The 56,236-nt window shown below is 68.7% G+C and carries 54 protein-coding genes, 2 pseudogenes and 1 riboswitch (1 of these 57 cut by a window edge); of the genes and pseudogenes, 18 read left to right on the forward strand and 38 right to left on the reverse strand.

Annotated features, from left to right (window positions below; translation table 11 throughout):
- From KCH87_RS37240 to KCH87_RS37315, 15 genes are all read right to left on the reverse strand, one after another.
- On the reverse strand, positions 1-102 hold the start of the coding sequence (locus tag KCH87_RS37240; protein WP_210592279.1) for a C39 family peptidase. 420 nt of this gene lie to the left of the window's left edge; the window shows 102 of its 522 coding nt (coding positions 1-102); the start codon lies at positions 100-102; its stop codon lies beyond the left edge, outside the window.
- A 37-nt stretch (positions 103-139) separates the two neighbouring features.
- Positions 140-1,231, reverse strand: a complete 1,092-nt coding sequence (locus KCH87_RS37245; protein ID WP_210592280.1) for an ATP-grasp domain-containing protein — start codon at positions 1,229-1,231, stop codon at positions 140-142.
- Complete coding sequence (dapF, locus tag KCH87_RS37250; protein WP_210592281.1) at positions 1,228-2,028, reverse strand: diaminopimelate epimerase; 801 nt, start codon at positions 2,026-2,028, stop codon at positions 1,228-1,230. Before dapF ends, KCH87_RS37245 begins: the two co-directional genes overlap by 4 nt.
- Positions 2,029-2,414: 386 nt before the next feature.
- On the reverse strand, positions 2,415-2,957 hold the full coding sequence (locus tag KCH87_RS37260; RefSeq protein WP_210592283.1) for an NUDIX hydrolase: 543 nt from the start codon (positions 2,955-2,957) through the stop codon (positions 2,415-2,417).
- The gene (locus tag KCH87_RS37265; protein ID WP_210592284.1) at positions 2,954-3,343 is read right to left on the reverse strand and encodes a hypothetical protein; all 390 of its coding nucleotides are present in this window, start codon (positions 3,341-3,343) and stop codon (positions 2,954-2,956) included. Before KCH87_RS37265 ends, KCH87_RS37260 begins: the two co-directional genes overlap by 4 nt.
- Before the next feature lie 96 nt (positions 3,344-3,439).
- Positions 3,440-4,285, reverse strand: a complete 846-nt coding sequence (locus KCH87_RS37270; RefSeq protein WP_210592285.1) for a helix-turn-helix transcriptional regulator — start codon at positions 4,283-4,285, stop codon at positions 3,440-3,442.
- Positions 4,286-4,312: 27 nt separating this feature from the next.
- On the reverse strand, positions 4,313-4,834 hold the full coding sequence (locus KCH87_RS37275; RefSeq protein ID WP_210592286.1) for a DUF6879 family protein: 522 nt from the start codon (positions 4,832-4,834) through the stop codon (positions 4,313-4,315).
- Entirely contained in the window at positions 4,812-5,042 is a 231-nt protein-coding gene (locus KCH87_RS37280; RefSeq protein WP_210592287.1) for a hypothetical protein, read from the reverse strand. The genes KCH87_RS37275 and KCH87_RS37280 overlap by 23 nt, the downstream gene beginning before the upstream one ends.
- A 360-nt stretch (positions 5,043-5,402) precedes the next feature.
- Entirely contained in the window at positions 5,403-5,936 is a 534-nt protein-coding gene (locus KCH87_RS37285) for a hypothetical protein (RefSeq protein ID WP_210592288.1), read from the reverse strand.
- Positions 5,937-6,169: 233 nt separating this feature from the next.
- Entirely contained in the window at positions 6,170-7,897 is a 1,728-nt protein-coding gene (locus KCH87_RS37290) for a relaxase/mobilization nuclease domain-containing protein (RefSeq protein ID WP_210592289.1), read from the reverse strand.
- Complete coding sequence (locus KCH87_RS37295) at positions 7,894-8,235, reverse strand: plasmid mobilization relaxosome protein MobC (RefSeq protein WP_210592290.1); 342 nt, start codon at positions 8,233-8,235, stop codon at positions 7,894-7,896. Before KCH87_RS37295 ends, KCH87_RS37290 begins: the two co-directional genes overlap by 4 nt.
- Positions 8,236-8,624: 389 nt before the next feature.
- The gene (locus KCH87_RS37300) at positions 8,625-9,617 is read right to left on the reverse strand and encodes a DUF2637 domain-containing protein (RefSeq protein WP_210592291.1); all 993 of its coding nucleotides are present in this window, start codon (positions 9,615-9,617) and stop codon (positions 8,625-8,627) included.
- A gap of 407 nt (positions 9,618-10,024) precedes the next feature.
- Positions 10,025-11,551, reverse strand: coding sequence for a DnaB-like helicase N-terminal domain-containing protein (locus KCH87_RS37305; RefSeq protein ID WP_308299005.1), 1,527 nt, complete (start codon positions 11,549-11,551; stop codon positions 10,025-10,027).
- 135 nt (positions 11,552-11,686) lie between these two features.
- A complete protein-coding gene (locus tag KCH87_RS37310) occupies positions 11,687-11,878 on the reverse strand; it encodes a hypothetical protein (RefSeq protein ID WP_210592292.1) in 192 nt (63 codons plus the stop codon).
- 253 nt (positions 11,879-12,131) lie between these two features.
- Positions 12,132-13,565 (reverse strand): recombinase family protein, encoded by a 1,434-nt coding sequence (locus tag KCH87_RS37315; RefSeq protein ID WP_210592293.1) that lies wholly within the window; start codon positions 13,563-13,565, stop codon positions 12,132-12,134.
- 23 nt (positions 13,566-13,588) lie between these two features.
- Here KCH87_RS37315 and KCH87_RS37320 point away from each other — a divergent pair.
- Together KCH87_RS37320 and KCH87_RS37325 are read left to right on the forward strand one after the other, a co-directional pair.
- Positions 13,589-14,275 (forward strand): annotated as a pseudogene (locus KCH87_RS37320) (LLM class flavin-dependent oxidoreductase); the annotation flags it as partial.
- 128 nt (positions 14,276-14,403) lie between these two features.
- Entirely contained in the window at positions 14,404-15,273 is an 870-nt protein-coding gene (locus KCH87_RS37325; RefSeq protein WP_210592294.1) for a Cof-type HAD-IIB family hydrolase, read from the forward strand.
- 73 nt (positions 15,274-15,346) lie between these two features.
- On the opposite strand, the gene KCH87_RS37330 is transcribed toward KCH87_RS37325, so the two are convergent.
- The 5 genes and pseudogenes from KCH87_RS37330 to KCH87_RS37350 all read right to left on the reverse strand — a co-directional run bounded on the left by KCH87_RS37330 (position 15,347) and on the right by KCH87_RS37350 (position 22,962).
- Positions 15,347-16,396, reverse strand: a complete 1,050-nt coding sequence (locus KCH87_RS37330) for a M23 family metallopeptidase (RefSeq protein WP_210592295.1) — start codon at positions 16,394-16,396, stop codon at positions 15,347-15,349.
- Between the two features lie 90 nt (positions 16,397-16,486).
- A pseudogene (locus KCH87_RS37335) lies at positions 16,487-16,645 on the reverse strand (two-component system sensor kinase); the annotation flags it as partial.
- Positions 16,646-16,852: 207 nt separating this feature from the next.
- Entirely contained in the window at positions 16,853-20,344 is a 3,492-nt protein-coding gene (gene cydD / locus KCH87_RS37340; protein ID WP_210592296.1) for a thiol reductant ABC exporter subunit CydD, read from the reverse strand.
- Between the two features lie 69 nt (positions 20,345-20,413).
- Positions 20,414-21,433 carry a cytochrome d ubiquinol oxidase subunit II gene (cydB, locus tag KCH87_RS37345; RefSeq protein WP_210592297.1) on the reverse strand — a complete coding sequence of 340 codons (1,020 nt, stop codon included), beginning with the start codon at positions 21,431-21,433 and terminating at the stop codon, positions 20,414-20,416.
- Positions 21,434-21,453: 20 nt separating this feature from the next.
- Complete coding sequence (locus tag KCH87_RS37350) at positions 21,454-22,962, reverse strand: cytochrome ubiquinol oxidase subunit I (protein ID WP_210592298.1); 1,509 nt, start codon at positions 22,960-22,962, stop codon at positions 21,454-21,456.
- Positions 22,963-23,433: 471 nt separating this feature from the next.
- On the opposite strand from KCH87_RS37350, the gene KCH87_RS37355 reads away from it, so the two are divergent.
- Positions 23,434-24,666 (forward strand): MFS transporter, encoded by a 1,233-nt coding sequence (locus KCH87_RS37355; protein ID WP_210592299.1) that lies wholly within the window; start codon positions 23,434-23,436, stop codon positions 24,664-24,666.
- A gap of 5 nt (positions 24,667-24,671) precedes the next feature.
- Here KCH87_RS37355 and hisC read toward each other — a convergent pair whose 3' ends face one another.
- Positions 24,672-25,751: a histidinol-phosphate transaminase gene (gene hisC, locus KCH87_RS37360; RefSeq protein ID WP_210592300.1), complete on the reverse strand. Its 1,080-nt coding sequence runs from the start codon at positions 25,749-25,751 to the stop codon at positions 24,672-24,674.
- 441 nt (positions 25,752-26,192) lie between these two features.
- Here hisC and KCH87_RS37365 point away from each other — a divergent pair, with 441 nt between their 5' ends.
- The 3 genes from KCH87_RS37365 (at position 26,193) to KCH87_RS37375 (ending at position 29,649) form a co-directional block, all read left to right on the forward strand.
- Positions 26,193-27,305 carry a LacI family DNA-binding transcriptional regulator gene (locus tag KCH87_RS37365; protein WP_210592301.1) on the forward strand — a complete coding sequence of 371 codons (1,113 nt, stop codon included), beginning with the start codon at positions 26,193-26,195 and terminating at the stop codon, positions 27,303-27,305.
- Between the two features lie 199 nt (positions 27,306-27,504).
- Positions 27,505-28,587, forward strand: a complete 1,083-nt coding sequence (locus KCH87_RS37370; RefSeq protein ID WP_210592302.1) for a metallophosphoesterase — start codon at positions 27,505-27,507, stop codon at positions 28,585-28,587.
- A gap of 192 nt (positions 28,588-28,779) precedes the next feature.
- Positions 28,780-29,649, forward strand: a complete 870-nt coding sequence (locus KCH87_RS37375) for a hypothetical protein (protein WP_210592303.1) — start codon at positions 28,780-28,782, stop codon at positions 29,647-29,649.
- Positions 29,650-29,829: 180 nt separating this feature from the next.
- On the opposite strand, the gene KCH87_RS37380 is transcribed toward KCH87_RS37375, so the two are convergent.
- The 3 genes from KCH87_RS37380 to thiC all read right to left on the reverse strand — a co-directional run bounded on the left by KCH87_RS37380 (position 29,830) and on the right by thiC (position 32,889).
- Complete coding sequence (locus KCH87_RS37380) at positions 29,830-29,958, reverse strand: hypothetical protein (RefSeq protein WP_374199086.1); 129 nt, start codon at positions 29,956-29,958, stop codon at positions 29,830-29,832.
- Positions 29,959-29,969: 11 nt separating this feature from the next.
- The gene (locus KCH87_RS37385) at positions 29,970-30,977 is read right to left on the reverse strand and encodes a hypothetical protein (protein WP_210592304.1); all 1,008 of its coding nucleotides are present in this window, start codon (positions 30,975-30,977) and stop codon (positions 29,970-29,972) included.
- A gap of 85 nt (positions 30,978-31,062) precedes the next feature.
- Positions 31,063-32,889: a phosphomethylpyrimidine synthase ThiC gene (gene thiC / locus KCH87_RS37390; RefSeq protein WP_247197366.1), complete on the reverse strand. Its 1,827-nt coding sequence runs from the start codon at positions 32,887-32,889 to the stop codon at positions 31,063-31,065.
- A riboswitch (TPP riboswitch) is annotated at positions 32,882-33,059 on the reverse strand. (Overlaps the previous gene by 8 nt.)
- Positions 33,060-33,130: 71 nt before the next feature.
- Here thiC and KCH87_RS37395 point away from each other — a divergent pair.
- Positions 33,131-34,693: a YibE/F family protein gene (locus KCH87_RS37395; RefSeq protein ID WP_210592305.1), complete on the forward strand. Its 1,563-nt coding sequence runs from the start codon at positions 33,131-33,133 to the stop codon at positions 34,691-34,693.
- Positions 34,694-34,845: 152 nt separating this feature from the next.
- Here the strand turns inward: KCH87_RS37395 and KCH87_RS37400 are convergent, their stop codons facing one another.
- The 4 genes from KCH87_RS37400 to KCH87_RS37415 form a co-directional block, all read right to left on the reverse strand.
- On the reverse strand, positions 34,846-35,283 hold the full coding sequence (locus KCH87_RS37400; RefSeq protein WP_210592337.1) for an SsgA family sporulation/cell division regulator: 438 nt from the start codon (positions 35,281-35,283) through the stop codon (positions 34,846-34,848).
- A gap of 99 nt (positions 35,284-35,382) precedes the next feature.
- Positions 35,383-36,117 carry a helix-turn-helix domain-containing protein gene (locus KCH87_RS37405; protein ID WP_308299008.1) on the reverse strand — a complete coding sequence of 245 codons (735 nt, stop codon included), beginning with the start codon at positions 36,115-36,117 and terminating at the stop codon, positions 35,383-35,385.
- 361 nt (positions 36,118-36,478) lie between these two features.
- Entirely contained in the window at positions 36,479-36,691 is a 213-nt protein-coding gene (locus KCH87_RS37410) for a DUF5326 family protein (RefSeq protein WP_210592306.1), read from the reverse strand.
- Between the two features lie 178 nt (positions 36,692-36,869).
- Positions 36,870-37,187 (reverse strand): cupin domain-containing protein, encoded by a 318-nt coding sequence (locus KCH87_RS37415; protein WP_210592307.1) that lies wholly within the window; start codon positions 37,185-37,187, stop codon positions 36,870-36,872.
- A gap of 60 nt (positions 37,188-37,247) precedes the next feature.
- Here KCH87_RS37415 and KCH87_RS37420 point away from each other — a divergent pair, with 60 nt between their 5' ends.
- The 5 genes from KCH87_RS37420 (at position 37,248) to KCH87_RS37440 (ending at position 41,036) form a co-directional block, all read left to right on the forward strand.
- Positions 37,248-37,628 (forward strand): phage holin family protein, encoded by a 381-nt coding sequence (locus KCH87_RS37420; RefSeq protein WP_210592308.1) that lies wholly within the window; start codon positions 37,248-37,250, stop codon positions 37,626-37,628.
- A gap of 8 nt (positions 37,629-37,636) precedes the next feature.
- Positions 37,637-38,179 carry a low molecular weight protein-tyrosine-phosphatase gene (locus KCH87_RS37425; RefSeq protein ID WP_210592309.1) on the forward strand — a complete coding sequence of 181 codons (543 nt, stop codon included), beginning with the start codon at positions 37,637-37,639 and terminating at the stop codon, positions 38,177-38,179.
- The gene (locus KCH87_RS37430; protein ID WP_210592310.1) at positions 38,176-39,330 is read left to right on the forward strand and encodes a cystathionine gamma-lyase; all 1,155 of its coding nucleotides are present in this window, start codon (positions 38,176-38,178) and stop codon (positions 39,328-39,330) included. Before KCH87_RS37425 ends, KCH87_RS37430 begins: the two co-directional genes overlap by 4 nt.
- Before the next feature lie 229 nt (positions 39,331-39,559).
- Positions 39,560-40,465, forward strand: coding sequence for a LysR family transcriptional regulator (locus tag KCH87_RS37435; RefSeq protein WP_210592311.1), 906 nt, complete (start codon positions 39,560-39,562; stop codon positions 40,463-40,465).
- Positions 40,466-40,553: 88 nt separating this feature from the next.
- Entirely contained in the window at positions 40,554-41,036 is a 483-nt protein-coding gene (locus tag KCH87_RS37440) for an NUDIX domain-containing protein (protein WP_210592312.1), read from the forward strand.
- 15 nt (positions 41,037-41,051) lie between these two features.
- Here the strand turns inward: KCH87_RS37440 and KCH87_RS37445 are convergent, their stop codons facing one another.
- Together KCH87_RS37445 and KCH87_RS37450 are read right to left on the reverse strand one after the other, a co-directional pair.
- Positions 41,052-42,884: a globin domain-containing protein gene (locus KCH87_RS37445; protein WP_374199085.1), complete on the reverse strand. Its 1,833-nt coding sequence runs from the start codon at positions 42,882-42,884 to the stop codon at positions 41,052-41,054.
- 419 nt (positions 42,885-43,303) lie between these two features.
- Complete coding sequence (locus KCH87_RS37450; RefSeq protein ID WP_210592314.1) at positions 43,304-43,936, reverse strand: HAD family phosphatase; 633 nt, start codon at positions 43,934-43,936, stop codon at positions 43,304-43,306.
- Positions 43,937-44,155: 219 nt separating this feature from the next.
- Between KCH87_RS37450 and KCH87_RS37455 the strand changes: the two genes are divergently transcribed.
- On the forward strand, positions 44,156-45,022 hold the full coding sequence (locus KCH87_RS37455; RefSeq protein ID WP_210592315.1) for a GNAT family N-acetyltransferase: 867 nt from the start codon (positions 44,156-44,158) through the stop codon (positions 45,020-45,022).
- A 64-nt stretch (positions 45,023-45,086) separates the two neighbouring features.
- Here the strand turns inward: KCH87_RS37455 and KCH87_RS37460 are convergent, their stop codons facing one another.
- Positions 45,087-46,295: an MFS transporter gene (locus KCH87_RS37460; protein WP_210592316.1), complete on the reverse strand. Its 1,209-nt coding sequence runs from the start codon at positions 46,293-46,295 to the stop codon at positions 45,087-45,089.
- 141 nt (positions 46,296-46,436) lie between these two features.
- Between KCH87_RS37460 and KCH87_RS37465 the strand changes: the two genes are divergently transcribed.
- A complete protein-coding gene (locus KCH87_RS37465; RefSeq protein WP_210573531.1) occupies positions 46,437-46,895 on the forward strand; it encodes a MarR family winged helix-turn-helix transcriptional regulator in 459 nt (152 codons plus the stop codon).
- Between the two features lie 9 nt (positions 46,896-46,904).
- On the forward strand, positions 46,905-47,357 hold the full coding sequence (locus KCH87_RS37470) for a GNAT family N-acetyltransferase (RefSeq protein WP_210592317.1): 453 nt from the start codon (positions 46,905-46,907) through the stop codon (positions 47,355-47,357).
- Between the two features lie 60 nt (positions 47,358-47,417).
- On the opposite strand, the gene KCH87_RS37475 is transcribed toward KCH87_RS37470, so the two are convergent.
- Positions 47,418-48,803, reverse strand: coding sequence for a serine hydrolase (locus KCH87_RS37475; protein ID WP_210592318.1), 1,386 nt, complete (start codon positions 48,801-48,803; stop codon positions 47,418-47,420).
- Between the two features lie 246 nt (positions 48,804-49,049).
- Here KCH87_RS37475 and KCH87_RS37480 point away from each other — a divergent pair, with 246 nt between their 5' ends.
- A complete protein-coding gene (locus KCH87_RS37480; RefSeq protein ID WP_210592319.1) occupies positions 49,050-49,811 on the forward strand; it encodes a PIG-L deacetylase family protein in 762 nt (253 codons plus the stop codon).
- A gap of 49 nt (positions 49,812-49,860) precedes the next feature.
- Here KCH87_RS37480 and KCH87_RS37485 read toward each other — a convergent pair whose 3' ends face one another.
- Together KCH87_RS37485 and dnaB are read right to left on the reverse strand one after the other, a co-directional pair.
- Positions 49,861-50,169: a nitroreductase/quinone reductase family protein gene (locus tag KCH87_RS37485; protein ID WP_210592320.1), complete on the reverse strand. Its 309-nt coding sequence runs from the start codon at positions 50,167-50,169 to the stop codon at positions 49,861-49,863.
- Between the two features lie 173 nt (positions 50,170-50,342).
- Positions 50,343-51,815 (reverse strand): replicative DNA helicase, encoded by a 1,473-nt coding sequence (gene dnaB / locus KCH87_RS37490; RefSeq protein ID WP_210592321.1) that lies wholly within the window; start codon positions 51,813-51,815, stop codon positions 50,343-50,345.
- 460 nt (positions 51,816-52,275) lie between these two features.
- On the opposite strand from dnaB, the gene KCH87_RS37495 reads away from it, so the two are divergent.
- The gene (locus KCH87_RS37495; RefSeq protein ID WP_210592322.1) at positions 52,276-53,613 is read left to right on the forward strand and encodes an MATE family efflux transporter; all 1,338 of its coding nucleotides are present in this window, start codon (positions 52,276-52,278) and stop codon (positions 53,611-53,613) included.
- A 177-nt stretch (positions 53,614-53,790) separates the two neighbouring features.
- Here KCH87_RS37495 and rplI read toward each other — a convergent pair whose 3' ends face one another.
- The 4 genes from rplI to rpsF all read right to left on the reverse strand — a co-directional run bounded on the left by rplI (position 53,791) and on the right by rpsF (position 55,551).
- Positions 53,791-54,237 carry a 50S ribosomal protein L9 gene (rplI, locus tag KCH87_RS37500; protein WP_210592323.1) on the reverse strand — a complete coding sequence of 149 codons (447 nt, stop codon included), beginning with the start codon at positions 54,235-54,237 and terminating at the stop codon, positions 53,791-53,793.
- Positions 54,238-54,255: 18 nt separating this feature from the next.
- Entirely contained in the window at positions 54,256-54,492 is a 237-nt protein-coding gene (rpsR, locus tag KCH87_RS37505; RefSeq protein ID WP_003949403.1) for a 30S ribosomal protein S18, read from the reverse strand.
- 71 nt (positions 54,493-54,563) lie between these two features.
- Entirely contained in the window at positions 54,564-55,184 is a 621-nt protein-coding gene (locus tag KCH87_RS37510) for a single-stranded DNA-binding protein (RefSeq protein ID WP_210592324.1), read from the reverse strand.
- Between the two features lie 76 nt (positions 55,185-55,260).
- Entirely contained in the window at positions 55,261-55,551 is a 291-nt protein-coding gene (gene rpsF, locus KCH87_RS37515; protein ID WP_006604399.1) for a 30S ribosomal protein S6, read from the reverse strand.
- A gap of 277 nt (positions 55,552-55,828) precedes the next feature.
- Between rpsF and KCH87_RS37520 the strand changes: the two genes are divergently transcribed.
- A complete protein-coding gene (locus KCH87_RS37520) occupies positions 55,829-56,143 on the forward strand; it encodes a hypothetical protein (protein WP_210592325.1) in 315 nt (104 codons plus the stop codon).
- The last annotated feature ends 93 nt before the right edge of the window (positions 56,144-56,236 follow it).

The following is a 56,236-nucleotide window of genomic DNA, read 5'->3' on the forward strand; positions in this document are numbered from 1 at the left end:
CGACGCCAGGCCGCACGCCCGGTTGGACCATTCCAGCCTGTCCCCGAGTGCCCATCCTCCGTGCAGATCCCATTCGGCGGGGGCGATGAGCTGTCGGCACATGGGGACATCGTGGACGCGCGACACAGTGGGCGGGCTCCTACGGTGAGACGGCAGCCTCCCGAGTCAGTGCGGTGCGGGCGAACGCGGGAGTGGGCAGGGGAACATCGTATGGCGGTCGGGTCAACGCCTCGTGCAACATCGCCACTACGACATCTGCGTGCGTGAGTCCGACCATCGCGGCGCCCACCACGAAGTTGCTGTCACGGGACATGCCCGGCGTGCTGTTGACCTCCAGCACGTACGGCTGGTCGTCCTCGGTGAGGACGAAGTCCACGCGCGCCGAACCACGCAGCCCGAGCCCGTCCCACAGCGTCGTGGCGTACTCGGTGACCTTGGCCAGCACCTCGGGCGTCAACTCGGCTGCCCGTACGGCTACGGCGCCCCTGGACTCCACGTCGAGCTTCGTGTCGGCGTCGTAGAACTCCGCCTCGGTGGCTTCGGTGGCCAGCGGGGGAAGTACGACGACCGCGCCTCCGGGTAGCTCCAGGAGTCCCACGGTTAGTGGCACGCCGGTCAGGTAGTCCTCGACCAGTACGGCGTCGCCTTCCTCGCCGGCAGCCTCGGCCAGCGCCCTGGGAAGGTCCGCCTGATCGCGTACCAGGCTCATGCCCACGCTGGAGCCGCCGAAGGGCGGTTTGACCATCGCCGCCCGCCCGTTCCAGTCCATCGGGCCGCCGGACCACACCCACCATCCCGGCGTGGGGACGCCGAGACTCAGCATCACACGCTTGCAGAGGATCTTGTCGGCGGCCACCGCGGACGCCGCGACTCCACTGCCGCAGTACGGCACGCGCAGGTAGTCGAGCAGGCCCTGTAGCCTCCCGTCCTCCCCGTACGGCCCGTGAAGGTTCGAGAAGGCCACGTCGTAGCCGGCCAACTCCGTGATGAACTCCGGCTCGCACGGGTTCAGCACTTTCCAGCGGGCACCCATGTCGTCCAGGGCCCCGGACAGGGCGGTCACGGAACGCTGGTCCACGGGGCACTTCGAGTGGTAGAGCCGGTCCTCTGCTGACACCGGCCCGTAGACGAGGGCGACACCGAGCCCCTCTCGGTCGCGCTGCCAGTCGCGAAGGTTCTGGGCGGCCTCCCGCACCGCGAGGTCAGAGCCGGAGTCGAGGAACCGAGTCATGCGAGGACCCCTTCGAACGTGTTGGTGACCGGCCCGCCGACCCAGTGAGTCCGCTTCGGTCGGTCGGGATGTGGCCGGACCGTGAGCGGCTCCCCGGCACGGTTGTGGACGGTGACGGCACGCGGCGACACGAGGCCGCGCAGGGTGGCGATGACAACGGCCGCGACGGCTCCGCTCCCGCATGACAGGGTTTCCGCCTCGACGCCGCGCTCGTAGGTGCGGATCTTCAGCGCCTGCCTGCCGGCGGCCTGGACGAAGTTGACGTTCGTCCCCAACGGGGCAAGGTCCGCGTGGTGACGGACGAGGCGCCCGACGAGTACCGCGTCGATGGCGTCCACGTCATCCACGATGGCGACGACGTGTTCGGTGCCGGTGTGGGCACTGTCGAACCAAGTCGGCTTGCCGTTGATGACGGTCTGAACTCGTCGGGGGTGGACCGCGCCGACTTCGGCCGTGACCCACACGGAGTCGTCGCTCACGATCGCCTCGTGCATCACCCCAGCCATGCGGAGACGCATCTCGCGGAAGCCGTGGTCATGGTGGGCGGCCCAGGCGGTACACCGCAGAGCGTTACCGCACATCGTCGCGATCGAACCGTCAGCGTTGAAGCAGCCGACCTCGAAGACGACCGGGCTGATGCTGATCAGGCTGCTGATGACGAGGCCGTCCGCGCCTACGCCGGTTCGCCTGGCACAGAGGCGCTCGGCCTCCTTTGGCCAGTCCTGCTCGCCGTCCCGCGCGGGGTCGGCTAACAGGACGAAGTCGTTCCCCGCTCCGTGGATCTTGCGGAAGCGCATGGCAAAGCTCCTCGCTGGCCTGAGGTGACAGTTCTCGTGATGGCCGAATGGGGCTTCGGGTCAGAGGAGTTCGACGGCCCGATACGTCGTCGCCGACTCGTTCATGACCCACGGGGAGTGCCCGTCGAAGATCAGAACCCGGCGCCCCGCGGTGCCGGCGGACCTCATGTCGCGGACTCGCAGGTACAACCCGTCGAGGAACACGAAATCGCCTATGTGGACGTCGCCTGGTTGCCTGTGACCGGGGATGGTGCCGAGGGGAGGAGGCACAGGGGGTGGTTCGGTGGTGCAGCGCTCGTACATTCAGCCTCTCCAGATGGCCAGGAGGATCGACCCGCCGAGTGCCAAGAGGCTTGCCACGTAGCAGAGTTGTTGGTTCCGGAGGCTCAAGGGGCACCGACCAGGTGGCCGTGAAGGCGGTCGCGGACTGACGGGATACCGATCTCCCCAAGGGGCATCCAGGCCGCTGCGCCGGCTTCGATCACCATCGGAGTGATAGTGCCGGAGTGGGCCCGGAAGAGGTATCTGAAACCGATCCGGAGGCGGGGGCCGTACCTGTGTTGCCCCGCTCTGGTCACGTCGATCAGGAAGGGACCCTCGCTGTCGGGTTCCGTCCACACGTCGCGGATGCCGACTGCCTCGGTCAACAGACGCAGGGCTGCCTCGCTGAGTGAGTCGTCCTGTTCCTCCGGCTCCGCTTCGGCGAGGGCGAAGGCTCCTTCGTGCCGCAGGGACAGGACGCGATTGCGTTCGTCGACGACGACCGCGCCCGTCGTCACGAGGGGGCAGCGCCGGCTGTGGGTGCAGGTCCCGCGCTGTGCGTGGTCGCGGGCGGCGTCGTACACCGGCATCAGCGCCATCTGCTCGTCAGGGTGCTCGTAGATGTAGTGGGACAGCTCCCGGACGATCTGGTCCTCCCGGATACTCACGGGGCACCGAGCCCGTGGCGCTGTGTGTAGATCCACAGGAGCCTTCGCGTGACGTCGGCGGCATCCCGGAGGTAGATGAAGGCGCCGAACGACGGGGTCTCCGCGGTCGGACGGTTCTGCAGGTCGAGGAGCCGGTATCCCTTGCGGAACAGCTCCCGCACGTCCTCATCCTCGTCCGCTCTCAGATCCTCGCCCAGCAGAAGGTTCAGGTGCCCGACGATCTCCGGCAGGGAGGCGTCCATGTCTTTGCGGGTGGAGGTGGCCAATTGCATGGAGAGGGCTGTCTCGGTGCTCTCCGAAATCGTCTCGACGTCGATTGGGAGAACTTCGGTTCCCGCGCTGTCGGTTGCTCTCGATGCCTTGCCACTACTTGCCACAGTGATCACCGTCTCGCCCCTTGAGTGCGCGTTTCCGGCCGTGCCAGTAACGCTAAGAAGGGCGACAGGAGGGGCTCTACGAGTGTGCCGGAACTTGCCCGGCGTTCACCCCAGGGATTCGATGGCGGTCGTGATGATTTCGCGTGCCGCCGGGCCGTAGACGGCAAGTTCGGCCAGATCCGTGAACGTCTGGGCATACATGGCAAGTTCGTGCTTCTGTGTGACGGCGAGGTGGGCCGAGACGAGTTCGACGTGGACCGTGTGGTCGTCGTACAGGAAGAAGCCTTCGACGGGCCAGAGGCTTGAACGGTCGGCGTCTTCAGGAATGATGCCGATGCTCACCGAGGGCAGCGCCATAACGCTGAGCAGATAGCCGAGTTGGCCGGCCATCACGTCCGTTCCGCCTATGCGCTTTCGGAGTGCTCCTTCTTCCAGGAGAATCGCGAACGTGTGGTTGCCGTACACGATCTGCTGTTTCTCCACACGCACCTTGACGGCCGCCGGCACGTCATCCATGAGGCCGCGGCGGTCGCGAATTGAGGTGAGCAGTGCGGTGATGTACGAGGCCGTCTGCACCGGGCCGGGAATGAGCCACGGCGAGTAAATGCGGAAGCGCTGGGTGCGTTCCCACAAGGGGAGCACGGACTCCTGGGCCTGCTTCAGGCCGGTACGCTCCATCCGGCGCCACTCGACGTACATGCCCTCGATGCCGCGTGCCGTCGAGACGAGATCCTCAGCCGCGTTCTCTGCACCGCAAGCAGCAGCCCACGCACGCAGGTCGCGCTCCGAGGGCGGACGCGTGCCGCTCTCGAAGCGCGAACACTTCGACTCATGCCAGCCGAGGCTGCTGGCCAGCGCTCGCTTGGTTAGCCCGGCTTCGAGCCGGAGTTCGCTCAGGCGTTTTCCCAGGGCCCTGCGGGCTTCCTGAACGCTCGAAGATGGCGATGTCATGTCGCTGCGATGGTGCTGTTCGAGCTATCAGGCCGACGGGGTCGGCTGGAACTCTGCGTGCGGTGTTGCCCGCGCCCATACGGCCTCGAAGGCCGACTCGCAGAGCTTTGCCACCTCGGGGTCCTCCGTGAGTTCCACCTCCATGTTCTCGCCGTCGCCGTCGAAGTGGTTGACGAGGACGAGGCTGGAGTCGAAGAGCCAGAAGTCGTTGCCCGGAAGTGCGAGGCCCGTTGCGTCTCGCCGGGAGAGCCAGCGCACGTCCTCGCCGGCAGCGATGTTGAGTCCGTCCGTCACGTCGTACTCGAAGCGGATGTACTCGCTGACGGGAGTCGAAACGACGCGGGCACGCCGAACCTCGACGCCTCGCGAGGTCGCCTCCGTGACGATGCCGTGCCAGTCGCCCCAGCGCTCGGCCGGGTCGAGTGTCACGCCGGCCTGCCAGTCGATGAAGGCCGGGTCCGACTTCATGTAGGCGTCGCGCATCTCCAGATGGACAGCCGTCCTCTGGCAGCTGCGGAACAGCTCCTCAAACGTCGGGGTCCTCGTCAACCTTCTTCACCTCCAGGAAGAACTGCACCATGCGCCGGGGGATCTCCACCACCGACTCGTGGCCGGGGATGTCCATCTGCCCGAGACGCTCGATGTCCTCCACCTTCCAACCCTGCACGAGGTAGCTGTCCTTCTCCTCGTCGAGGTAGATGGTGGGGGAGCCGCCACTGGGACTCTCCGGGTCCTTACCGAGCTTACGCAGGGCCATGATGTCCTCCTCGGATGCCGGTAACGATCTCTGTGCCAGAGCTTGCCCGCGGTCGGGCCATGGAGCGAGGAACTTGCCGAAACTTGCCTGACGTGTATGGAAGTTGACCTTACGTCGCCGGGGTCAGCGCGACGCAGAGCGGGCTGCCGCAGCGCCCAGGGGTGGCCGGATTCGATCGCTGTCCGCCCCTCCTTGGGCCCGGGAGAGGAGGCGCCGTCTCTGGCCGGGAAACGGCTGAAGTCGCCCGTCGAGTGGGGACTCCAAGGTCCACGCGCACGGACGCATGGGTGCCGATCATTTCGTCGATGCACCAGCTGTCCGTTGTCATTGAATTGAGCCCGATGATTCCAGGATCTGACGTCAGCTGACAGGCAGGTGGAACCAACGCTGAATGGAGTTCGGTAGATCGCAGTGCAACGCGGTTTCCAGCTCTTGCCAGTATCCCCACTCCCGCTGGAACTCATCTGTGCCTTCGGCAGGTGACGGTTCGCGCGCTGCCGCCAACAAGCATCCGGCGTGGATAAACATCCAGTACGTGATATTCGTGATCTCAGCCGGTCCGCATGCCCATGTCCGGTCCCTCGCCGTCTCCAGCTCTTGGAGGAGCTTGCGGAGCTTGGCGAACTCGTCCGCATCTGGCACCACGGTGTGCACCTTGTAGAACTTGCATGCCTCCGTGTGAGCATGGCTGTACGCCTTTGCCGCTGAGAGGAAGTCGTGCGCGGCTGCCAACCGGACCTCGCGTGTCCATTGGGCGTACTGGTCATCTCCGGTGACGTGAGCAGCCCTCACCGTGCTCCGCGCCTGGATTCGTGCAGCGCGGAGAGCCAGAAGGGCAGCCGCCGCCGACACGAGCACTGCCAGCCCCGAGATCCCCACCTCAAACCAATCCATGCCACAAATGCTGCCGTGTCGCCGACCGTGATGCGGGGGGAACCACTGAGCTGCTGCTTCGAGCATGCTCGCACCAGCCCTCGGCTTCACGAACACGCCGTCCCGCCCGGCTCGCCGCGTCTCGTGGACGCCAGCCTGGAGAGGGCGCTCGCCAAGGCGCAGGCCGCCTCCTGACCACCTGCTTTACCGCTGCCCCTCTGCCTTGGCAGAGGGGCAGCGGCGTAAACCCCGGATTACCGTGCGTTGCGCGGCCCGTCGTGTCGGCTTGGCGAGGGCCGGGCAGTGCTTCCGACCTTCGTCGCAGCGGTGGTGTGTTGGGGCATCGTGGTGGCGTCGGCGGGTAGGTCGGCCATGCGTCGCAGGCGCCATACGAGCACGTCGCTGATCGACCCGGCGGTGCCCAGCTCCCGCCGCCCGGCGGCCTCGGTCAGCAGCGCTGCCGGGTCGTGGCCGGCGCTCTCGGCGTCGGCGAGTGTGGCGGCCAGGGCGTGCCAGCCCGGTTCGGCGAGAACCTGATCCGCCAACTCCGGCACCGCCTGACGCAGGTGGACGGTTTGCCTCTGGCGCAGGAACTGCGACAGGCGCTGACCTCGCTGGTGCAGCACGCCCAGTGGGACGTTGGCAGCGGCCTGGTAGGCGGCGCGCAGGTGCTCGGCGGCCTCCCGGGCAGCGGCTGCCTGCTGAGCGTGCCCCTTCTTCGCATGCCAGTGAGCGGCGGCGGTCACGAGGAAGAACGCCATGTCGATCACCATCGCCGTGGTCGCCCCGTCCTCCCCGCGGCCGAGCGCCGGCCCGCTGAAAATGAGATCGCGGGCTGCTTGGCGCAGGGCGCGGTCGTGCCTGCGCTCGGCATTGATGTGGGAGCGGGTGGCCCGCTCGAACACGAAGGCCGCCTCGCGCAGTTCGGTTCGGGTGTGGGCGGCCGAGGTCTTGGCGAGCGCGTCCAGGACCTCCCCGCCCGCCGCGATGTGCGCGGCCACCGCCGCGTCCTCACCGTTGTCGACGACCAGCACCGCCTGCCACGCCGCCGTGGCTGCCCGGCGCCGCGCAGTAGCCGGACCGCTTGGCGCGGGATCGGAGGCTCGGTCGGACGGTGCCCTGTCGCTTCGGTCGGCGGCGTTGCTGTCGCCGGAGAAGCGTTTGCGGATGCGGGGCAGGGACAGGTCGGGGGAGAGGGTGGAGCCCGCGTAGAACACCGGCTCCTTCTCGCCGTTGCGGTTGTCCGGGAGGGCGACCTTGTAGCCGAGCAGGTCGCCTGAGGGTGCGACGCGCTTGCGGATCAGCAGGCCGGCAGCAGCCAGGCGGTCGAAGAACTCCTCCTCGCTCGTCGCTCCGGCCACTGCCCGCCGTACGGTCTCCCGCAGTTCCTCGCGCGCGGGTTGTTCCCTGCCCTCGCGTTCCGCCTTGTGGAGTTCGGCGCTGGTGGGGCGTTTGGCGGCGGTGCCGTCCCCGGGCGCGACGCGGCGTAGCCCGTAGTCGGCTTCGATGCGCCGGCATTCGGCCTGGGCGCGGCGGGCCTCGTTGTGTCGACGGGGTCGGCGGCCGTCGTCCCGGACGAGGGTGGCGATGATGTGGATGTGATCGTCTGCATGGCGGACGGCGGCCCACCGGCAGGCTTGCTCGTCGCCGTCTGGGGCTATGCCGGTGGCAGCGACCATGCGGCGGGCGATGGCCGCCCAGTCCTCGTCGGACAGGACCGGGTCCTCCGGGGCAGCCCGCACTGACAGATGCCACACGTGCTTCTCGGGGCGCTTGCCGGCGGGCAGGGCGTTGACGGGCTGGTCGAGCAGGCGCTGAAGCTGGTCGTAGGTGGCCTTCGGGTCGCGGCCGGGGTCGGGGGTGAGCGGGTCGAAGGCGGCCACCAGGTGGGGGTCGATGTGCTCCTCGTCGGTGCCGGGGCCGTACAGGTAGCGGATCAGCCCGATCGTCCCGCTGCCGCGCTTGTGGATGCTGGGGATCACGCCGGGGCACCGCTGTCGCGGTGGGCGAGCAGGGCATCGGCGGCGTCCTCCATGCGGCGGGCCGCGCTGCCGACGGCCACGACCGCAGCGTCTAGGTGGGGTGCGTCGGCGCCGGAGTTGAGGGCCTTGGCGACCTGGTTGAACAGGCCGTGGATGCGGCCCAGGTGCCGGCGAGCGGCGAACAACTCCTCGATGACCTCTCGTTCGGTGGCGATCTCGGCGGCGGTGCGGGTCAGGTCACGGGCGGCTTTGTCGACGGCGTAGGCGAGGAAAGCGGCGTTGGACATCTGGCAGTGGGTGGCGGCGTCAGTGAAGCGCTTGAACTCGGCGTCGTTCATGCGGCAGCTGGGCTGGTGCAGGCGCTTGCGTGACGTCGGCTGACGGGCGCGCTGACGTCTCTTCGAGAGGGACTCGGCCTGCAGGCTTCCTCCCGGCTGCGGTCCGCCCTCGGTCGCAGCCTGACGCTCCGGTGCCCCCTGGCGCCGGGCTGTTCCCGCCACCCCCGGGGCGGGCATTCCGGGAGCATTGCTCCCGGTACAACTTGCTGCGCTGTTGAGGCTGGTGGTCATCTCCTGCTGAGGGGCGGGGAGTTCGTGGTGCGGGTCGTGCATGAGGTGGTTCTCCGTGGGGTGCTGGGTGCTTCGCTGTGCGCGGCCCCGTGCCCCTTCGCTTGTCTGCTCGGGGCACGGGGTGAGCCGGAGGGGGGCGATCGGTGCGTTTGCGGGGGTCAGGCGGTGCCGACGGGGGCTGTGTCGAGTCCCCTCTGCCGCTGGGAGGCGGTTTCGTCGAGTCCGTCGAGAGGCTCGGTTTCGAAGCCGCTGTGCACGATGGGCTCGGCCGGGCCGGTGCGCTCGGCCTGCAGCTGGTCGCGCAAGGCGCGGGCACGCTTCTGGCCGATCCGTAGTGCGCTGCGCAGACGCTCCGCGGTCAGCTGGTCCTCGCTCCAGTCAGCGGTCAGGAGTCGGGCCTCGTCGAGGACTTCGGCGTCGGAGCGGGTGCGTGTGCGGTCGACGGTCGCCTTGGTGGTGGCGGAGGCCCGTCCGGTCGCCCGACGCCGGGCGGCTCCGGTCGACTCCACCACGTCGGCCGACTGGGGCAGTCGAGCAGCGGGAGCCGACTCGTCGGCCTCGGTCGGCCTCGCCACGGGCACCTCGGCGACCTGCACGGGGGTCGACTCGGTCGGCTGCTCGGGCGCCGATTCAGCCTGGTCAGACCTCGACCGCGCGGACTGCTCGTCAGGTTGCTCACTCACCGACTGGGCAGAGGCTGCTTCGGCAGAGTCAGCCGACTCGGGGTTGTGGTGCAGCACCTTCGCCACGAGGTCCGACCCGAAGTAGATCGACCCGACCGGGAGCGAGGTCGCCAGCAGTACGAGGGCCCAGTTCGCAGGGTCCCAGTCGACCAGTCGGCCCCACGGGACCGACGTCGTAGTGTGCAGGGCTGGAACGAGGCCGTGCACGTAGTTCAACAGGAGGCTGGCGATCGTGTAGGTCGCCAGGACCCGCAGCGCGAACTTCCGGTCGGCACCGGTCAGCACGAGCGTGGCGACCAGCGCGAGGGCCATCAGCCCGTCGACAACGATCGGGTAGAGCACGGCGGCGGTGGAGTCGGCACCAATGACGCGAGCCACGTCCGACAGCGCGTTCCACGAGACCCGGAAGGCCATGAGGACGACCGCCACCAGGCCGATGACGAGGGTGATGCGTCCGTTGTGTTTCACGCGACTACCCCCAGAAGGTGCGAGTGCTCGGCGGGCCAGGACGAGCCGGAGCAGGGCGATGGTGGCGCGGATGCCGCGGCTGCTGTGCGTGGAATCCGGGGCTATCGGTGCGGGGGAGGGCAAGGCAGATTTCTCCAGGGCGGTGCGGTATGACTCATCGGGGAGGTGTAAGAGGCGTTCGTTGGTCGTCGGCTCCCACGCGGTCCCCCTCTACAAGGAGGGGGCCGCGCGTGAGTGGCCGGTGGTGTGAGGTGTGTGCAGACCTGCGTGAGCTTCTGACCTGCACGTTCCTCAGCGGCGTGAGCCGTGTGAGGGGCGTCTGGGGCGTTCTCCGGGACACGGCCCGTGAGTGCTCACGTGAGCCGACGGTCTGGTACCAAGGCTCCCGTCCGCCGAGCCCCGTCCCCTCAGGAGACGGCGACCATGTGCCGCGCCCTGGCGCGATACCTCACCTGCCGGTTGCCACCGAGCTCCTGGTCCTTGGTGGCCTGCCCGCCTTCGTACAAGCCCTTCAGCACTCGCCGCGCCTTCTCCTGGTCCTTGGCACTCGGATCCGGCTCACCGGTCATCTGGGCCGCCAGCTCCTTGCTGGTCAGGCCGTTAGGGGCGTCACACAGGAGCTTGTACGGGTCGAGGGGTTCGTCGACCCTCGACGTGCCGCGCTGGTGGTCGTGGATCACTGTGAGCGGTCCGATCTCGCCAGTCACCGTCTTGGCATGGTGGAGTTCGACCACGGCGTTGCCTGCTCCCCCGCTGAGGATCATGACGCTACCCGCGCCGGCGGTGAACCAGGTGGTGCCGTAGACCCGGTCCAGGGTCGGGCGCCCTCCCGGCTTGGCGTCGGCCGTGGCCTTGCGCTGGTGGTGCAGCTCCAGCAGTTCCGCTCCGGAACGGAGCAGCTGTTGCCGAGCGCGGTTGTACGCGCCGACGGCCTCGTCGTCCGTGAGCTTGCCGACGATGTCCTTGACGCTGTCGATGACGACGGTGTCGGCGTCGTGGTGAGCGGCGAGTTCGGCGAGGAGGTTCGGCTCGCGATCGAGCGTGGTCGGCAGCGGTCCGGCCCAGACCACCAGGCGGTCCCGGAGGATCTCCTCGTCTTCCGGCCGTACCAGCCGCCGCAGAGCGCGGGCGATCTGCGGCGGTCGGTCCATCGCGAGGTACAGCACGCGCCTGCCCTCGGTGACCGGCATGCCGAGCACCAGCCTCTGGAAGCCGAGCCTGGCCATGACGAGCTGGTGCGCGATGGTGCTCTTGCCGACGCCCGGCGGGCCGACCAGCATCATGCTCTCGCCGCTCGCCCACCCCGTCTGCTCGGGCGTGCCCCAGATCGGCGGAACCTGGGCGCCGTACTCGTTGACGAAGGACCAGCCGTCGACAGAGAACTGGCCGAGCCTGCCGCTGCCGGACACCCCGTGCCCGGCAGTTGCGTCGAGGGCGCCCTGCAAATGCGCGCGTATCTGGTCGGGGTCGGCACCCTCGGCACCGCTCTGCTGCAACGTCTGCACTGCCGCCGCCTGCAGGCGGCGCAGCTCCGCCTTCTCCCGCACGATCTCGGCGTAGTAGTCGCAGTTGCCCGGTCCCGGCGTCGCGCTGGCGAGCGTATGGAGATAGGCGGCACCACCGACGCGGGCGAGCGCGCCGATCCGCCCGAGCTCCTCACTGAGCGCGATGGGGTCGGTGGGCGAGCCCTCGTCACGCAGGGAAAGCACGGAGCGCCAGATGTCGGCGTGCGCCGGGCGGTAGAAGTCGGCAGCCTGGAGGATCGGGCGGGCCGCGTCAACAGCTGCCGCACTGTACATGCAGGCGCCGAGGACGGCCTGCTCCGCCTCCAGGTGGTGGGGCGGTACGGACAGACCAGGACCCTCGCCGGCGTCGAACCGGAAGCTGGTCTGCGGGGATGCGGTACGGGCAGGCTGGAACGTACCCTGGGGCACAGAACTTCCTCACTCGGTGCCGTACGGGATGGCAGTCCCGGCACCGGGGCAGATCGTTTATGGGCGGTCGTCTGGGAGTCGTTACGGCCTTCGGCGCTCCAACGCCGGGGGCCGCTCCCATGTCTGCGGCTGCCGCTATGCGGCCTTCGCGTACGTCGTGGTCGACATCAGGTCCGCCAGCCGCGCGGCGCTGTGCGGGCTGATCGTCGTCGTGAATCCCGCGCACACGCGCGTCAGGGCTTGGGTACAGGCTGCGGCCTGGGCCTCGCGGCGGCTCGGCGGGCGCGGGGCGGCTACGGCGTCCTGGTGGTCGGACGGCAGGGGCATGAGCAGGTCCTTGCTGGCGGTGCGGAGCTGGCAGGCTGCGCACCGCCGGTCGTTCGTTGGGCGGTCTGTCGCGCACCTGGCCCGAGGCGCTCCAACGCCTGGGCCGTGCGTGCCGCGTACGAAGGACTGGCAGGTCCTCCGAGGCGGCTTTCAGTTTCTGGAGAATCGCCGGTTTGGGTAACCGGCGATCTGCTGCTATGTTGCTCCGCCGCCGCGCCCGGCCGTGCCCCTGGCTCTCGCCTCATCGCCTCGCCTACAGCGGGTTCTGCTCGATGGCAATCCGGTCCCAGTCGAAGACCCCGCTCGGCTTGCCGGAGGCGTCGATCACCACCCCGGAGAACAGGAACCGCAGCACCGCGTTGCGCCGCTCGTCCGTCATCTCGTCGGCGTGCCAGGCGGCCTTCGCACCGGGGCCCGTCAGTCCGTCGAGCAGCTTCATCGGCCGTACGACGAGGCGACGCTGGGCCTTGGCGATGCGGTCGGTGATCTCCTTGCGCATCCTGCGGTACTCCGCCGTGGATATCTCGTTCGCGGTCCACATCCCGTTCAGCTCGTCGAGCTGCCGTTGGTCGGCTTCGACGGATTCCGCCGCTGTGTCCGGCAGTGCGGTCGACGTGAGTTGCCCGGAGACGGTGAGCCTGCCGAGCAGGTCGATGGCGGCCTCCGTGACGAAGTCCTCCAGCTTCACTGCGGCGATCCGCCGCACGCACTTCTTGTCGCCGTTGCGGCTCTTACGTGTGCACAGGTACGACGGCACTCCGCCGATCTTCGTGCCGGACATGAGGGTGCCGCAGCGCGAGCACATGACCAGGCCGCGGAGCAGGTAGAAGCGCCGCAGCTCCAGGTTGGTCTCGTGGACGGCGGACCGGTATTCGCGCCGGTTCCGCGTCTCGTCCCATGTCCCCTGGTCGATGATCGCGGGCCACTTGCCCTGGCCGACCTCCTCGCCCTGGTGCATACGGATGCCGGCGACGTGGCGGGAGTCGAGGAGGGCTCGGACCGTGCCCTGCGTCCACTCCTTGCCGTACACGGTCTTGATGCCGCGCTTGTGGAGAACCAGTGCGATCGCGCTCGGGCTCTGACCCTTGAGGTAGCGGTCGAAGACCTCGCGGACGATCTCGGCCTCGTCCTCCCTGATTGTCATGCCGTCGGCCTCATATCCGAAGCGGCGCTTGCCCGAGTGCGGGAGGCCGGTCTCGGCGCGCTCCTTCAGCGCCGACTTCAGCCGTCGCGACGTGTCGTCGGACGACCGGCAGGCGTGCGCGACCTCGATCCGCAGGATGAACCGGTCGTCGGGGTCCGACAGATTCCGCCGGTTCGCCTCGCCGTGCAGCATGATCTGGTGCTCGTCCGAGACCTGGAGGAGTTCCTCCAGGTCCCTCGGCTGCCGCATCAGGCGGTCCGGGTGGTATGCGATGACGTGCCGGAACTCGCGGCGCTGGGCGCGTTCCAGGAGCTGGTCCCAGCCCGGCCGTTTCCGCCCCCGGCTCCAGGCCGACCGGCTGTTGTCGACGAAAACGTGGGCGGGGTCGATGGTGAGCCCCCGGCGCTCGGCGATCTCCCTGCAGATACGTTCCTGCCGATCGACGCCAGTCTGGTCGTCGTCGTCCGCCTGCGATATCCGGCAGTAGAGGGCCGCAGGCTCACCTGGGGTTACGGTCGGCTCATGGGACCTGGGTCGTCGCATGAGACCGATGGTATGAGCATGGAGTGGGCTCGCCGAACTTCCGGCACCCGGTGACCCTCGCCAAGGAGCTGATCTCCCTCGACGACGTCTCGGGCGGGCGGGTGACACTCGGCGTCGGCGCCGGCGGCACCGGCTTCGACGCCACCGCGCTCGGCCAGGAGCCCTGGACGCCGCGCGAGCGTGCCGACCGGTTCGCCGAGTTCGTGCCGTTGCTCGACCGGCTGCTGACCGAGGACTCGGTTTCGTACGAGGGCGACTTCTACGCGGCGCACGAGGCACGCAACATCCCGGGCTGTGTGCAGCGGCCCCGGCTGCCGTTCGCAGTGGCCGCGACCGGGCCTCGCGGGCTGCGGCTGGCCGCGCAGTACGGGCAGGCCTGGGTGACCACCGGCGATCCCAAGCTGTACGAGAACGGCACCCCTGAACAGTCGGTTCAAGCCATTCGTGGACAGGCGGAGAAGCTCGCCGACGCCTGTGCCGTGATCGGCCGTGATGTGTCCGGGCTCGACAAGATCCTGCTCACCGGTTTCACCCCGGACCGCGGCCGCCCGCTCCAGTCGCTCGACGCCTTCGTGGACTTCGCGGGGCTCCACCTGGAACTGGGCTTCACCGAGATCGTGATCCACTGGCCGATCCCCGACTCGGACTTCGCCGCCGACGAGAAGGTCTTCGAGCGGATCGCCATGGAGGCGCCGGCGCAGCTGCGCTGAGCTGCGGCTGCGGCTCCGGCTCCGGCTGCGGCTGCGATCACGAGGATGAGGTTGCAGGTGAGAGCCGTCACCACTCACATGTGCGGAGTCCCGCACGGCCGTGCAGGCGGATACGGGAGAATAGCCGGGTGACCTCAGCGACTCGACAGCCCGAGACCCCGGCCCCCACTGTCCCGCCGCGCCTGATCGCGACCGACCTCGACGGCACTCTGCTGCGCGACGACAAGTCGGTCTCCCCGCGTACGGTCGCCGCCCTGGCCGCCGCCGAGGAGGCGGGCATCGAGGTCTTCTTCGTCACCGGCCGCCCGGCCCGCTGGATGGACGTCGTCAGCGACCACGTCCACGGGCACGGCCTGGCGATCTGCGGGAACGGCGCCGCGGTGGTCGACCTGCACGGCGGCCCCGGCACCCACCGGTTCGTGAAGGTGCGGGAGCTGGAGCGGCACAACGCGCTGGACGCCGTACGACTGCTGCGTGAGGCGGCGCCCGGCACGGTGTACGCGGTCGAGCAGACGTACGGCTTCCACCAGGAGCCGGACTACCCGAAGCTGCACATGGAGGTCCCGGACAACCTGGCGCCGGCCGAGCAGCTGCTGGCCGCGGACGCTCCCGGTGCCGGTGAGCCGGTCCTCAAGATCCTCGCGTACCACGCCGAGATCGATCCCGACGCCTTCCTCACCCTCGCCCGCCTCGCTGTAGGCGACCGTGCCAATGTCACCCGGTCCAGCCCCAGCGCCCTGCTGGAGCTCAGCGGCCCGGGTGTCTCCAAGGCCAGCACGCTCGCCCTGTGCTGTGCCGAGCGCGGTATCTCGCACGAGGAGGTGGTCGCTTTCGGCGACATGCCGAACGACGTCGAGATGCTCACCTGGGCCGGTCAGTCGTACGCGATGGGGAACGCACACCCGGATGTGATCGCGGCCGCGTCGGGGCGGACGGTCGCCAACAACGAGGACGGGGTGGCGATAGTGATCGAGCGCATGCTGGCGGAGCGGGTGTAACGGGCGTCGCCCTGGAGCACGCCCCTTACACAAGCACAGTCACCACTCGACCACGCCCCTCACGCGAGCACGGTCACAGCTCGACCCCACGCTCCGCCAGCCACGGCACCGGATCCACCGACGACCCCAGCTCCGGCGTGACCCGCACCTCGAAGTGCAGATGCGGACCGGTGGAGTTCCCGGTGCTGCCGGACTGCCCGATCCACTGCCCTGGGGAAACCCGCTCGCCCTGGTCGACAGCGGCGGAGGCGAGGTGCGCGTACTGCGAGTAGTAGCCGCCGGGGTGCTCGATCACGAGCTGGATGCCGAAGCCACCGCCGCACGACACCCTGACGACGCGTCCCGTGCCGACCGACTGGACCGGAGTGCCGACCGGTACCGCGAAATCCTGACCGGTGTGCCCGCTCGCCCACAGCTCGCCGCCGCTGCCGAAGCTCGCGGACAGTTCGTACGTCTCCACGGGCACGACCCACGCGCGTGTGACATTCAGCTGCCGCTGATCGAGTCTGACGGCACCGCCGCAGCTGCCCGCCGCGACCGACGCGTCCGCCTGGCCCTGCAACTGCCACCGCGCCTCCTCCAGCTTCTGCTCGATGTCCTTCTTCAGAGCGGCGAGTTCGACGTTCCGCCGCTCCAGCGCCTGCCACACCGCCGCTGCCCTGACCTCGTCCGCGGCCAGTCGCGCCTCGGCCCGTCGGCTCTTGTCGATGGCGTTGTTGACGGCCAGACCGGCTCGCGCGAAGGCATGCTGACCGCGCATCAGCTCGTCCGGGCTGTCCGCGAGGATGATCTGCGCGGTGAGCGGCATCCCGCCGCCGCTGCGGTACTGGGCGCGCGCGATACGGCCCAGGTCCTCGTGCATCACGGCGATCTCCCGCCGCTCGCGGTCGAGAAGTGCCTCGTGCCGCTCGGCCTTGGCCCGCTGCGCCTCGGCCTCCTGCCGCCCCGCCTCGTATCGCCGCGTCGCCACCGCCGCGTCCTCGTACAGCCGCGCCACCTGGGCACTGATGCCGGGGCCGTCGCCCGGGACGTTGTCCGCGGCGTCGGTGGGGCGGGCTACGAGGACGGCGAATGCGCACATCAGCACCGGAACCAGCAGCGGATGGCGGCGAGATGAGCGCATGTCAGCGATCGTGACCCGGTGCCGGGGCTCCGGTCCTGTTCAAGTCGTACGCATGGGGGACTCATTGCTGCGGACGGGTCACACCCGCTCTCAGTGGGGCGCTTCCCACACCACCGTCGTGCCGCCGCCGTTCTCCCCGATGCCCGGCCCGTGCCAACTGTCGCCGCCCAGGGATTCGGCGCGCCGCTTGAGGTTCTTCAGTCCGCGGCGCCGACCGCTTTCGGGGATGCCGACGCCGTCGTCCGCGGCGCTTTTAAGGAAAGGCGGGCGAAACGGCATGGCGCTGAGCGAGCCCGGCACAGTTCGGCAGCGCCCCGAAGGGGCGCGGGGCTGTGCCGATATACGGCTCCGCCGCAATGGGTCCCCCCCCCCCGCTCGATCGATCGAAGCCGAGAGTGCGGGAGCGACCAGCCACGACGAACCCGCAGATGACGCAGCGGCCTTCCAGCGAAGCGCCTAGCCCACGCCGACCAGCACCTCCGACTCCGCCTCCCGCTCCGCCATCCGCCGCAGCGGCCCCTCCACGAGGGCCAGCTCCGCGTACGTGCCCCGCTGGGCCACGCGCCCTTCCTCCAGCACGATCACCTCGTCCACCGTCTCCAGACCGGCCAGCCGGTGGGTGATGAGCAGCGTCGTACGGCCCTCGGTGGCGGCCAGCAGATCGGCGGTGAGCGCGTCCGCCGTCGACAGGTCCAGATGCTCGGCGGGCTCGTCGAGCACCAGGACGGGGAAGTCGGCGAGCACCGCGCGGGCCAGCGCGAGCCGCTGGCGCTGGCCGCCGGACAGTCGCGCTCCGTGCTCGCCGACCAGAGTGTCGAGCCCGTCGGGCAGGCTCTCGGCCCAGTCCAGCAGCCGGGCGCGCTTCAGGGCGTCGCGAAGCTCGTCCTCGGTGGCGTCCTTCTTGGCGAGCAGCAGGTTCTCCCGGACCGAGCTGTCGAAGAGGTGCGCGTCCTGGGCACACAGCCCGACGAACCGCCGTACGTCATCGCCGTCCAGTGCGCCTGCATCCACGCCGGCCAGCGTGTACGAGCCCGCATCCGCGTCCAGGAAGCGCAGCAGCACCTGTGCGAGCGTCGTCTTGCCGGATCCGGACGGGCCGACCACGGCGATCCGGTGGCCCTCCGCCAGCGTCAGGTCGAGGCCGGCGAGAGCGTCCCGCTCCTGCCCCGCATACCGGGCGGCCAGGCCCTTGACGACGACCGGGAACGGCGACGCGGGAGCCTGCCGGGGCCGCTCCGGCTCCCGTACCGGCTCGGGCGCGTCCAGCACGTCGTACACGCGCTCCGCGCTCTTGCGCACCCGCTGCCGGAACTGCACGGCGAGCGGCATGCCGAGTACGGCCTCGAAGGCGGCCAGCGGGGTGAGGACGACGACGGCCATCGCAATGCCGCTGAGCCGGCCGTCGGCGACCGCCTGGGCGCCTGTGAGGGCGGTGGCGGCGACGGTCAGGCCGGAGACCAACGCGGTGAGCCCGTCGCCGAGCGCGGTGGCCGTGGCGGCGCGCGAGGCGATCCGGGTGAGCGTGCCGTCGGCCCGCCGTGCCTCGGCGGTACGTGCGGGCAGTGCGCCGGCCACGGACAACTCGGCCGTGCCGGTGAGGAGATCGGCCACACGGGTCGCCAGCACTCCTCGCGCGGGGGCCAGCCTGCGCTCCGCACGCCGGGCGACGGCTCCGGTGAGCAGCGGCACACCGGCACCGGCCACCAGCAGTCCCACGGCGAGCACGGCGCCGGCCTCGGGCAGCAGCCAGGCCGTGAATCCGACCGAGGCGGCGGACACGACGACGGCGGCACCGGCGGGCAGCAGCCAGCGCAGCCAGTAGTCCTGTAGCGCGTCCACGTCGGAGACGAGCCGCGACAGCAGGTCACCCCGTCGGGTCCGGCGCAGCCCGGCGGGCGCCAGCCGCTCCAGCCGCCGGTACACGGCGACCCGCGTATCAGCCAGCATCCGCAGCACGGCGTCGTGCGACACCAGTCGCTCGGCATACCGGAAAACGGCGCGCCCGATCCCGAAGGCCCGCGTCGCCGTCACAGCCACCATCAGATACAGCACCGGCGGCTGCTGCGAGGCCCGCGAGATGAGCCACCCGGACGTCGCCATGAGCCCGACGGCGCTCCCGAGGGCCAGACTCCCCAGCAGCAGGGCAAGGGCGAGACGTCCGCGGTGGGCGCGCGCCATGCCGCGGATGCGGGCGAGCAGGCCGCCTGCCGTCGTCGAGACCGCCGTTTCCGGCTGGAGTGCGGGGCTGTCCGCCACCGCTTCCGCCATGCGATCGGCCGCCGATCCCTTGGACGTGACCTCCGGGGGCACGTCCGCGATGGCCTCTTCCAGCCGGACCACCCGATCCGCGACCCCCAGCAACGCCGGCCGATGCACAACCAGCAGCACCGTCCGGCCCACCGCCAGTCGGCGGACCGCCTCCACGACCTGGCCCTCGGTCGCCCCGTCCAAAGCGGCCGTCGGCTCGTCGAGCAACAGCACGGGCCGGTCCGCGAGGAAGGCCCGGGCGAGCGCGAGCCGTTGCCGCTGCCCTGCGGACAGTCCGGCCCCGTCCTCGCCGAGCACGGTGTCGACGCCCTGCGACAGCGCGTCCACGAACTCCAGCGCCCCCGCGTCCCGGAGCGCCTGTCGTACGTCGGTGTCGTCCGCGTCGGGACGCGCGAGGCGTACGTTCTCCGCGATCGTCCCGGCGTACAGATGGGGCCGCTGCGGCACCCAGGCGATCCGCGACCGCCACTGCTCCAGATCGACCTCGGTGAGATCGACTCCCCCGAGCAACACGCGTCCCTCGGCGGGTTGCACGAACCCCAGCAGGGCGTGCAGCAGCGTCGACTTGCCCGCGCCGCTCGGCCCGACGAGTGCGACCGTCTCCCCGGGTTCGACGGCGAACGACACCTCGGACACCGCGTCCGCGGACCGCCCTGGGTACCGGACCGTGACGCCTTCGAAGCGAAGCGCCCCGGCCGGCACGGCAGCGGTTCCCGATGCCGGCACCGGCGTCTGAAGCACCGCAAAGATCTCCTCGGCAGCCGAAAGCCCCTCAGCCGCCGCGTGATACTGCGCTCCCACCTGCCGTAGCGGCAGGTACGCCTCAGGCGCGAGCACAAGGATGACCAGGCCGATGTAGAGGTCCATCTCGCCATGGACGAGCCGCATGCCGATGGTCACCGCTACCAGGGCGACCGAGATCGTGGCGAGCAACTCCAGTGCGAAGGAGGAGAGGAAGGCGATCCGCAGGGTGCGCATGGTCGCCTGCCGGTACTCGTCGGTGATGCGCCGGATCGAGTCGGCCTGCGCCTTGGCCCGACCGAAGACCTTCAGGGTGGGCAGCCCCGCGACGACATCCAGGAAGTGCCCGGACAGCCGGGACAGCAGCCGCCACTGACGGTCCATCCGGGACTGCGTGGCCCATCCGATCAGCACCATGAAGATCGGGATGAGGGGCAGGGTGCCGACGATGATCGCGGCAGAGACCCAGTCCTCGGTCACGATCCGGGCCAGCACCGCCACCGGAACGACGACCGCCAATCCCAACTGCGGGAGATAGCGCGAGAAGTAGTCGTCGAGGGCATCGACTCCGCGCGTGGCAAGGGCCACCAGCGATCCGGTCCGCTGCCCGCTCAGCCAGCCCGGTCCGAGCGACCCGGCCCGCTCCAGCAACCGTCCGCGCAGCTCCGACTTCACCGCGGCACTGGCCCGGTGGGCGGCGAGCTCGGTGAGCCAGGCGACCGTGGCGCGCCCGACCGCCACAGCCACCAACAGCAGCAGGGGAGTGCCGAGTTCACCGACCGACAGCCCGTGCTGGAACGCACCGACCACCACCTCGGCGATGAGCATCGCCTGCGCGATGACCAGCGCCGCTCCGACAGCGCCGAGGCCGACGACGGCCAACAGGAAGAGCCGGGTGGCGCGGGCGTACCGGAGCAGTCGCGGGTCGATCGGTTTCACGTGAAACACACCCTCTTCTCAAGAGGCCTCATGGGGCATGTTTCACGTGAAACATGCCCCAATTCGGACTCAGTGTGATGCTCCGGCGGCAGCGTCGGCGGCAATGTGCTGCGTACCGATCCGCTTGCGGAACACCCAGTACGTCCAGGACTGGTAGAGCAGCACGATCGGCGTGGCGATCGCCGCACACCAGGTCATGATCTTCAGGGTGTACGGACTCGACGAGGCGTTGGTGACCGTGAGACTCCAGTCCTCATTGAGCGAGGACGGCATGACGTTCGGGAAGAGCGACAGGAAGAGCATGGCCACGGTGGCCACGATCGTGATGCCGGACAGAGCGAACGACCAGCCCTCGCGCCCCGCCTGATTCGCCGCCAGCGCCGCGACCAGCGAGGCGACCGCCACGATCAGGGCGACCAGGCTCTGGCCGTCACCGCTGTCGACCTGGGTCCAGAGGAGGAAGATCAACGCCAACACGGCGGTGACGAGGCCGACTTGAAGCGCCAGCTTCCGCGCCCGTACCCGGATGTCCCCGACGGTTTTGAGTGCCGTGAACACCGCGCCATGGAAGGTGAACAGCGTCAGGGTGACCAGGCCGCCAAGGACCGCGTACGGGTTGAGCAGGTCCCAGAGGTTGCCGACGTAGTCGAAGTTCTGGTCGATCTTCACCCCCCGCACGATGTTGCCGAAGGCCACACCCCACAGGAACGCCGGGATCAGCGAGGTCCAGAAGATCGCGGTCTCCCAGTTGCGCTGCCAGTTCTCCTCGGGCCGCTTCGCCCGGTACTCGAAGGCGACGCCCCGCACGATCAGGCAGACCAGGATGAGCAGCAGCGGCAGATAGAAGCCGGAGAAGAGAGTGGCGTACCACTCGGGGAAGGCGGCGAAGGTCGCGCCGCCCGCCGTGAGCAGCCACACCTCGTTGCCGTCCCAGACGGGTCCGATGGTGTTGATCAGCACCCGTCGCTCGGGCCGGTCACGTGCGAGCAGTTTGGTGAGGATGCCGACCCCGAAGTCGAAGCCTTCCAGGAAGAAGTAGCCGGTCCACAGGACGGCGATGAGGACGAACCAGACGTCGTGAAGTTCCATGACTGTGCAGCTCCCTCGGCCTAGTACGAGAAGGCCATCGGCTTGTCGGCGTCACGGGAGTCGCCGCCGATCTTCGTGGGCGGGTTCAGGTCGGCCTCGGTGAGCTCGGGCGGGCCGGCCTTGACGTACTTCGCGAGCAGCTTGACCTCGATGACGGCGAGGACGGCATAGAGCGAGGTGAAGACGATCATCGACGTGAGGATCTCGCCCTGGGAGACGCTGGGGGAGACCGCGTCACGGGTCTGCAGGACGCCGTAGACGACCCACGGCTGACGGCCCATCTCGGTGAAGATCCAGCCCCAGGAGTTGGCGATCAGCGGGAAGGCCAGGGTCCAGATGGCGATGCGCCAGTACCACTTGGTGAGCGTCGAGCCGAGTGGCTTCTTCCAGAACAGGACGAGCTGTGGCACCTCGTCATCACCGACCCGCAGATGCTGTGGCAGCAGGAACTTCTTGCGGGTCAGCCAGAGTCCGGCCAGGCCGATGGCGAAGGAGGTCATGCCGAACCCGATCATCCAGCGGAAGCCCCAGTAGGCGACCGGGATGTTGGGCCGGTAGTCGCCGGGCCCGAACTGCTCCTGCTCGGCCTTCTGGACGTCGTTGATGCCGGGGACGTACGAGGTGAAGTCGTCCTTGGCCAGGAAGGACAGCAGGCCCGGAATTTCTATGGCGACCTTGTTGTGGCCCTTTTCCACATCGCCGTAGGCGAAGACCGAGAACGGCGCCGGCGCCTCGCCGTCCCACAGCGCCTCGGCGGCGGCCATCTTCATCGGCTGCTGCTCGTACATGATCTTGCCGAGTGTGTCGCCGCTGACCGCGGTGAGCAGGCCGCCGATGGCGACGGTGACCAGGCCGAGCCGGAGCGAGGTCTTCATCTCGCGGATGTGCTTCTTGCGGAGCAGATGGAAGGCGGAGATGCCGACCATGAAGGCACCGCCGGTGAGGAAGGCGGCGGACAGCGTGTGGAAGGCCTGGGCGAGCGCGGTGTTCTGGGTGAGAACCAGCCAGAAGTCGGTGAGTTCGGCCCGCCCCTTCGCCTCGTTGATCTTGTAGCCGACGGGGTGCTGCATCCAGGAGTTGGCCGCGAGGATGAAGTACGCCGACAGGATCGTGCCGATCGAGACCATCCACATACAGGCAAGGTGGATCTTCTTGGGCAGCTTGTCCCAGCCGAAGATCCACAGGCCGATGAAGGTCGACTCGAAGAAGAACGCGATCAGGGCCTCGAAGGCGAGCGGGGCGCCGAAGATGTCACCGACGAAGCGCGAGTAGTCGGACCAGTTCATGCCGAACTGGAACTCCTGCACGATGCCGGTGACCACACCCATCGCAATGTTGATCAGGAAGAGCTTGCCCCAGAACTTGGTCGCCCTGAGGTACTTCTCCTTCTCCGTGCGCACCCAGGCGGTCTGCAGTCCGGCCGTGAGGGCGGCCAGCGAGATCGTCAGGGGGACGAACAGGAAGTGGTAGACGGTGGTGATGCCGAACTGCCATCGCGCCAAAGTCTCCGGCGCCAGAGCCAGGTCCACGTCGTCAGTCTCCTTACGTCGCCGTGGTCACAGCGGCAGTTTGCCCCTCTTGTTCCGTACATCTGGGGAGCAACTGGGACACGTTTGTGAACGCGTTCACATTCACAAGCAATTATGACCTACTGGTTTTCGACGCCCGCACGGGGGTCCCCCTTTCCGTCATCGCCCTGGCGGATGTCAACCCCTTGGCAAGCACTTCAACATCTCGTTGAACTCGTCGCATGCGGGAGGCGCTGCTTCGACACCGGTGTCTGTGTTCCACGTGAAACATCCGCCCAGCAGGTCGTCGCCCCCCGGCGCGGTCGCTTGCCGGACCCTGTCGCCCGTGCCGGACGGTGACACCGTACGTGTGGAACTGGCCGACGAATAGCAGTCGTTGGCCCCCTCGTTTGCCCCACCCACTCGCCTCACGCTTGGATGGCGCCGGTCAAGGCGAGGCCGATCGAGCCTCGAACGAGGGGGTCCGAGGGCATGCTCGATCGGCGGTTCAGGTGGCTCTGGGCGTCATACGCCGTCAGCACCTTCGGCACCTTTTTCGCCTTGGACGCGTTCCGTCTGATCGCGATCCTCGTCCTGGACGCTGGTCCGACGCAGGTGGCGTTGCTGGCCGCCGCGGGGCTGGCCGTGGGGGCGGTCGTGGCGGTGCCGCTCGGTCCCTGGGTGGAGTTCCGCCGCAAACGGCCGGTGATGATCGCGATGGACCTGGTGCGGTTCACGGCGCTGCTGACCATCCCCGCCGCCTATGCGCTCGGCCTGCTCTCCTTCGCCCAGCTCGTGGTGGTGTCGGTCGTCGTCGCCGCGGCCGACATCACCTTCATCGCGGCGAGCGGGGCCTTCCTGAAGAGCCTCGTACAGCCGCAGGACCTGCTCGTCGCGAACGGCCGTTTCGAGTCCACGACCTGGACCGCCACCATGCTCGGACCACCGCTCGGCGGGGCCGCGATCGGCCTGTTCGGCCCGGTCACGACCGTGACGGCCGACGCGCTGAGCTACTTGCTCTCCGCGTTGGGAATCCGCGCCGTGGGCGGCAAGGAACCCCGCCCGGTACGCGACGAGGGACCGCGGCTGCGCGCAGCCGACCTGCTCGACGGCTGGCGCTACATCCTCGGCCACCCGACGCTGCGCCCGCTGTTCTTCAACTCGCTCCTGGTCAACGGCCTGATCATGGCGCCGGCGCCGCTGCTCGCCGTCCTCATGCTCGGTCCGCTCGGTTTCGCCCCCTGGCAGTACGCCCTCGCCTTCGCGGTGCCGTGCACCGGCGGCCTGATCGGCTCACGGCTGGCCCGACCGCTGGCCGCCCGGTTCGGCCGGCACCGGACGCTGCTCACCGCCGGGGTGCTGCGCGCCTGCTGGCCGATCGGGCTGGCCTTCGTCGGCCCCGGCACGGCCGGGCTCGTCCTCGTCATGGTCGTCGAATTCGGGCTGATCATCTGCATCGGCGTGTTCAACCCGGTACTCGCCACCTACCGGCTGGAACACACCCCCAAGGAACGCGTCGCCCGCACCCTGTCGGCGTGGTCGATCACCGCCAAGGCCACCACCGCGGCCATGACCGCCGTATGGGGCCTGCTGGCCGGCCTCACCGACACGCGCACCGCGATCGCCATCGCCGGTGTCCTGCTGCTGGCCACCCCGCTCCTGCTCCCACGACGCGACCACGCGCCGCAGCTCGAGCCGGGCGAGGCGGCCAACAACCCTGTCTGACACGCCTACAACTCCTTACGGAACGCTTCGGCCACCTTCAGGAAGATGTCGTTCCCCTCGGTCTCCCCGACGGTCACCCGCACGCCCTCACCCGGGAACGGCCGGACGACCACGCCCGCCTGCTCGCACGCCGCGGCGAACTCGACCGTGCGCTCCCCCAGCCGCAGCCACACGAAGTTGGCCTGGGTCTCAGGCACCGTCCAGCCCTGGGCACGCAGCCCGTCGACCACACGCGTGCGCTCGCACACCAGTGAGCCGACCCGGCCGAGCAGTTCGTCCTCGGCCTGCAACGAGGCGATCGCCGCTTCCTGCGCGATCTGGCTCACGCCGAACGGCACCGCCGTCTTGCGCAGCGCCGCCGCCACCGGCTCATGGGCGATCGCGAATCCGACGCGCAGTCCGGCCAGTCCGTACGCCTTCGAGAACGTCCGCAGCACACAGACGTTCGGCCGGTCGCGGTACAGCGCCACGCCGTCCGGCACCTCGGCGTCACGGATGAACTCCCGGTACGCCTCGTCCAGCACCACCAGCACATCGCCCGGCACCCGGTCGAGGAAGCGCTCCAACTCGGTCCGTCGTACGACCGTGCCCGTCGGGTTGTTGGGGTTGCAGACGAAGATCAGCCGGGTCCGGTCGGTGATCGCGTCCGCCATCGCGTCAAGGTCGTGCACATCGCCCGGCGTCAGCGGCACCTGCACCGAGGTGGCACCGCTGATCTGGGCGATGATCGGGTACGCCTCGAAGGACCGCCAGGCGTAGATCACCTCGTCGCCGGGGCCGGCGGTGGACTGGATCAGCTGCTGGGCGACGCCGACCGAGCCGGTGCCGGTGGCCAGATGGGTCACGGGGACGGCGAACCGTTCGGACAGCTCGTTCATCAGGCCCGTGCAGGCCATGTCCGGGTAGCGGTTGAACGACGAGGCAGCGGCCGTCACGCTCTCCATCACGCCGGGCAGCGGCGGATAGGGGTTCTCATTGGAGGACAGCTTGTACGCCACCGGACCGCCGGCGGCAGCGGGCCGCCCCGGCTTGTAGGTGGGGATACCCTCCAGCTCGGCGCGCAGCTTGGGGCTGGTCTCGCTCACCGCAGTCCTCCTCGCGACCACCGGCGGACCCTGACCGGCGCCGGTTTCCAATGCTTCTCACCTTATGAGGATTCGGCGCTGCTGCGTATGGGGCGGCGGCCACCTCGTGCGCCCGGGAGCGACGGATCCCACTCGCCCCACTGACATCAGGGGCATCGCCGTACGAAGGTGTGCGAATTGTGGGGCGCGCTCACATATATCTATGCGCCGGTGGCTCGCGCCGTAGCGCGCATCACCCGTGAAGGTGAGTTGAGACCTCTTCGAAACATCGGCGACTTGGCAGGTGTGCACACGCCGACAAGTTACGTGTTGGTGTGGAAGCGCCCAACTCCCTTACTTTCCAAGGGAATTGACGGTCTGTGACCTTGCAGAAACGTGCCTGTCAACGGGTGCATATGCGTCCGCACTACCCCACCACATGAGCCCTACTATCGGCTCGCCATGACAGCAGCAGGGAAGCACCAGGTGAGCCGCGCGGAAACCTCACGTCGAGGCAGCAGGCCGGGCCGAGCGGGCATCAGAGACGTCGCCGCCGCCGCCGGAGTCTCCATCACGACCGTCTCCGACGCCCTCAACGGCAAGGGCCGGCTCCCGGACGCCACCCGACGCCATGTCCGCGAAGTCGCCGACCGACTGGGTTATCGCCCGTCGGCGGCGGCCCGAACCCTCCGTACCGGCAAGTCCGGACTGATCGGCCTGACCGTGACGACATACGGGGATGAACCTTTCACCTTCACCGAGTTCGCGTACTTCGCCGAGATGGCCAGAGCCGCCACCTCGGCCGCGCTCGCCCGCGGTTACGCCCTCGTCATCCTCCCCGCGACCTCCCGCCACGACGTGTGGTCGAACGTCGCCCTGGACGGCACGGTCGTCATCGACCCGTCCGACCAGGACCCGGTGGTCAGCGAACTGGTCCGGCAGGGTTTACCGGTCGTCTCCGACGGCCGCCCTGCCGGGTCGCTGCCGGTCACCGCCTGGGTCGACAACGACCACGAGGCCGCGGTCATGGGCATTCTCGACCACCTGGCCGACGCCGGCGCCCGCCGCATCGGCCTGCTGACCGGGACGACGACGGACACGTACACCCATCTGTCGACCACCGCATATCTGCGCTGGTGCGAGCGAGTGGGCCAGGATCCGGTGTACGAGGCCTACCCGGCGCACGATCCGTGCGCGGGCGCCGTCGCCGCCGACCGGCTGCTCGCCCGCCCCGACCGGCCCGACGCCGTCTACGGCCTGTTCGACCCGAACGGCACCGATCTGCTCGCCGCCGCCCGCCGCTACGGGATGCGCGTACCGGACGACCTGCTTCTGGTCTGTTGCAGCGAGTCCACCGTGTACGCCAACACCGAGCCGCCCGTCACCACGCTCTCCCTGAAGCCGCGCCGCATCGGCACAGCGGTGGTCCAACTCCTCATCGACGCCATCGAGGGGGTCGAATCGGACCAACCGGTCGAGCAGGTGATACCGACCGAGCTGATCGTGCGTACCTCGTCCCAGCGACGGCCGCCGCGCACGACCGTCAGCCCGCCGCGGTCGCCCAAGAAGGAATAGAACGGGGTCGGCAGCTGGGTGGCAAAGCCCGGCCCAATCGGGGCGAAAGCCGCGATGAACTGGAGTCTTGCGCTGATTCACCACCCCTGGGTCATCACATGGCGCGATCCGCATTCCTATGATGGGCCCACGACACCGCGGGCCGCTGCGACCAGGCAGTCCGACGCGGTGCAGCTGCGGCGCGATGGTGGAGGGGTCGATGACTCAGGGGGCCGGTCAGGGACCCGAGGCGGAGCGGACGGCGACGTTGCGCGACTTCCGGGTACCCGCGTATGTCCACGAGACCGGTCCGTACGTCCACAGCGCGGGCCCCGGCGAGGCCGTCAGCCCCGTCGAGGAGCCTGTGGACCACCCGGACGGTTACACGCCCACCCAGCGCGACCTGCCCGTCGTCAACCGCGGTGACACGCTTCAGGCGACCGTCGACCCCGCGTCCGCGACGACCCCGCAGTCCAATGCCGGGCCGGGTCCGCTGTACGTCGTCGGAGACGTCCACGGCTATCTGGACGAGTTGGTGGCCGCCCTCCAGGAAAAGGGCCTCATCGACACCGCGGGCGACTGGTGCGCGGGCGCCACCCGGCTGTGGTTCCTCGGCGACTTCACCGACCGCGGCCCGGACGGCATCGGCGTCATCGACCTCGTGATGCGTCTGTCCGCCGAGGCAGCCGCCGCCGGCGGCTACTGCAAGGCACTCATGGGCAACCACGAGCTGCTCCTCCTCGGCGCCAAGCGGTTCGGCGACACCCCCGTCAACTCCGGTGCGGGCACCGCCACCTTCCAGGCCGCCTGGCTGCTCAACGGCGGCCAGAAGACCGACATGGACCGTCTCCAGGACCACCACCTCCAGTGGATGGCGCGACTGGACGCCGTCGAGGAAGTGGACGGCCATCTGCTCGTGCACTCCGACACCACCGCCTATCTCGACTACGGCGACTCCATCGAGGCGGTCAACGACACCGTCCACGAGGCGCTCACCCGCAACGACGCGGACGAAGTGTGGGACCTGTTCCGCAAGTTCACCAAGCGGTTCTCCTTCCGCGACGAGGGCGGCGCCGACGCCGTGCGCTCACTGCTCGATACGTACGGCGGCACCCGCATCGTTCACGGCCACAGCCCCATTCCGTACCTGCTGGGCGAAGTCGGCTCCGAGGACGACGAGGACGATGACGGTCCCCATGTCGCGGGACCGCACGTCTACGCCGACGGGCTGGCCATCGCCATGGACGGCGGAGTGACCATGGCCGGAAAGCTGCTGGTCCAGCAACTTCCCCTGGATATGTGAACGTCCACAGGGCAGGCGTCCCCCACGGAGGTACTACCGGAGACGGCCCAGGCCAGAGGGCAATTTTTGGAAACCCCCTGTCACCGTGTGCCGTCACCGCTCTACCATCGGCTTATCCGTAGCAGGCTCCCCTCCGTTTCTGCCATACGGCTCGTCAGCGTGCGAGCCCCAAGCCCTACGGAGCATCGGGGGATGCACATGAACAGCGTTCCGCAGCACCTGCTGAGCGAGGACCGCCAGGAATACGAGCGGATCCTCGATGAGGCGCTGCGCTCCGCCCCACACCGCCCTGAACTGGCCGCTGTCGGACAGCGGCTCAACCCGGAACAGCTGCGCACCATGGCCCTCAACGCCTCCGCACTCATCACCGCGGCGGCAGCCACCGAGTACCAGCACTACGTGAAGGTCCGCGAGGAACTGCGCCAACCGGCGCCGTCCACCCCGTCGTCCGTCCGTGAATCCGGCTCCACCGAGCCGGGCACGAACGGACTGGGGCTCGCCGCCACCATGAGCGAGGTCGCCGAGACCGCCGGCGCGGGCGCCGTCGCCGTCGTCGCGGTCCTGGCACCCGTCCTCGCCGGAACAGCCGCTGCGATCTTCCTGCTCGTGGGCTACATCCTGAAGATGCTCGACCCCGCGCCGGAGTTCGCCCAGACCATGCTGACCACCGGATGGGTGTTCGGCGCCATGACCGCGGCCGCGATCCTTGTCGCCGCGGTCGGGCTGCTGATCACCGCCCTGCGCAACAGGCCCTCGCCCGACACAGGCCCCTACGGGGAACTGAGCGGGGAGGTGGCCAAGGCAAGGGAAATCTGGCGCGAGGCCGTGCTGGAGCGCGGCATCCTGCCGTTCCTGCGAGACGCACTGGCCCAACCCGGCACCGCCGCGGCACTGCACCGCACGGCACCGCCGGCAACGACCAATCGCATGCCGCACCTCGGCTACAACCGCCCGGGTTTCAGCAGCCCCGACGAAGGACCTGCCCCGGGCCACCGCCCGAGCTTCACCAGCCCGGACTACTCCAGCCCGGACTTCGGAGGCCCGGAGCACCAGCCGGACTAGAACGCCCCGGCATGACGCCCTTCGGCTTGCGCCCCCACGCAGGGGAGCGCAAGCCGAACACGGGGCTGTGGACGGCCTGTTGCTGTAGGCGCCCCAGCAAGGCTTCGACGGCCTCGGTCGCGGACCGCCCCGAACGGCACCGTCAAATCGACGCCCGACGTCGGGCCCTGAGTGCTGCCGTCAGTTCGCGATCGGCAGATACACGCGACTGCCCGCCTCCGCGAACTCCTTCGACTTCTGAGCCATGCCCTCTTCGATCTCCGCCTTGGTACCGCCGTGTTCACGGCGGATGTCGTGGGAGATCTTCATCGAAGACAGCTTCAAGCCTGAGTGAGCGGTTGCGGTTCTCCCCTTTCCGGAAGGGTGATGATCGCGATGCTCTCCGGCTGGGCTACCGCAAGGCGGGTGCCATCCGGGTGCAGGGCAACAACGGGCGTCGGAATGTGAGTGGCCCCGTAGCTGCCGTCTCTCCGGGGCACCTCCACGGTGGGCCATTCCGCCACCACGGCACCCGTCGCGACATCGATCAGCCGCGGATGCCCGTACAGCGAGACGACCGTGTCGCCCCGCGCGATCAGGGTGCCGATGCAGAAATCGACCCGGCTGCAATGGATCCACCGCCTTGCGGAGAGCGACCACACGCCCAACTGTCCTGGGCCCAGGACAGGGATCCCCTCGTCGTCGAGAGCCTGCTCCCCGGTCGCCACAGCCATGCGATCACCATCGAGCCAACAGGCCGAGACGACCTCCGCGTCGATGCCCGGGTCCGAGGGCAGCACACCACGGCCATCGAGCACGGCAGGGTCCGTCAACGCACTGGCCAGGTCGAAGACTTCGACGATCCCGTACGGATGCCAGAACCAGCCGGCCGAGAGCAGGTGTGTCCCGTCCGGGCTCACCTCCAGTCGCGAGTGGAAGACGTCCCTCGGATGGCGTTCGCCATCGGTGAGCCGCTCTCCCGACTCCGCATCCTCGATCTCAAGGACGTTGTACTCCTCCGGGCAGTGGACCAGAACCTCGCGGCCGTCCTGCAACGTCCCGAGTGCCACCGCATAGTCGAAGTCTTCCGCATAGTCGTAGCTGCGACTCAGCTCACGGACGAGCCGATCGCCATCGAGCAGCAGCGCCTCGGTACCACGCTCGGCATAGACAACGGAGTAGCGACCGGACGGGGAGACGACGCTCCGGTCGAAGGGAAACCCATGGATGACCGAGGCATGCTGCTCCACACCGTCAGGACCCCATCGGCGGCCACCCACCGCATCGACCAGATCATCGCCGTTCCACACCAGCGACTGCGCCTCAGCCGTCACCTTCAGAACGATCAAGACTCCGCCTCCCCCTCATCCCCGAACGCACGATGGCGCTGCCCCGAAGACACCCGGCCTCCGGAACAGCGCCAATCTACGGACCTCAGTCCGCCAGCGGCAGGTACACCCGGTTCCCGCTCGCCGCGAACTCCTTCGACTTCTGGAGCATCCCCTCAGCGACCTCCTCAGCCGTCGCCCCCGCAGCCGCCGTACCACCGAACTGCGCTGTGATGCTTTGGCTGATCTTCATCGAGCAGAACTTCGGCCCACACATCGAGCAGAAGTGAGCGGTCTTGGCGGGCTCGGCGGGCAGCGTCTCGTCGTGGAACTCACGAGCCGTGTCCGGGTCGAGGGCGAGGTTGAACTGGTCCTCCCACCGGAACTCGAAGCGTGCGTCGGACAGCGCGTCGTCCCACTCCTGCGCACCTGGGTGCCCCTTGGCGAGGTCGGCTGCGTGGGCGGCGATCTTGTAGGTGATGACGCCGGTCTTGACGTCGTCACGGTTGGGCAGGCCCAAGTGCTCCTTGGGCGTGACATAGCAGAGCATGGCCGTGCCCCACCAGGCGATCATCGCGGCACCGATGCCGGAGGTGATGTGGTCGTACGCCGGCGCGACGTCCGTCGTCAGCGGGCCGAGCGTATAGAACGGAGCTTCATCGCAGATCTCCTGCTGAAGGTCGATGTTCTCCTTGATCTTGTGCATCGGGACATGGCCCGGGCCCTCGATCATGGTCTGTACGTGGAAACGCTTGGCGATCGTGTTGAGTTCCCCGAGCGTGCGCAACTCCGCGAACTGCGCCTCGTCGTTGGCGTCGGCGATCGAGCCCGGCCTGAGGCCGTCGCCCAGCGAGTATGTGACGTCGTAGGCGGCGAGGATCTCGCAGAGTTCCTCGAAGTTCTCGTAGAGGAACGACTCCTTGTGGTGCGCCAGGCACCAGGCCGCCATGATCGAGCCGCCGCGCGAGACGATGCCGGTCTTGCGGTTCGCCGTCAGCGGTACGTACGGCAGACGCACGCCCGCGTGGACCGTCATGTAGTCCACGCCCTGCTCGGCCTGCTCGATGACCGTGTCCTTGTAGATCTCCCAGGTCAGTTCCTCGGCCCTGCCGTCGACCTTCTCCAGTGCCTGGTAGAGGGGGACCGTGCCGATGGGAACGGGGGAGTTGCGCAGCACCCACTCGCGGGTGGTGTGGATGTTGCGTCCGGTGGACAGGTCCATGACCGTGTCGGCGCCCCAGCGGGTCGCCCAGGTCATCTTCTCGACTTCCTCCTCGATGGAGGAGGTCACCGCGGAGTTGCCGATGTTGGCGTTGACCTTCACCAGGAACCGCTTACCGATGATCATCGGCTCGATCTCCGGGTGGTTGACGTTCGCGGGCAGCACGGCGCGGCCCGCCGCGATCTCCTCGCGGACCACCTCGGGCGAAACGTTCTCCCGGACGGCCACGAACTCCATCTCGGGCGTGATCTCGCCGCGGCGCGCGTACGCGAGCTGCGTGACCGCCTTGCCGTCCCGGCTGCGGCGCGGCTGGCGCGGCCGCCCGGGGAAGACCGCGTCGAGGTTGCGCAGGCCGCCACGCGGCGAGGTGTGCTTGATCCCGTCGTCCTCGGGGCGGACCGGACGGCCCGCGTACTCCTCGGTGTCGCCGCGGGAGATGATCCAGTTCTCCCGCAGCGGGATCAGTCCTCGGCGGACGTCTGTGTCGACGAGCGGATCGGTGTACGGGCCGGAGGTGTCGTACAGCGTGACCGACTGCCCGTTGGTGAGATGCACCTGCCGGACCGGCACGCGCAGATCGGGGCGTGAGCCCGCGATGAACGCCTTGTGCCAGCCGATGGACTTCCCGGCCTCCCCGTCGGTCTGGGTATGCGACGAAATGTCCGTCGCGTTCTCCGTGGAGGCAGGCGTGCGTGCGTCCTTGATGGTCATGAGACCTACTCCCTACGCCGGCATTACCCGGTAACAGGTTCGGCGGTCGACGCAGCCATTTCCGTCTGTCGACGTTTCATGGGGAACATCACGTGTTCCACGTGAAACATCGCGTAGACGAAGGTCAGCGCCCTCTCAGCCCGGTGCTCCGAGCTCCCGCGTGTACAAAGGTGCCCCCACGCTAGCGTCAATTCGGGCGCGCTGAACAGTGGGCCCCTCTCGTTCTTGCGATGATCGGTCGGTGACCACGACACGTCAGTCCCCGTACCCACCGCCCGAGCCGCCCCGCGGTCCCGGCTCCGGAAGCGGCCCCGCAAACGGCAACAGCCGTGTAAACGGGCCTGGTTCCGGCGGCGGTCGCGAGGCTGGGCCCGGAACCAGATCCGGAGGCCGGCACGAGCACGGGCCCGTCTCCGGCGGCGGGCCCGACCAGGGCTCGGGTGCCGGTGGCGGCCCCGGTAACGGCGGCGGGGACGGACACGGGTCCGGCGGCGGTGGCGGGCACGGACACTCGCACAGTCACGGTCCCGCGGCGCCCGTCTCCAAGCATCTGCGCAAGATCATCGCGGCGATCCTCATCCCGTTCGCCGCGGCGGTCGTCGTCGGGCTCGTGGTGCTGTGGCCGGGCGGTGCCCCGCCGCACGAGCGCACCGGGGTCGGATTCGACCGCCAGACCCAGCAGGCCACGGTCACCAAGGTGGTCGAGGTCAGCTGCAAGGACGTCAACGCCTCGGGGGAAACCCCGACCGGCGACACCTCCACCGCGGAGGGTTCCTCGGCGCAGCAACAGGCGAACGGCACCTGCAAGAAGGCGACGATCCGGGTCGACACGGGCAACGACAAGGGCCGTACGTTCACCGAGATCGTGCAGCCGGACCAGTCCCGGCAGCTGGACGAGGGCGAGAAGGTCGTGGTCGCCTACGAACCCTCCGCGCCGAAGGATCTCCAGTACTCGGTGACCGACGTCAACCGCCGCGTCCCGATGATGGTGCTCGCCGGCATCTTCGCGCTCGCCGTCGTGGTCGTCGGACGCCTGCGGGGTGTCATGGCGCTGGTCGCGCTGGCCATCAGTTTCATGGTGCTGAACTTCTTCATCCTGCCCGCCATCCTGCAGGGCTCGAACCCGCTGGTCGTGGCGGTGATCGGGTCGAGTGCCATCATGCTGGCAGCCCTGTACCTGTGCCACGGCCTGTCCGCCAGAACCTCGGTGGCCGTACTCGGCACCCTCATCTCGCTGTTTCTGATCGGCATCCTCGGCTCGGTGTTCATCGACTGGGCCTCGCTCACCGGCAACACGGACGACAACACCGGACTGATCCACGGCCTGTACCCGTCGATCGACATGAGTGGTCTGCTGCTCGCCGGCATCATCATCGGTTCGCTCGGTGTTCTCGACGACGTGACGGTCACGCAGACGTCGGCGGTCTGGGAGCTGCACGAGGCCAACCCGGCGATGGGCTGGCGCGGGCTGTACCGCGCGGGTATCCGCATCGGCCGCGACCACATCGCGTCGGTCGTCAACACACTCGTCCTCGCGTATGCGGGCGCCGCCCTGCCGCTGCTGCTGCTCTTCTCGATCGCCCAGAGCAGCGTCGGTACCGTCGCCAACAGTGAACTGGTGGCAGAGGAGATCGTGCGCACACTGGTGGGCTCGATCGGCCTGGTCGCGTCCGTGCCGGTCACGACGGCGCTCGCGGCTCTGATGGTCTCAGCCGATCGCCCGGGAGGGGAGCGGGGGGCTATGGCCGACGCGGCACCTACGGCTCCGGTACGCGGCGGGAGGGGGCGGCGGCGCAAGCGGTGAGGGGGGCGAGCAGCGCGGCCAGGTCACGCCGCTCGCCCCTCAGCAGCACACGCTCCCCGCCCCGCCCCGCAGAAGCGTTCCTGCGCGGCTCCACAACCCCGTCGAACCGTTGCATCGCCACCGCCACCGCCATCGCACCACAGCCACTCCCGTCAGCCCGCGCTCTGCTCCTCCGCGAGGATGCGGTCCAGCGCCTCGTCGAGGTGGGAGTCGAAGTCGGCGAGGGCGCCCTCCTGGCCCAGCGGCACCAGCTTGTCGGTACGGTCGAGAAAAGCCACGAGCGGCGCCGCCGAAGAACGGAACACGGCCTGGTCGCTCCCCACCTGAAGCCGGATCAGAACGTCACCAAGTGTGTCGAGTTCGGCGGGCGAGACCCGGACGTCCCCCTCTCCGCACGGCCGGCCCACCCCGTCGATCAGCAGCTCCCGCCCGAACGCCCAGGTCACCGGGGCGTCGCCCGGCAGATGAAACGTCAGCCGCACGGCATAGGGATCACCGGTCTCATAGCGCAACTCCACCGGGATGCGGAAGGAGAGCTCCTCGGACACGAGAAAGCTCATCATGACTTCTGCCTGTACGGACTCGCGCATCGCCTGTCCCGTCATTTGCCGTCGTCTGGCCGGGAATAAACCCCTTGGCACTGAAGGCATCTTGCTGAACGTACACGACAGATCACAAGGAGTGAGTTTTCAGATGCTGATAGAGATCGCGAGTGACCCCAGCAGACGCCCGACCTCGCCCTGCAACTGCCGCACCGCGGGCAGCAGCCGATCGGCTTGATGGACGGGCAGGGAAATGGCCATGGTCGCCGCCGTGGTGCCCACGGTGAGCGGAATCGCCGCACACACGGTGCCGAGCGCGTACTCCTGCCGCTCTGTCACCGGTTGCATCCGCTGCGTCCGTTCCAGGCGCCGCAGCAGCACGTGGTCGTCGCGCACGGTGTACGGGGTGATGGACTGCACGGGGTAGCGATCGAGGTGGTCACGGCGGGCCTCCTCGTCGAGTTGGGACAGCAGGCACTGGCCGATGGCGTGCGCATGGCCGGTCTCGCGAAAGTCGGCCCATTCCTCGACCGCCGGATTGCCCGGGCTGTCGGAGACGCACATGACCTCGATCTCGCCGTCCTGGTACATCGCGTAGTACACGGGTACGCCGATGGCGTCGCGCCACTTCGCGAGCGTGTCGACCACCGTGCTGCGACGTTTCTGCCCGGCGCCGCTGCTGCTCAGCCGCTCAGCTGCTTCCCCCAGGAAGAACAGCCCTTTGTCGCGGCGCAGATAGCCCTCGTGCACGAGGGTGCGCAGCAGGTGGTACGCCGTGGGCAGCGCGAGGCCGGTCTCACGGGCCAACTGCTTGGCGGGAGCGCCGTGCGCATGCCCGGCGACCGATTCCAGGAGGCGCATGGCGCGCTGGACGGATCCGATGAGCGTCGCGGAGTGCGACTGTTCGTCGGGGGCCGGTGTCTGCCGGGACTGCCGCTCCCGGGAGCCACGTTGCTCCGGGGCTCTGATGCGGGTTCCCGGAGCCAGGACGGCTGCGGGGGGTGCGTGGGGGTCTGCGGGTGCGGTGTCTGCCGTGGCCAAGGGGCACTCCCGATGCGCGAGGGGGCAGCCCGTGTGGGGGGAACACGGGAGCGGGTGTACGCCGCTCGCGGGGGTCGTACACCCCGCGTCGAATTCCGGACTTTAACCGTCTGCCACCGCTCACAGTCGGCCCGTACGGAAAACTTCCCTCGCCCGAGGGAACCGGTGATTCCTGTTACCGCTCACCGGCTCCCCGCTGTGCTCACCAGTCGCTGCGTGAGGACGAACTCGAGGTGAACTTCCGTACGACGTAGATGAGTCCACCGACCAGTGCCACGAAGACCAGCAGCTTGAACAGCAGCCCGATGACGAAGCCGACGACGCTGGCTATCAGCCCGCCGAAGACGACCAGGGCGATGACAGGCACCGCGATCCACTTCACCCACCACGGCATTCCCGTGAAGATCTCTCGCATCGCCCTTGTCCTTACTTCTCCGCCCGTTGCTGTGCCGGGTCCGTCGATGTCCGGCCCTGTCGGCGCCGGATCCTTCTGATGTCCTGCACTCGATGCTAGAGCCGCGAGGGGCCGCCGCGGGGGCCTCGCGCCCCTTGTCCTCCCCTGATCGATCCCCTAGGGAATCCCGGGTGGCAGGTCACCTCTCGGGCGGAGAGAACACCACCAGGACCCGCAGGTCCTCGCTGATGTGGTGGAACTTGTGGGCGACCCCGGCCGGAACGTACACCACGCTGCCACGCGCCACCTGTGTGGTCTCCATGCCGACCGTGATCGCGGCGCGGCCGCTCACAACGAAGTAGACCTCGTCCTGATTGTGCGGCTTCTGTGGATCATGCTCGCCCGCATCGAGCGCGTACAGGCCGACCGACATGTTCCGCTCCCGCAGAAACTGCAGGTAAGCGCCCTCGTTGGCGGCGCGCTCCGCCTCCAGTTCATCCAGCCGGAATGCCTTCATTGCCTTCGTCCGCCCTTGTCCCACTGCTCGTAACCGATCTCGTCTGCCACGATCAGACACATGAAGAATTTCGTAGTCAAGACGATCGCCAATGCGGGCGCCCTGGCGGTCGCCGTATGGCTGCTCGACAAGATCACCCTGACCGGTGACAGCACGGGCAAGAAGATATGGACGCTCATCCTCGTCGCCCTGGTCTTCGGCCTGGTGAACTTCCTGGTCAAGCCCATCCTGACGCTCCTGAGCCTGCCCCTCCTCATCCTGACGCTCGGCCTGTTCACCCTGGTGGTCAACGCGCTGATGCTGCTGCTCACCTCCTGGTTCGCCGACAAGCTCGATCTGAGCTTCCACGTCGACGGCTTCTGGACCGCGGTCCTGGGCGGCCTGATCATCTCGGTCGTGTCCTGGGCGCTCAACATGGTCCTGCCCGACGGCAAGGACTGAGTACGGCCATGGCCTACCGCGTCTGCTTCGTCTGCACCGGCAACATCTGCCGCTCCCCGATGGCCGAGGCCGTGTTCCACGCGCGCGTGGCGGAGGCCGGGCTCGGCGAGCTCGTCGAGGTGGACAGCGCGGGCACGGGCGGCTGGCACGAGGGCGACGGTGCCGACCCGCGCACCGTCGCCGTCCTCGAGGAGCACGGCTACGACAGCGACCACACGGCGCGGCAGTTCCAGGCGTCCTGGTTCTCCCGCCTCGACCTCGTCGTCGCCCTGGACACGGGCCATCTCAAGACCCTGCGCCGCCTCGCGACCACCGAGGAGGACGCGGAGAAGGTACGGCTGCTGCGCTCGTACGCCCGCCCGTCACCCGACCACCACCCCTCGACGAGTGCTTCGCACACCCCTTCTGAATCCGCTCGCGACGACCTCGATGTCCCGGACCCCTACTACGGGGGGATCGACGGCTTCGAGGAGTGCCTTGAGATGGTGGAAGCGGCGAGCGCCGGTCTGCTCGCCGCGATTCGTGAGCACGTGGAAGGACAGACGGCATGAACGATTCCGCATCGGACGGGGCTCGTCCGGGCGCCGGCGAGGGCACGCGCGCGGTTCGGGCCGGGCTGCCCGAGCCGGTCAGGCACGAGCCGACGCTGCCCGGTCCCGTGTTCGCCGCCCACTACCACCTGCCGGGCGACCCCACGGGCCCGTACACGTACGGTCGCGACGACAACCCGACCTGGACGCATCTGGAGCGCGCGATCGGCGAGTTGGAGGCCCCGGGACAGGACGGCGTCGAGACGCTGGTCTTCGCCTCCGGCATGGCCGCCATCTCGTCCGTCATCTTCTCCCAGCTGCGCTCCGGGGACACGGTCGTCCTGCCCAGCGACGGCTACCAGGTGCTGCCGCTGGTGCGCGCGCAGCTGGAGTCGTACGGCATCGAGGTGCGCACCGCGCCGACCGGCGGCGACGCCCAGCTGGGCATCCTCGACGGCGCGAAACTGCTGTGGATCGAGACCCCGTCGAACCCCGGGCTCGACGTGTGCGACATCCGGCGGCTCGTCGAGGCGGCACACGCGCGTGGCGCCCTGGTCGCCGTCGACAACACGCTCGCCACGCCGCTCGGGCAACGCCCGCTGGAGCTGGGTGCCGACTTCTCCGTGGCGAGCGGCACCAAGCAGCTCACCGGGCACGGAGACGTCCTGCTGGGCTACGTCGTCGGCCGCGGCGCCGAGGCCATGGCGGACGTCCGCCGCTGGCGCAAGATCGTCGGGGCGATTCCGGGGCCCATGGAGGCCTGGCTCGCACACCGTTCCATCGCAACGCTCCAGCTGCGGGTGGACCGGCAGAACGCCACCGCCATGGCGGTCGCAGAGGCGCTGCGCGACTGGCCCGAGGAGCTCGGGGTGCGCTACCCGGGACTGACGACCGACCCCTCGAACAAGATCGCCTCGCAGCAGATGCGCCGCTACGGGAGCATCGTCTCCTTCACGCTGCCCACGCGCGCGCGTGCCGACCGCTTTCTCGAGGCGCTGCGGCTTGTCGACGACGCGACGAGTTTCGGCGGGGTGCGGTCCACGGCCGAGCGCCGCGGACGCTGGGGTGGGGATGCGGTGCCGGAGGGCTTCATCCGCCTCTCCGTCGGCGCCGAGGACCCCGAGGACCTGGTGGCCGATGTGCGCCGTGCGCTCGACGAGTCGGCGCACTGACGGCTTCTCACCGTCCCGGACGGTGTGCGGCTACACACAACGGACGGTCCGAGCCTCCCCCCCTCGTGGCTCGGACCGTCCTCGGTTCTGCGCGCGAAGAACCGCGCGACCAAGGCTAGTTGACTCTGTGTCAGTGTCCAATCACAGTAGCGACAGCGACCTATCGACTTATTTATAGTTGGGCGCGACCGGGGGGTCAGGGGAATGCAAAGAAGGGGAGGGGTGCGCCATGGATCTGGCCTTGCTGCGCACCTTTGTGACCGTGCACAGGGCCGGCTCCTTCACTCGCGCCGCCGCGCTGCTCGGTCTGTCGCAGCCGGCCGTCACCTCCCAGATCCGCACCCTGGAGCGGCAGCTGGGGCGCCCCCTGTTCCTGCGACAGGCCCGCGGTGTGACACCGACGACCATCGGCGACGAACTCGCGCACAAGGCCGCACCGCATCTCGACGCGCTGGTCGAGATCACCGAGACCGGCCTCGACGAAGACTCTTCCGTGCGCACCCTGCATCTCGCGGGGCCCCCTGAGTTCACCGCCGAGCGGGCGCTGCCCGTGCTCACCGAACTGACCGGCGAGGACGGCCAGGGCTTCGCGCTGCGCGCCTCCTTCGGGAACGCCGAGGAGACCTTGGAGGGGCTAGCCGCAGGGCATCACGATCTGGCCATCAGTACGGCCCGTCCGCGCGGTGCCCTGCTCACGGCGACTGCGCTCTGCGACGAAGAGCACGTCCTGGTTGCCGCCCCGCGCTGGGTTGAGCAGATCGGCTCCGGGAAGGTGCGCCGCACAGGGGCACCCGTACTGGAGAACCTTCCTGTCGTCGAGGTACACGAGTCACTGCCGTTCGTCTCCCGCTACTGGGCGTCTGTTTTCGATTCCCGCCCCGCGGCTTCCGGCGCCGTCGTCGTTCCTGACCTGCGTGCGGTGCTCGCCTGCGCGTCCGCGGGCGCCGGGCTCGCGGTGCTGCCTCGCTATCTCTGTGCGCCCGCCCTGGAGCGCGGGGAGGTCGTTGCCCTGCACGAGCCCGCGGTGCCCCCGCTGCGGACGTACTTCCTCGTGGTGCGTACCGGCACGCTGGCGATGCCGCATATTGCGCGGGCTCATGAGTGGCTGCAACGGGCGGCCACCGAATGGTGTTGAGCCGCCGGCCAACAGGCAGCACGCACTGAACCCGCGCGAAGCCGCGCCGCAATGTTTCACGTGGAACATGGCGGGCCACATTTCTCCCATGACCGTCCGACCCGTGGTCAAGCGCACCGCCCGTGCCGTTCTTCTGGACGGTGACGACCTGATCCTCATCAAACGCACCAAACCCGGCATCGATCCCTACTGGATCACCCCCGGTGGCGGGGTGGAGCCGGATGATTCGACCGTCGTCGATGCCCTGCACCGTGAGGTCTACGAGGAACTCGGCGCCAAGATCATCGATGTGGTGCCCTGCTTCGTGGACACCGTCGAGCACATCGGCGAGGACGCCGGCACGACCGGAGTGAAGGTGCAGCACTTCTTCGTCTGCCACCTGGAGTCCATGGACACGGCCCTGCGCCACGGGCCCGAGGTGGACGAGCCCGCGGGCGACTACGAGATCGTACGGGTGCCGTTCACACGAGTGGGCATCGCCTCCGTACACCTCGTCCCGCTGTCGCTGCGGCACTACCTCGACGGGAACATCGAGGGCGTACTCGCGATGCACGCCCCGGACCTGGGCTGATACCGCGCCGAGGAGTCAGTCTCCGGTGGCGACGAGTTCCTCCACCGAGTCGTGCCGTATGCGCTCCGACGGGATACCGACGTCCCTCAGGGCGTCCACTCCGCTGCGGATCATTCCGGGTGGACCCGAGAGATAGGCGTCGTACTCGATCCAGGGCCCGTACTCGCGTACGGCGTCGGGGAGCTGGAGGTGCGCCTGTTGGTCGACGATCGCGCGGACCGAGAGCCAGGGGTGGGACTGCTGGAGCCTGAGCATGGTGTCGATGTCGTACAGGTCATGGCCGGTGCGGGCGCCGTAGAAGACCTCGACGGGGCGCCGCTCGCCATGCTCGGCGACGTCCTCGACGAGCGCCTTGATGGGCGCTATCCCCGTGCCGCCGCCCAGACAGAGCAGCCCGCTGGTGGTGGTGTGGTCCACCGTCATCGAACCGGCGGGCGGGCCGAGCCGGACGATGTCGCCGGGCCGGGCGCGGTGCACCAGGGCGTTGGAGACCCAGCCGGCGGGAACGGCCTTCACATGGAACGACAGCAGGCCGTCGGAGCGAGGTGCCGAGGCGAAGGAGTAGTGCCTCCATATTCGCGGCCACCACGGTGTCTCCAGGCTCGCGTACTGCCCCGCGAGGAACGGATAGGGCTGGTCCGGGCGGACGGTGATCACGGCCACGTCCGGCGTCCTGAGATCGTGCGACACGACCTCCGCGTACCACCAGGCCGGGGCACGCAGCTCGTCCACGGCAGCCGCGTCGATCATCACCTGCGAGATCGTCGTGTACGCCCGGACCCAGGCCGCCTCCGTCTCCGCGTCCCAGATGGGTTCGGCGTATCGGCTCAATGCGCCGATGAGGCACTCGCCGACGGCCGGGTAGTGCTCGGCGCGGGTGCCGTACTTGCGGTGGCCGCGGCCGAGGTTCTGAAGGTACTCGACGAGGACCGGGGTGTTGTCGATGTGCTCGGCCGCGGTCAGCAGCGCCTTGAGCAGCCGGTCCCGCTGGGTGTCCATCGCGGCCGGGAACAGCGACCGCAAGTCGGGATGGCGTACGAAGAGCAACGCGTAGAAGTACGAGGTGACTTTGTCGGCCACCGGGCCGACCTCGGCCATGGTCCGGCGGATGAGGACGGCGTCCGGCGACGCGTCGCCCTCGGACTGGCCTGACCGCTGGACGGGCACGTGCTGCTCCGCCGCGGGCGGCGGGGCGACCGGGGCGGGGGCGGGAGGCGCTGCTGTGTGCTCCCGTGCGGCGAAACCGGCGTTCGGGGTGGGGCGGGTGTCACCGACGCCCGTTGCGGGTCGTCGGTCGGTGACGACCGATGCCGGGGCTCCGGCCGGGAAGGCCTGCGGCGGCGTGGGACTTGACGGGCTGCCAGCCGGGGCGGTGAGCGGTACGGCGGGGCCTGTCGGGTGGCCCGCCGGGGAGGGCTCTGGAGCGGCAACTACTGGGCCGCTGGCCGGGAATGAGGGCGCCGGAGCAGGGCCTGCCGAGCCACCGGCCGGGAATTGAGGCGCCGGAGCAGGGTCTGCCGAGCCACCGGCCGGGAATTGAGGCGCCGGAGTGGGGCCTGCCGTGACATCAGCGGGCGTTGGGGCAGCCGGTGCGGGGTCGTGCGCCTGTGGCTCCGCATCGGTGGCCGTCGCGGGCCCGCTCACCGACTCAGTGGCGGACGCGGGCCCGCTCATCGGCTCCGTGGCGGACGCGGAGCTGCCCCTCGGCCGCATTCCGGCCAAGCGGCTGCCTTCCGCCACGTCCTGCTCGCCGCCCGGAGTCGTCGGCGGCTGCTTGCGCGGCGTGAACCAGCCGCCCCCGCCGCCGGAAGTGCCGTTGTCGGCCGACGTGGTGGTCGGAGCGTCCATGGTGTGCCTCGCCTCGAGCATCTTTCGGTCGGTCTGCGCACTTCCCCAGTCGGAAGGTGCCTGCTTTCCCCCGCAGACGGTTTGCTGTCCCGTTCGGTGCCGCGGCCAATGCGGCCACATTCAACCCGTATTCGTGCTCCGTACGGACAAGTAAGGCGAGAGTGTGACATTGGCCGCAGTACTGTCCTCGCAGCGTCCCACTCCGCATGGAGGTCTCAGCCGCATAACCCGGAATGCGGGTCTTTGATCTCTCCGTCCCGTTAGGCTGCATTGCCCTGCTCTCGATCCGGACGGGGTGCTGGACACCTCGCCCCACCGGAAGCGAACCGGAGTCGACCATACCGGCCGCCGCCCCGATCACAAGTCCCCCCTTGCTCCCCCACGAATAGGGCGGGAGGGCGAACCAGCAATTCCCTCAATTACCGGGCGGGTCGCACCAATTCATAGGCTTCCCATAGATCTCTCCCCTTGTAGGAATGCGTCGCGAGACCCGAGAGACGCCGGTCAGCGTTGACCGCGACGGAGACCGGCACCACGCCGAACAGATCCGTGTCCGACGACGAGTCGCCATAGGCGATGCAGTCGGCCCGGGTCACTCCGAACTCCTGACACAGCATGTCGGCGATTTTGACCTTGGCCGCACTGCTGAGCACTCCGGCGGGGTCCACTGGCTCGGTGAACGGGAGCGCAGGAAAGCGGGATCCGTACGCCGCGTGCGCGCCCCAGGTGGTGAGGCGTTCGACGAAGAACGACGGCGAGAGTGAGACAACGGCGCAGTAGTCACCTTGCGCTGTGATCTCCGCCCACACATCGCGGATTCGCGTCAGCCATGGCGCCCCCTCGAAGGCGGCGGACACATGCGCTTCGGTGAGATCCGCCCACAGCGCGTGCACCCTCGTCGCATACTCGGGCGGCCCGATCCGCCCCGCCGAGATCGCCTGCTCCAGCAGCACCGTCTCGGCCTCAAGTCCGAGCTGCCGTGAGATCTCCATGGGTGCGGAGGTGCCATGGAGCAATGTGCCGTCCAGGTCGAAGAGATGAAGGCTCGCCATGGACCTTGAGGCTAGTGGGACGCATCGGCGGCATCCGGCACGAGGCCGTCCGGAAAGGCGGGGTCTGAGCGCCCGACGCCCTCCGTTCGCCCATGTTTCACGTGAAACATCCGGCACCCGTCGCGCCGCTTTGCCGACGACTGTGACATGGCCAAAAGGTCGTACAACTCCCTGGAAACAAGTGGACGCCGAGGGTACGCGTCGGACAGCCTGACCTGCGTGCCGACTCCTTCCCTCGCCGCTCTGCCCATCCGCCGTCTGACGCTTCGCGATCTCACCGCCTGCGCAGACTTGTCCGAGGACCGGGGGTGGCCCCGTGAGGAGCACAAGTGGAGCTTCCTCCTCACTGCCGGGAAGGGCTACGGCATCGACGACCCCGACGGGGGGCTCGTGAGCGCCTGCACCGTCACGGAGTACGGCCCCCGGGAACGCCCCGAACTCGGCGCCATCGGCATGGTCCTGGTCGCCGAGCGGTACGCCGGCCAGGGCATCGGCCGCCGGTTCATGCGTCACATCGTGTCCGACCTGGGCACCACGCCGCTGACACTGCACGCGACACCGAATGGCCGCCCTCTGTACGAGGAAATCGGCTTCAAGGTCACCGGCTGGGCCGAGATGCTGCGCGGGCACTTCACTCCTGGCGGTCGCAAGCCCGGGGTCACCACCCGCTCCGCCACCGCCAAGGACCTCACGGCGATCCTCCGGCTCGACGAGGAGGTGTTCGGCGCGGATCGCACGCACATCGTCACGCGCCTGCCCGCCTTCGCCGACCGACTGCGCGTCGCCGAGGACAACGGCCGAATCGTCGGGTACGCGGCCGCCTGGCCCAACATGGACACGCACGTCGTAGGCCCGATGATCGCTCATGACACGGAAACCGCCAAGGCGCTGATCGCCTCGCTGGCCGCCCACACCGACCGCCCGCTGCGCACGGACATCGACGTGCGTCACGAAGAGCTGCTGGCGTGGGCGAAGAAGCGGGGTCTGGCCTCCGTCGCCTTCAACACAGTCATGACATACGGCATCTCGGAACTGCCCGGCGACTGGACCCGGCGGTTCGCCCCGCTCACGGTCGCCGCCGGCTGAGACCCCCGACACGCCGACACCGGTCCCCGTGCATCCACGGGGACCGGTGCAGCGCCGAGGCAGATCAGTGGTGTACGGCGGTCTGCCGCTCGGCAGGCACAGCACCGGCCACGACGGCGCTGGGCGCACTCTCGCGGCGCTCCAGGGCCGCCGAGACGAAGGCCAGGACCAGGGCCGCCGCAGCCAGAAGGGCGCCGACCCAGTTGGGGGCGGTGTAGCCGAGGCCACCCGCGATGACGAGGCCGCCGAGCCAGGCGGACAACGCGTTGCCGAGGTTGAAGGCACCGATGTTCACAGCCGAGGCCAGGGTCGGGGCGCCGTGCGCCTGGTCGAGCACACGCTTCTGCAGGGGCGGGACGGTGGCGAAGCCCAGGGCGCCGATGAGGGCGATCGAGACGGCCGCGAGGATCTTGTTGTGCGCGGTGAACGTGAACAGCGCGAGGACGACCGCCAGGGCGCCCAGGGAGACGTACAGCATGGGCATCAGGGCCCGGTCGGCGTACTTGCCGCCGACGAGGTTGCCGCCCACCATGCCGAGGCCGAAGAGGACCAGCAGCCAGGTGACGGAGCCGTCGGCGAAGCCTGCGACATGGGTCATCATCGGCGCGATGTAGGTGATGGCCGCGAAGACACCGCCGAAGCCGAGGACGGTCATCGCCATGGCGAGCAGGACCTGCGCGTTCTTGAAGGCGGCCAGTTCATGGCGCAGGTGCACGCCCTCCGCCTTGGGCAGGTCGGGGACGAGCTTGGCGATGCCGGCCAGGCCGACGACGCCGAGAGCGGCGACGATGCCGAAGGTGACGCGCCAGCCGACGGACTGTCCGACCAGCGTGCCCAGCGGGACGCCGACGACATTGGCGACGGTGAGCCCGGTGAACATCATCGCGATGGCTCCGGCCTTCTTGTCCGGGGCGACCAGCTCGGCCGCGACGACCGAGCCGATGCCGAAGAAGGCGCCGTGGGCGAGTGAGGCGACCACACGACCGGCCAGCATGACGCCGAAGGCGGGGGCGAGGGCGGAGAGCAGGTTGCCCACGATGAACAGGCCCATCAGCAGCATCAGCATCCGCTTGCGGGAGACCTTGGTGCCGAGCACGGTCATCAGCGGTGCGCCGAACATGACGCCGAGCGCGTAGCCCGTCACCAAGAAGCCGGCCGTGGGGATCGAGACCCCGAAATCGCCCGCCACCTCGGGCAGCAGGCCCATGATCACGAACTCGGTCGTTCCGATTCCGAAGGCCCCGATCGCTAGGGCCAGAAGCGCGAGAGGCATGGGGGGACACCTTCCCAGACGATTGCAGGAGCGCTTTGCATACGCCTACAATAATTGCACACGCCTGATATTTGCAACAGCGGGCTATTGCGAGCCTGGTCTATCCTGGTGTCAGCCGCTCCGAGACGGAGGAACACGCCAATGACAGCGACGGACCCCGCGCTCACCGCACTCGCTCAGGGCTGGTGCGCGCTCTCCCTGCTCCACGGGAGGATCGAGGCCCACATCGAACGAGCCCTACAGGCCAAGCACGACCTGAGCGTGCGCGAGTACTCCCTGCTCGATGTCCTCAGCCGCCAGCACGACGGAGACGGAGGCCATCTACAGATGAAGCAGGTCGCCGACGCCGTCGTGCTCAGCCAGAGCGCCACCACGCGGCTGGTCACACGGCTCGAGGACCGCGGCCTGCTCACCCGCTACCTGTGCCCCACCGACCGCCGAGGCATCTACACGAACGTCACCGAGGCAGGCCTCAAGCTGCTGGCAGAGGCGCGGCCCACCAATGACGCCGCGCTGCGCGAGGCGCTCGACGAAGCGGCGAGGAACCCCGAGCTGGCCCCGCTGGTACGCGTCGTGGAGTCGCTCAACGTGCCCGCGTAGGGTGCGGGCATGGGAGATCTTGAGATACGTCCCGCCACCGGGGACGACGTTCCCGCGATCGTGGCCATGCTCGCCGACGACCCCTTGGGCGCCCAGCGCGAGTCGTCGGACGACCTGACGCCGTATCTGGCGGCTCTGGAGCGCCTCAGCGGCGATCCGAACCAGCATCTGGTCGTGGCCGTAAGGGATGGGCGGATCGTCGGGACCCTGCAGCTCACGATCATCCCTGGGCTGTCGCGCAAGGGGGCGACCCGCTCGATCATCGAGGCGGTACGCATCCTCACGGACGAGCGCGGCAGCGGTCTGGGCACACAGCTCATCGAGTGGGCGGTCGACGAATCCCGGCACCTGGGCTGCCAGTTGGTCCAGTTGACGTCCGACGCCTCCCGGACCGACGCCCATCGCTTCTATGAGCGACTGGGCTTCGAGGCCTCGCATGTGGGATTCAAGCTCTCGCTGTGACGGAGGGTCCTGTTTCACGTGAAACAGGACCTCCTCGTGTCGTACGCACCGCCCGACGGGCTACCGGATACCGCGCCAGCCCTCCGGATCGACCCCGCCCGGCACAGAAGCCGTCTCGTCGTACGGCTGACGCGTGAACACGAACGACCCGAGGTCCAGGTGGTCCACGGTCCCGTCCGGGCGCGGTACGGCCCGTAGAAGCTCTCCGGCGTAGTAGCCCTCCAGGCCGGTCCAGGTGCCGTCCCCGTTCGACCGGAAGCGCGAGCGGCGGCCATTGCCGGACAACGGCTCCAGTGAGACGCCCTCTCCGGCTGTGAGCCGCAGCGCGAAAGCGTGCGTCCCCCAGTACCACTGGCCCGCCAACTCCAGTGCGGACGCGTCGACTTCGGTCACAGGACGCCACGCTTCGGGGATGCGCGGCTCGGCTTCGGCGACGATGCCCACGAGGTCGCCGGCGACGTCGGCCAGCAGCGGGCCGGAGGTGCAGTTGGCCAGGACGACGGCCGCCACATCATCCGCCACGCTGAGCCTGAGGCACGCGAGGAAGCCCGGCAGCGATCCCGAGTGACCGACGAGGGTCCGCCCGTTCCGATGACTCATCTCCATACCCAGGCAGTACGTATAGCCGCTCGCCACGTCCGCCGCCTCGACCGCTGCCGCCGGCGTCCGCATCTCCCGTACCGTTTCCGCACTCAGCACCCGGTCGTCGCCCTTGGCCAGGAACACGGCAAATCGCGCCAAGTCAGCTGTCGTCGACCAGAGTTGACCGGCGGGAGCCATCCGCCCCAGGTCCTCGGCCGGCTCGGGCAACATCACATCGGCCCAGGGATGCACGGCCCAGCCGCCCGCATGCGGCGCCTGGGGTTGAGCGCTCGTACGGTTCAGGCCCAGAGGTTCGAGCACTTCACGCCGTAGTACGTCCTCCCAGGCAGCGCCCCTCAGCTTCTCGACGAGCGCCCCCAGCATCGTGTAGCCGGGGTTGGAGTAGTGGAAGCGGCGGCCGACCGGGTGCACGAAGGGCTGCTTGCCGAGCACATCTGCCAGCTCGGGGCGCAGGGTCCCCGGCGTTCGCTCCCACCACGGCGCGGGCGACTCGGCCGCCAACCCGCTGGTGTGCGCGAGGAGATCGGCGATGGTGGCCTCCCCCGCGCCGGTGCCCGGCAGATGCTTCTCCAGCGGGTCACCGAGGTCGAGCACTCCCTCGTCACGCAGCCTCAGCACGAGAACAGCCGTGAAGGTCTTGGTGATCGAGCCGATCCTGTACTGCACGTTCTCGTCGGGCGCATGCCCGTCCACCGAGGTCCGGGCACCGTGCCACAAGGCCCGGCCGTCCCGCACCACCGCGGCGACCAGCGACGGGGCACGTCCTTCGGCCTGGGCGATCGCGATCCGGTGCAGCAGCGCCCGGCGCGTGCCGGGAAGCAACTCTTCCTGAGATGTGGTCATGCCCCCAGTCCATCCGGCGGCACGGCACACGTCGAGCGCATTTCCACGTGCCCACCCGACGGCATGCGGGTCTCACCGCGCACGACATGTCGACCTTGTTCGGCCTGCGGGCGTCTGGCTGTCTCACGGGTTGCCACCCAAGATCAGTCTCACATTCATGGCACTTCTACGGCGGCAACCGGGATACCGGTCCGCAGCCCGAGTATTCGGCGGACGGCGGGCCCTGAACGCGGAAGGATGGCCGACATGACATTGCCTGCCCTCCCCGAGGAGTCCTTTCGGCGCGTTCTCTGCGTCGTCGCGCACCCGGACGACATGGAGTACGGCACGTCCGCGGCCGTCGCCCGCTGGACCACGCGCGGCATCGAGGTCGGCTATCTCCTGCTCACCCGCGGCGAGGCCGGCATGCCGAACCCTCCCGAGGAGACGGCACGCCTGCGCGTCGCCGAGCAGCAGGCCGCCTGCGCCGTCGTCGGCGTCCAGCACCTGACCATCCTCGAACATCCGGACGGCGTGCTCGTCTACGGCCTCGACCTGCGCCGGGACATCTGCCGGGAGATCCGCCGATTCAAGCCCGACACCGTGCTCAGCAGCGGTTACGCGATCGAGACGCCCTATGGCTTCGACCAGGCCGACCACCGCGCGGCCGGGCTCGCGACCCTCGATGCGGTGCGCGACGCGGGCAACCGGTGGGTCTTCCCGGAGCAGGTCGACGATGAGGAGCTCGAACCGCACTCCGTGCGCTGGCTCATCGTCCCCGGACTCGCCGACTTCGGCGCGACCCACGGCGTCGAGGTCACGGGTGAGCCGCTGCGCCGCGGCGTCGCCTCGCTCAAGGCGCACGCCGCGTACCTGGCCGCGCTCCCGGACCACCCCGCCCCCGAGGACTTCATCCCGAAGTTCACCGCGATGAGCGGCAAGGCCATGGACGTCGAGCACGCCGTCCTGTTCCGCGCCCACGACCTGCAAGCACCACCGGAGCTCTTCACCGAAGCCGTGCAGGACTGACTCGGGGCAACCCGGTGACGATTTGCCCGTCAGGATCCTTGAGTCAGGGTCAGTCCTGCGGAGTGAGCAGGACGATCGGGATTTCGCGGTCGGTCTGCTGTGCGTACTCGTCGTACAGCGGGAAGATCCGCGCCATCTGGAGCCAGAAGGGCTCACGTTCGGCCGGGGACGCGACCCGGGCCCGAGCGGTGAACCGACGGCCGCCGACCTGCACCCCTACGCTCGGGTCCGCCCGGAGGTTCTTGAACCACTCCGGATCTTCGTCGGTGCCACCCGAGGCCAGATACGCACGAGTCTGCTCAGCGACCCAGTCCCATTGCGAGTCGGTGGCGTGGTCAAGGTCATCAGCAACAGCCATGACGGACGGTCCTTTCTGGAACGGAAGTCCGATGACACGGCCCGTCGTGGCCGCTCGTGCCCCTGGGACGGAGCTGGCGCAGTGTTCTCGACACAGCAGTCCCTGTGATCGCAGTCACGGCCCTGCCGGGCGCGGCAGGGCGTAGGGATGGACCATCAGCAGGTACTCGTCGATCAGGTCTGCGCCATGTCCACGAAACGCGAGTAGTGCCCCTGGAAGGCGACCGTGATCGTCGCCGTCGGGCCGTTACGGTGCTTGGCCACGATCAGGTCGGCCTCGCCCGCGCGCGGTGACTCCTTCTCGTAGGCGTCCTCGCGGTGCAGCAGGATGACCATGTCGGCGTCCTGCTCGATGGAGCCGGATTCACGCAGGTCGGAGACCATCGGCTTCTTGTCGGTGCGCTGCTCGGGACCACGGTTCAGCTGCGAGAGCGCGATGACCGGGAGCTCCAGCTCCTTGGCCAGCAGCTTGAGGTTACGGGACATGTCCGAGACCTCCTGCTGACGGCTCTCGGCTCGCTTGGAGCCGCCGGACTGCATCAGCTGGAGGTAGTCGATGACGACCAGCTTGAGGTCGTTGCGCTGCTTCAGCCGGCGGCACTTGGCGCGGATCTCCATCATCGACAGGTTCGGGGAGTCGTCGATGTAGAGCGGGGCGGCGGAGACGTCCGGCATCCGTCGGGCCAGTCGTGTCCAGTCCTCGTCGGTCATCGTGCCGGACCGCATGTGGTGCAGGGCGACACGGGCCTCGGCGGACAGCAGGCGCATCGCGATCTCGTTGCGCCCCATTTCGAGGGAGAAGATGACACTCGGCAGGTTGTTCTTGATCGACGCGGCGCGAGCGAAGTCCAGCGCGAGTGTGGACTTACCCATGGCGGGTCGCGCGGCGATGACGATCATCTGGCCCGGGTGCAGGCCGTTGGTCAGCGAGTCGAAGTCGGTGAACCCCGTGGGCACACCGGTCATCTCGCCGCTGCGCGAACCGATCGCCTCGATCTCGTCGAGCGCGCCCTCCATGATGTCGCCGAGCGGCAGGTAGTCCTCGCTGGTGCGCTGCTCGGTGACCGCGTAGATCTCGGCCTGCGCACGGTTGACGATCTCGTCGACGTCGTCGTCGGCCGCGTATCCCATCTGGGTGATGCGGGTGCCCGCCTCGACCAGGCGGCGCAGGACGGCCCGCTCGTGCACGATCTCGGCGTAGTACTCGGCGTTCGCCGCCGTCGGCACCGTCTGTACGAGCCCGTGGAGATAGGACGCGCCACCGACCTTGTTGATCTCGCCGCGCTTGGTGAGCTCGGCGGCGATCGTGATCGGGTCGGCCGGCTCTCCCTTGGCGTAGACGTCGAGGACCGCCTGGAAGATCGTTTCGTGCGCGGGCTTGTAGAAGTCGTTGCCCTTGAGGATTTCGACGACATCGGCGATGGCGTCCTTGGACAGGAGCATGCCGCCGAGGACGGACTGCTCGGCGTCGAGGTCCTGCGGCGGTACGCGCTCGAAAGACGTGCCCCCGCCTTCCCAGGCGCCGCCCTCCCGGCCCCGGTCGTGCTGCTCGCCGCGGCCTCCGTCGCCGCGTCGGCGCGAGGCGGGCAGACGATCACCTGGACCGCTGTCGGCCCACGGGTCGTCCAAGGGCTCGGAAATACTCACCGAGCCACCTCCTCCCGTCCGCCGAGCGGACCCTCGCCGTGCCCCTCTGTTCTACGGCACGGCACTGACAAATAAGAGGCCCAACTCCGGTTCTGACGCGTCGGTTTTGTGAGGCTTTCCAGGCCGACGGACGGAGCGGGCGCCGGACCACCGTAGGCCCGTCGGCACCGTCAGCCAATCTGGTTATCCACAGGCCATGTGGACGACTGCCCGGATGCTGTGGAGAACTCCGTAAAACCTGTGCACGACCCGGTGGACAGGCCTGTGAACAAGCCGCCAATTCTCCGGCGATGCCCGCCTTGACCTGCACTTTTCCCATCCACCGGCTGTGCAGAAGAAAAACTTTCCCAGTCGGGCCAAGATCACTTCGAACTGTGTACGGGAGTGCACAGGCCGAGACGGTAAGTAAGGGGCGTACTGCCTTTGCATCTCTTACCTGTGGACGATTACATTGATGCTCATGACACAGGCTCCAGCGACCTCCCGGGCCGCCCGACGACAGCACGATCGAGAGATCGTCGCACTGGCCGTCCCGGCCTTCGGCGCACTCGTCGCCGAGCCCCTCTTCGTCATGGCCGACAGTGCGATCGTCGGCCATCTCGGCACGGCACAACTCGCCGGACTCGGGGTTGCCTCGGCCCTCCTCATGACAGCCGTCAGCATCTTCGTCTTCCTCGCCTACGCCACCACGGCGGCCGTTGCCCGACGCGTCGGCGCCGGCGACCTCCAGGCCGCCATCCGCCAGGGCATTGACGGTATCTGGCTGGCGCTCCTCCTCGGTGCGTCGGTCGTGGCCGTCGTCCTGCCCACGGCACCAACCCTCGTGGACCTCTTCGGCGCCTCGCACACAGCAGCTCCGTATGCGACCACCTATCTAAGGATCTCGGCGCTCGGCATACCGGCCATGCTCGTCGTGCTCGCCGCGACGGGTGTCCTACGCGGACTACAGGACACCAAGACGCCTCTCTACGTCGCCATCGCGGGCTTCGTCGCCAACGGCGTCCTGAACGTGGGTCTCGTCTACGGAGCCGACCTCGGCATCGCCGGCTCCGCCTGGGGCACCGTCATCGCCCAGTTCGGCATGGCCGCGGCCTACCTCGTAGTAGTCGTCCGGGGGGCCCGCAGACACGGCGCTTCGCTGCGCCCCGACGCCCCCGGGATCCGGGCCTCCGCGCACGCAGGCGTGCCCTTGCTGGTGCGCACGCTCTCTCTGCGCGCCGTCCTGATGATTGCCACGGGCGTTGCGGCCCGCCTCGGTGACGCCGACATCGCGGCGCACCAAATCATCCTGTCCCTCTGGAGTCTGCTCGCCTTCGCCATGGATGCCATTGCGATCGCCGGGCAGGCCATCATCGGGCGTTACCTGGGTGCCGGGGACACCGAGGGCGCCCGCGCCGCATGCCGACGCATGGTGGAGTGGGGTATCGCCACCGGGGTCGTACTGGGCCTGTTGGTAGTGGTCGCCCGCCCGCTCTTTCTGCCGCTGTTCACCAGCGACTCCGCAGTCAAGGACATCGCACTGCCCGCCTTGCTGATGGTGGCCCTCTCTCAGCCGATCTGCGGCATCGTGTTCGTCCTGGACGGCGTACTGATGGGCGCGGGCGACGGACCCTATCTCGCGCGGGCGATGGTGCTCACCCTTGCGGTCTTCACTCCTATCGCCCTTCTCGTCCCCGTACTCGGCGGAGGGCTCACCGCGCTCTGGGCCGCCATGACGCTGATGATGGCAATCCGGATGCTGACCTTGTGGCGGCGTACCCGCTCGGGCCGTTGGATCGTCACGGGCGCGACCCGCTGAGCGTTTCACGTGAAACGACGTAGTGACCGTTTCACGTGAAACACCGTGGGCCGCCATGTTTCACGTGAAACACGCGCCGTTCCACACTCTCCAGTCCACGACACCAGCGCAATGGACACGGCAAGGGGCCGCACCCAGTGGGTGCGGCCCCTCTTTCAGCTATGCCGAGCGCAGCGATCAGGCCGCGACAACCTCGATGCTGACCTTGGCGGCAACCTCGGGGTGCAGACGCACGGACGTCGCGTGGGCGCCCAGGGTCTTGATGGGCGCACCGAGCTCGATGCGGCGCTTGTCGACCTCGGGGCCACCGGAAGCCTTGATCGCGGAAGCGATGTCGGCCGGGGTGACGGAACCGAAGAGACGACCGGCGTCGCCGGAGCGGACGGCCAGGCGGACCTTGACACCCTCGAGCTGAGCCTTGATCTGGTTGGCCTGCTCGATGGTCTGGATCTCGTGGATCTTGCGAGCACGACGGATCTGCTCGACGTCCTTCTCGCCGCCCTTGGTCCAGCGGATCGCGAAGTTCCGCGGGATCAGGTAGTTGCGAGCGTAACCGTCCTTGACGTCGACGACGTCGCCCGCGGCACCGAGGCCGGAGACCTCGTGGGTGAGGATGATCTTCATTTGTCGGTCACCCTTCCCTTAGCGCGCGGTGGAGGTGTAGGGCAGCAGCGCCATCTCACGGCTGTTCTTCACGGCCGTGGCGACGTCACGCTGGTGCTGCGTGCAGTTGCCGGTCACGCGGCGGGCACGGATCTTGCCGCGGTCGGAAATGAACTTCCGCAGCATGTTCGTGTCCTTGTAGTCCACGTACGTGACCTTGTCCTTGCAGAAAGCGCAGACCTTTTTCTTAGGCTTGCGCACAGGCGGCTTCGCCATGGTGTTTCTCCTGTGTGATCAAGAAGTGTGGGTACGACCCGCCTTCGACCACGGGCATACAGCCCGAAGTACTAGAAGGGGGGCTCGTCCGAGTAGCCGCCGCCACCGCCGCCGGAGCCGCCGCCGGAGTTTCCACCCCAGCCACCGCCTCCGCCCTGCTGGCCACCGGCGGGAGCGCCGGTTGCCCACGGGTCCTCGGCGGGAGCACCGCCGCCGGCCTGCTGACCGCCGCCGGAGCCACCGCCCCAGCCGCCGCCACCCTGGCCGCCACCGCCGCCGCCACCCTGGCCACCGCCGAAGCCGCCACCGCCACCCTGGCCACCGCGGCCGGCGGTCTTGGTGACCTTGGCCGTGGCGCTGCGCAGGCTGGCACCGACTTCCTCGACGTCCAGCTCGTAGACCGTGCGCTTGACGCCCTCACGGTCCTCGTAGGACCGCTGCTTCAGCCGGCCCTGCACGATGACGCGCATGCCTCGCTGGAGCGACTCGGCGACGTTCTCCGCCGCCTGACGCCAGACCGAGCAGGTGAGGAAGAGGCTCTCGCCGTCCTTCCACTCGTTCGTCTGGCGGTCGAAGGTGCGGGGAGTGGACGCGACACGGAACTTCGCGACCGCCGCACCGGAAGGGGTGAAGCGCAGCTCGGGGTCGTCGACAAGATTGCCGACGACCGTGATGACGGTCTCGCCTGCCATGGGGGAACCTCTCGGCGGGTTTGCTGCTGGCTGCTTGTGCTGCTACTCGAATCCCGAGATCAGCTGAGCGGGAAGCTCAGTGGGTCTCGGGGCGGAGGACCTTGGTCCGGAGGACCGACTCGTTCAGGTTCATCTGGCGGTCGAGCTCCTTGACGACCGCAGGCTCGGCCTGCAGGTCGATGACCGAGTAGATGCCCTCGGGCTTCTTCTTGATCTCGTACGAGAGACGACGACGGCCCCAGGTGTCGACCTTCTCCACCTTTCCGTTGCCCTCACGGACGACGGAGAGGAAGTTCTCGATCAGCGGGGAGACAGCGCGCTCCTCGAGATCGGGGTCGAGGATGACCATCACTTCGTAGTGACGCATATGGAACCCACCTCCTTTGGACTCAGCGGCCACGGTCGTTCCGTGGCAGGAGGGTTGTGATGCGTTGCGCACCAGTGTTTGCCAGTAAATCAGCCGCCACTGACAATCGGCGGTTCCCCATGGGATTCCGACCCGTGACGAGGGCATACACCAGTGCAGACGCTACAGAGTACCCGCACTCCGGCTTCCGGTTGAAATCCGGCCGCCGGCAACGACACTCTGTACACATCGGGTGTGTATGGCGCTACGATGCGCCGTCTTCCGCAGGAGGTGCCCTATGGCACAAGCATTGCGACCCAACACCGTCGGAGGCCTGTTCGCGACGGACGGCAAACCCCACCCGCTCCAGGACACGCTTCTCGCGGTGACCCTGGTGCTGGGCATCGTCTCGTTCGTCACGGCGATGTTCCACAGCCTGCACCTGCTCAGCTCCTGGGCGGGCCTGGTGGGGATCGTCACCGGCGCCTACGGGCAGTGGATCTCGGAGACGACCCGCGAACGCTTCGGTCTGATCCTGGGCCTCGGCGCCGCGGCGATCGGCTTCTTCCTGGGCATGGCGCACGGCGGCCTCTTCGGTGGGGTCTTCGGCTGACGCCAAGGACACTGTCCCCAACACCGCGGCATGCCTCGGCGGCCAACAGGCCGGGGCGAAGCTTCCGTATGCCCAGTCGGGGCGCTCCCAAGG

Origin of the sequence: Streptomyces sp. GESEQ-35 (assembly GCF_017948485.1) — a bacterium.
In the GTDB taxonomy this organism is placed as follows: Bacteria; Actinomycetota; Actinomycetes; order Streptomycetales; family Streptomycetaceae; genus Streptomyces.

Bases quoted from the DNA above. Each gene is read 5' to 3' on its own strand.
- KCH87_RS37245 (WP_210592280.1), bottom strand. From the start codon at position 1,231: ATGACTCGGTTCCTCGACTCCGGCTCTGACCTCGCGGTGCGGGAGGCC.
- dapF (WP_210592281.1), bottom strand. From the start codon at position 2,028: ATGCGCTTCCGCAAGATCCACGGAGCGGGGAACGACTTCGTCCTGTTA.
- KCH87_RS37270 (WP_210592285.1), bottom strand. From the start codon at position 4,285: ATGACATCGCCATCTTCGAGCGTTCAGGAAGCCCGCAGGGCCCTGGGA.
- KCH87_RS37280 (WP_210592287.1), bottom strand. From the start codon at position 5,042: ATGGCCCTGCGTAAGCTCGGTAAGGACCCGGAGAGTCCCAGTGGCGGC.
- KCH87_RS37285 (WP_210592288.1), bottom strand. From the start codon at position 5,936: ATGGATTGGTTTGAGGTGGGGATCTCGGGGCTGGCAGTGCTCGTGTCG.
- KCH87_RS37295 (WP_210592290.1), bottom strand. From the start codon at position 8,235: ATGAACGACGCCGAGTTCAAGCGCTTCACTGACGCCGCCACCCACTGC.
- KCH87_RS37310 (WP_210592292.1), bottom strand. From the start codon at position 11,878: ATGCCCCTGCCGTCCGACCACCAGGACGCCGTAGCCGCCCCGCGCCCG.
- KCH87_RS37315 (WP_210592293.1), bottom strand. From the start codon at position 13,565: ATGCGACGACCCAGGTCCCATGAGCCGACCGTAACCCCAGGTGAGCCT.
- KCH87_RS37330 (WP_210592295.1), bottom strand. From the start codon at position 16,396: ATGCGCTCATCTCGCCGCCATCCGCTGCTGGTTCCGGTGCTGATGTGC.
- cydB (WP_210592297.1), bottom strand. From the start codon at position 21,433: ATGGAACTTCACGACGTCTGGTTCGTCCTCATCGCCGTCCTGTGGACC.
- KCH87_RS37355 (WP_210592299.1), top strand. From the start codon at position 23,434: ATGCTCGATCGGCGGTTCAGGTGGCTCTGGGCGTCATACGCCGTCAGC.
- KCH87_RS37365 (WP_210592301.1), top strand. From the start codon at position 26,193: ATGACAGCAGCAGGGAAGCACCAGGTGAGCCGCGCGGAAACCTCACGT.
- KCH87_RS37370 (WP_210592302.1), top strand. From the start codon at position 27,505: ATGACTCAGGGGGCCGGTCAGGGACCCGAGGCGGAGCGGACGGCGACG.
- KCH87_RS37375 (WP_210592303.1), top strand. From the start codon at position 28,780: ATGCACATGAACAGCGTTCCGCAGCACCTGCTGAGCGAGGACCGCCAG.
- KCH87_RS37380 (WP_374199086.1), bottom strand. From the start codon at position 29,958: ATGAAGATCTCCCACGACATCCGCCGTGAACACGGCGGTACCAAGGCG.
- thiC (WP_247197366.1), bottom strand. From the start codon at position 32,889: ATGACCATCAAGGACGCACGCACGCCTGCCTCCACGGAGAACGCGACG.
- KCH87_RS37400 (WP_210592337.1), bottom strand. From the start codon at position 35,283: ATGCGCGAGTCCGTACAGGCAGAAGTCATGATGAGCTTTCTCGTGTCC.
- KCH87_RS37410 (WP_210592306.1), bottom strand. From the start codon at position 36,691: ATGCGAGAGATCTTCACGGGAATGCCGTGGTGGGTGAAGTGGATCGCG.
- KCH87_RS37415 (WP_210592307.1), bottom strand. From the start codon at position 37,187: ATGAAGGCATTCCGGCTGGATGAACTGGAGGCGGAGCGCGCCGCCAAC.
- KCH87_RS37420 (WP_210592308.1), top strand. From the start codon at position 37,248: ATGAAGAATTTCGTAGTCAAGACGATCGCCAATGCGGGCGCCCTGGCG.
- KCH87_RS37425 (WP_210592309.1), top strand. From the start codon at position 37,637: ATGGCCTACCGCGTCTGCTTCGTCTGCACCGGCAACATCTGCCGCTCC.
- KCH87_RS37430 (WP_210592310.1), top strand. From the start codon at position 38,176: ATGAACGATTCCGCATCGGACGGGGCTCGTCCGGGCGCCGGCGAGGGC.
- KCH87_RS37435 (WP_210592311.1), top strand. From the start codon at position 39,560: ATGGATCTGGCCTTGCTGCGCACCTTTGTGACCGTGCACAGGGCCGGC.
- KCH87_RS37440 (WP_210592312.1), top strand. From the start codon at position 40,554: ATGACCGTCCGACCCGTGGTCAAGCGCACCGCCCGTGCCGTTCTTCTG.
- KCH87_RS37445 (WP_374199085.1), bottom strand. From the start codon at position 42,884: ATGGACGCTCCGACCACCACGTCGGCCGACAACGGCACTTCCGGCGGC.
- KCH87_RS37450 (WP_210592314.1), bottom strand. From the start codon at position 43,936: ATGGCGAGCCTTCATCTCTTCGACCTGGACGGCACATTGCTCCATGGC.
- KCH87_RS37460 (WP_210592316.1), bottom strand. From the start codon at position 46,295: ATGCCTCTCGCGCTTCTGGCCCTAGCGATCGGGGCCTTCGGAATCGGA.
- KCH87_RS37465 (WP_210573531.1), top strand. From the start codon at position 46,437: ATGACAGCGACGGACCCCGCGCTCACCGCACTCGCTCAGGGCTGGTGC.
- KCH87_RS37470 (WP_210592317.1), top strand. From the start codon at position 46,905: ATGGGAGATCTTGAGATACGTCCCGCCACCGGGGACGACGTTCCCGCG.
- KCH87_RS37475 (WP_210592318.1), bottom strand. From the start codon at position 48,803: ATGACCACATCTCAGGAAGAGTTGCTTCCCGGCACGCGCCGGGCGCTG.
- KCH87_RS37480 (WP_210592319.1), top strand. From the start codon at position 49,050: ATGACATTGCCTGCCCTCCCCGAGGAGTCCTTTCGGCGCGTTCTCTGC.
- KCH87_RS37485 (WP_210592320.1), bottom strand. From the start codon at position 50,169: ATGGCTGTTGCTGATGACCTTGACCACGCCACCGACTCGCAATGGGAC.
- KCH87_RS37495 (WP_210592322.1), top strand. From the start codon at position 52,276: ATGACACAGGCTCCAGCGACCTCCCGGGCCGCCCGACGACAGCACGAT.
- rplI (WP_210592323.1), bottom strand. From the start codon at position 54,237: ATGAAGATCATCCTCACCCACGAGGTCTCCGGCCTCGGTGCCGCGGGC.
- rpsR (WP_003949403.1), bottom strand. From the start codon at position 54,492: ATGGCGAAGCCGCCTGTGCGCAAGCCTAAGAAAAAGGTCTGCGCTTTC.
- KCH87_RS37510 (WP_210592324.1), bottom strand. From the start codon at position 55,184: ATGGCAGGCGAGACCGTCATCACGGTCGTCGGCAATCTTGTCGACGAC.
- rpsF (WP_006604399.1), bottom strand. From the start codon at position 55,551: ATGCGTCACTACGAAGTGATGGTCATCCTCGACCCCGATCTCGAGGAG.
- KCH87_RS37520 (WP_210592325.1), top strand. From the start codon at position 55,829: ATGGCACAAGCATTGCGACCCAACACCGTCGGAGGCCTGTTCGCGACG.